Origin of the sequence: Thiogranum longum (assembly GCF_004339085.1) — a bacterium.
GTDB classification, from domain to species: domain Bacteria; phylum Pseudomonadota; class Gammaproteobacteria; order DSM-19610; family DSM-19610; genus Thiogranum; species Thiogranum longum.
Genome location: NZ_SMFX01000001.1, coordinates 1,021,265 through 1,077,952, shown reverse-complemented (window position 1 = coordinate 1,077,952; position 56,688 = coordinate 1,021,265). Strand labels below are relative to the sequence as shown.

Annotated in this window: 59 protein-coding genes and 3 tRNA genes (1 of these 62 running past the window's edge); 18 read left to right on the top strand and 44 right to left on the bottom strand. The window is 55.8% G+C overall.

What is annotated here, in order from left to right:
* Positions 1-160 precede the first annotated feature (160 nt).
* Both DFR30_RS05455 and DFR30_RS05450 read right to left on the bottom strand, forming a co-directional pair.
* A tRNA-Ser gene (locus DFR30_RS05455) sits at positions 161-251 on the bottom strand.
* A gap of 46 nt (positions 252-297) precedes the next feature.
* The gene (locus tag DFR30_RS05450) at positions 298-969 is read right to left on the bottom strand and encodes an ANTAR domain-containing response regulator (protein WP_165869099.1); all 672 of its coding nucleotides are present in this window, start codon (positions 967-969) and stop codon (positions 298-300) included.
* 85 nt (positions 970-1,054) lie between these two features.
* On the opposite strand from DFR30_RS05450, the gene glk reads away from it, so the two are divergent.
* Positions 1,055-2,041, top strand: coding sequence for a glucokinase (gene glk, locus DFR30_RS05445; protein ID WP_132971697.1), 987 nt, complete (start codon positions 1,055-1,057; stop codon positions 2,039-2,041).
* Here the strand turns inward: glk and DFR30_RS05440 are convergent.
* From DFR30_RS05440 to DFR30_RS05415, 6 genes are all read right to left on the bottom strand, one after another.
* On the bottom strand, positions 2,034-2,414 hold the full coding sequence (locus DFR30_RS05440) for a ClpXP protease specificity-enhancing factor (protein ID WP_132971696.1): 381 nt from the start codon (positions 2,412-2,414) through the stop codon (positions 2,034-2,036). The genes glk and DFR30_RS05440 overlap by 8 nt on opposite strands.
* Before the next feature lie 12 nt (positions 2,415-2,426).
* Positions 2,427-3,050, bottom strand: a complete 624-nt coding sequence (locus DFR30_RS05435) for a glutathione S-transferase N-terminal domain-containing protein (RefSeq protein WP_132971695.1) — start codon at positions 3,048-3,050, stop codon at positions 2,427-2,429.
* Between the two features lie 68 nt (positions 3,051-3,118).
* Positions 3,119-3,859, bottom strand: a complete 741-nt coding sequence (locus DFR30_RS05430; protein WP_132971694.1) for a cytochrome c1 — start codon at positions 3,857-3,859, stop codon at positions 3,119-3,121.
* A 7-nt stretch (positions 3,860-3,866) separates the two neighbouring features.
* Entirely contained in the window at positions 3,867-5,111 is a 1,245-nt protein-coding gene (locus DFR30_RS05425) for a cytochrome b (RefSeq protein WP_481557196.1), read from the bottom strand.
* The gene (gene petA / locus DFR30_RS05420) at positions 5,108-5,701 is read right to left on the bottom strand and encodes a ubiquinol-cytochrome c reductase iron-sulfur subunit (RefSeq protein ID WP_132971693.1); all 594 of its coding nucleotides are present in this window, start codon (positions 5,699-5,701) and stop codon (positions 5,108-5,110) included. The genes DFR30_RS05425 and petA overlap by 4 nt, the downstream gene beginning before the upstream one ends.
* Before the next feature lie 180 nt (positions 5,702-5,881).
* Complete coding sequence (locus tag DFR30_RS05415; RefSeq protein ID WP_132971692.1) at positions 5,882-6,640, bottom strand: Nif3-like dinuclear metal center hexameric protein; 759 nt, start codon at positions 6,638-6,640, stop codon at positions 5,882-5,884.
* An 85-nt stretch (positions 6,641-6,725) separates the two neighbouring features.
* On the opposite strand from DFR30_RS05415, the gene DFR30_RS05410 reads away from it, so the two are divergent.
* A complete protein-coding gene (locus DFR30_RS05410) occupies positions 6,726-7,889 on the top strand; it encodes a Do family serine endopeptidase (RefSeq protein ID WP_132971691.1) in 1,164 nt (387 codons plus the stop codon).
* 12 nt (positions 7,890-7,901) lie between these two features.
* Here the strand turns inward: DFR30_RS05410 and DFR30_RS05405 are convergent, their stop codons facing one another.
* On the bottom strand, positions 7,902-8,384 hold the full coding sequence (locus tag DFR30_RS05405) for a TlpA family protein disulfide reductase (RefSeq protein ID WP_132971690.1): 483 nt from the start codon (positions 8,382-8,384) through the stop codon (positions 7,902-7,904).
* A 209-nt stretch (positions 8,385-8,593) separates the two neighbouring features.
* On the opposite strand from DFR30_RS05405, the gene DFR30_RS05400 reads away from it, so the two are divergent.
* Both DFR30_RS05400 and DFR30_RS05395 read left to right on the top strand, forming a co-directional pair.
* Positions 8,594-10,117 (top strand): fumarate hydratase, encoded by a 1,524-nt coding sequence (locus tag DFR30_RS05400; protein ID WP_132971689.1) that lies wholly within the window; start codon positions 8,594-8,596, stop codon positions 10,115-10,117.
* Positions 10,118-10,180: 63 nt separating this feature from the next.
* Positions 10,181-11,752, top strand: coding sequence for a hypothetical protein (locus DFR30_RS05395; RefSeq protein ID WP_132971688.1), 1,572 nt, complete (start codon positions 10,181-10,183; stop codon positions 11,750-11,752).
* Positions 11,753-11,800: 48 nt separating this feature from the next.
* On the opposite strand, the gene DFR30_RS14535 is transcribed toward DFR30_RS05395, so the two are convergent.
* A complete protein-coding gene (locus DFR30_RS14535) occupies positions 11,801-12,553 on the bottom strand; it encodes a LysM peptidoglycan-binding domain-containing protein (protein ID WP_132971687.1) in 753 nt (250 codons plus the stop codon).
* 172 nt (positions 12,554-12,725) lie between these two features.
* The gene (locus tag DFR30_RS05385) at positions 12,726-12,938 is read right to left on the bottom strand and encodes a DUF4398 domain-containing protein (protein ID WP_243640683.1); all 213 of its coding nucleotides are present in this window, start codon (positions 12,936-12,938) and stop codon (positions 12,726-12,728) included.
* Positions 12,939-13,198: 260 nt separating this feature from the next.
* Between DFR30_RS05385 and arsC the strand changes: the two genes are divergently transcribed.
* Genes arsC through DFR30_RS05370 form a run of 3 tightly spaced genes read left to right on the top strand, consistent with a single transcriptional unit; the run spans position 13,199 to position 14,510 of the window.
* Positions 13,199-13,549 carry an arsenate reductase (glutaredoxin) gene (gene arsC, locus DFR30_RS05380; RefSeq protein ID WP_132971686.1) on the top strand — a complete coding sequence of 117 codons (351 nt, stop codon included), beginning with the start codon at positions 13,199-13,201 and terminating at the stop codon, positions 13,547-13,549.
* Between the two features lie 2 nt (positions 13,550-13,551).
* Complete coding sequence (gene wrbA / locus DFR30_RS05375; RefSeq protein WP_132971685.1) at positions 13,552-14,148, top strand: NAD(P)H:quinone oxidoreductase; 597 nt, start codon at positions 13,552-13,554, stop codon at positions 14,146-14,148.
* Positions 14,145-14,510, top strand: a complete 366-nt coding sequence (locus DFR30_RS05370) for a DUF2069 domain-containing protein (protein WP_132971684.1) — start codon at positions 14,145-14,147, stop codon at positions 14,508-14,510. The genes wrbA and DFR30_RS05370 overlap by 4 nt, the downstream gene beginning before the upstream one ends.
* A 145-nt stretch (positions 14,511-14,655) precedes the next feature.
* Here DFR30_RS05370 and hda read toward each other — a convergent pair whose 3' ends face one another.
* The 3 genes from hda to DFR30_RS05355 are packed head-to-tail and all read right to left on the bottom strand — an operon-like array spanning position 14,656 to position 16,962.
* Positions 14,656-15,354 carry a DnaA regulatory inactivator Hda gene (hda, locus tag DFR30_RS05365; RefSeq protein WP_132971683.1) on the bottom strand — a complete coding sequence of 233 codons (699 nt, stop codon included), beginning with the start codon at positions 15,352-15,354 and terminating at the stop codon, positions 14,656-14,658.
* Positions 15,351-15,896, bottom strand: a complete 546-nt coding sequence (locus tag DFR30_RS05360; protein WP_132971682.1) for a CDP-alcohol phosphatidyltransferase family protein — start codon at positions 15,894-15,896, stop codon at positions 15,351-15,353. The genes hda and DFR30_RS05360 overlap by 4 nt, the downstream gene beginning before the upstream one ends.
* A 10-nt stretch (positions 15,897-15,906) precedes the next feature.
* The gene (locus DFR30_RS05355; RefSeq protein ID WP_132971681.1) at positions 15,907-16,962 is read right to left on the bottom strand and encodes a DUF2066 domain-containing protein; all 1,056 of its coding nucleotides are present in this window, start codon (positions 16,960-16,962) and stop codon (positions 15,907-15,909) included.
* A gap of 139 nt (positions 16,963-17,101) precedes the next feature.
* Between DFR30_RS05355 and purM the strand changes: the two genes are divergently transcribed.
* The 3 genes from purM to DFR30_RS05340 are packed head-to-tail and all read left to right on the top strand — an operon-like array spanning position 17,102 to position 19,594.
* Positions 17,102-18,160, top strand: a complete 1,059-nt coding sequence (purM, locus tag DFR30_RS05350) for a phosphoribosylformylglycinamidine cyclo-ligase (RefSeq protein ID WP_132971680.1) — start codon at positions 17,102-17,104, stop codon at positions 18,158-18,160.
* The gene (gene purN, locus DFR30_RS05345) at positions 18,153-18,812 is read left to right on the top strand and encodes a phosphoribosylglycinamide formyltransferase (protein ID WP_132971679.1); all 660 of its coding nucleotides are present in this window, start codon (positions 18,153-18,155) and stop codon (positions 18,810-18,812) included. Before purM ends, purN begins: the two co-directional genes overlap by 8 nt.
* Entirely contained in the window at positions 18,809-19,594 is a 786-nt protein-coding gene (locus tag DFR30_RS05340; RefSeq protein ID WP_132971678.1) for a DUF3108 domain-containing protein, read from the top strand. Before purN ends, DFR30_RS05340 begins: the two co-directional genes overlap by 4 nt.
* 11 nt (positions 19,595-19,605) lie before the next feature.
* Here the strand turns inward: DFR30_RS05340 and dcd are convergent, their stop codons facing one another.
* Positions 19,606-20,175 carry a dCTP deaminase gene (dcd, locus tag DFR30_RS05335; RefSeq protein ID WP_132971677.1) on the bottom strand — a complete coding sequence of 190 codons (570 nt, stop codon included), beginning with the start codon at positions 20,173-20,175 and terminating at the stop codon, positions 19,606-19,608.
* A 197-nt stretch (positions 20,176-20,372) separates the two neighbouring features.
* Between dcd and ppk2 the strand changes: the two genes are divergently transcribed.
* Together ppk2 and DFR30_RS05325 are read left to right on the top strand one after the other, a co-directional pair.
* Positions 20,373-21,356, top strand: a complete 984-nt coding sequence (ppk2, locus tag DFR30_RS05330) for a polyphosphate kinase 2 (protein ID WP_243640682.1) — start codon at positions 20,373-20,375, stop codon at positions 21,354-21,356.
* A gap of 23 nt (positions 21,357-21,379) precedes the next feature.
* Positions 21,380-21,652 carry a hypothetical protein gene (locus DFR30_RS05325; RefSeq protein WP_132971676.1) on the top strand — a complete coding sequence of 91 codons (273 nt, stop codon included), beginning with the start codon at positions 21,380-21,382 and terminating at the stop codon, positions 21,650-21,652.
* A gap of 8 nt (positions 21,653-21,660) precedes the next feature.
* Here DFR30_RS05325 and ppx read toward each other — a convergent pair whose 3' ends face one another.
* The 16 genes from ppx to DFR30_RS05245 form a co-directional block, all read right to left on the bottom strand.
* The gene (gene ppx, locus DFR30_RS05320) at positions 21,661-23,166 is read right to left on the bottom strand and encodes an exopolyphosphatase (protein WP_132971675.1); all 1,506 of its coding nucleotides are present in this window, start codon (positions 23,164-23,166) and stop codon (positions 21,661-21,663) included.
* 26 nt (positions 23,167-23,192) lie between these two features.
* On the bottom strand, positions 23,193-23,819 hold the full coding sequence (can, locus tag DFR30_RS05315) for a carbonate dehydratase (protein WP_132971674.1): 627 nt from the start codon (positions 23,817-23,819) through the stop codon (positions 23,193-23,195).
* 235 nt (positions 23,820-24,054) lie between these two features.
* The gene (locus DFR30_RS05310; RefSeq protein WP_132971673.1) at positions 24,055-24,333 is read right to left on the bottom strand and encodes a hypothetical protein; all 279 of its coding nucleotides are present in this window, start codon (positions 24,331-24,333) and stop codon (positions 24,055-24,057) included.
* Between the two features lie 67 nt (positions 24,334-24,400).
* A complete protein-coding gene (locus DFR30_RS05305) occupies positions 24,401-24,775 on the bottom strand; it encodes a hypothetical protein (protein WP_132971672.1) in 375 nt (124 codons plus the stop codon).
* A 249-nt stretch (positions 24,776-25,024) separates the two neighbouring features.
* Entirely contained in the window at positions 25,025-25,633 is a 609-nt protein-coding gene (locus DFR30_RS05300; RefSeq protein ID WP_132971671.1) for a hypothetical protein, read from the bottom strand.
* 95 nt (positions 25,634-25,728) lie between these two features.
* Complete coding sequence (locus DFR30_RS05295) at positions 25,729-26,811, bottom strand: SLC13 family permease (protein ID WP_132971670.1); 1,083 nt, start codon at positions 26,809-26,811, stop codon at positions 25,729-25,731.
* A gap of 271 nt (positions 26,812-27,082) precedes the next feature.
* On the bottom strand, positions 27,083-27,265 hold the full coding sequence (locus DFR30_RS05290) for a hypothetical protein (protein ID WP_132971669.1): 183 nt from the start codon (positions 27,263-27,265) through the stop codon (positions 27,083-27,085).
* A 26-nt stretch (positions 27,266-27,291) separates the two neighbouring features.
* Positions 27,292-28,728 carry an FAD-dependent oxidoreductase gene (locus DFR30_RS05285; protein WP_132971668.1) on the bottom strand — a complete coding sequence of 479 codons (1,437 nt, stop codon included), beginning with the start codon at positions 28,726-28,728 and terminating at the stop codon, positions 27,292-27,294.
* A 51-nt stretch (positions 28,729-28,779) separates the two neighbouring features.
* Complete coding sequence (gene pyk, locus DFR30_RS05280; RefSeq protein WP_132971667.1) at positions 28,780-30,243, bottom strand: pyruvate kinase; 1,464 nt, start codon at positions 30,241-30,243, stop codon at positions 28,780-28,782.
* A 70-nt stretch (positions 30,244-30,313) separates the two neighbouring features.
* The gene (gene rluB / locus DFR30_RS05275; protein WP_132971666.1) at positions 30,314-31,138 is read right to left on the bottom strand and encodes a 23S rRNA pseudouridine(2605) synthase RluB; all 825 of its coding nucleotides are present in this window, start codon (positions 31,136-31,138) and stop codon (positions 30,314-30,316) included.
* 12 nt (positions 31,139-31,150) lie between these two features.
* Positions 31,151-31,885, bottom strand: coding sequence for an SMC-Scp complex subunit ScpB (gene scpB, locus DFR30_RS05270; RefSeq protein ID WP_132971665.1), 735 nt, complete (start codon positions 31,883-31,885; stop codon positions 31,151-31,153).
* Between the two features lie 19 nt (positions 31,886-31,904).
* Entirely contained in the window at positions 31,905-32,768 is an 864-nt protein-coding gene (locus tag DFR30_RS05265; protein WP_132971664.1) for a segregation and condensation protein A, read from the bottom strand.
* Positions 32,769-32,972: 204 nt separating this feature from the next.
* On the bottom strand, positions 32,973-34,181 hold the full coding sequence (locus tag DFR30_RS05260; protein ID WP_132971663.1) for a tryptophan--tRNA ligase: 1,209 nt from the start codon (positions 34,179-34,181) through the stop codon (positions 32,973-32,975).
* 29 nt (positions 34,182-34,210) lie between these two features.
* Positions 34,211-34,924 carry a site-2 protease family protein gene (locus tag DFR30_RS05255; protein ID WP_243640681.1) on the bottom strand — a complete coding sequence of 238 codons (714 nt, stop codon included), beginning with the start codon at positions 34,922-34,924 and terminating at the stop codon, positions 34,211-34,213.
* 1 nt (position 34,925) lies between these two features.
* Positions 34,926-35,546 carry an L-threonylcarbamoyladenylate synthase gene (locus DFR30_RS05250; protein WP_132971662.1) on the bottom strand — a complete coding sequence of 207 codons (621 nt, stop codon included), beginning with the start codon at positions 35,544-35,546 and terminating at the stop codon, positions 34,926-34,928.
* Positions 35,543-36,391, bottom strand: a complete 849-nt coding sequence (locus DFR30_RS05245) for a PHP domain-containing protein (RefSeq protein ID WP_132971661.1) — start codon at positions 36,389-36,391, stop codon at positions 35,543-35,545. The genes DFR30_RS05250 and DFR30_RS05245 overlap by 4 nt, the downstream gene beginning before the upstream one ends.
* 77 nt (positions 36,392-36,468) lie before the next feature.
* On the opposite strand from DFR30_RS05245, the gene DFR30_RS05240 reads away from it, so the two are divergent.
* The 5 genes from DFR30_RS05240 to DFR30_RS05220 are packed head-to-tail and all read left to right on the top strand — an operon-like array spanning position 36,469 to position 39,394.
* Positions 36,469-37,212 (top strand): hypothetical protein, encoded by a 744-nt coding sequence (locus tag DFR30_RS05240; protein WP_132971660.1) that lies wholly within the window; start codon positions 36,469-36,471, stop codon positions 37,210-37,212.
* A gap of 42 nt (positions 37,213-37,254) precedes the next feature.
* Complete coding sequence (locus DFR30_RS05235; RefSeq protein ID WP_132971659.1) at positions 37,255-37,803, top strand: septation protein A; 549 nt, start codon at positions 37,255-37,257, stop codon at positions 37,801-37,803.
* Positions 37,803-38,102 carry a YciI family protein gene (locus tag DFR30_RS05230; RefSeq protein WP_132971658.1) on the top strand — a complete coding sequence of 100 codons (300 nt, stop codon included), beginning with the start codon at positions 37,803-37,805 and terminating at the stop codon, positions 38,100-38,102. The genes DFR30_RS05235 and DFR30_RS05230 overlap by 1 nt, the downstream gene beginning before the upstream one ends.
* On the top strand, positions 38,103-38,378 hold the full coding sequence (locus DFR30_RS05225) for a BolA family protein (protein ID WP_132971657.1): 276 nt from the start codon (positions 38,103-38,105) through the stop codon (positions 38,376-38,378).
* A gap of 26 nt (positions 38,379-38,404) precedes the next feature.
* Entirely contained in the window at positions 38,405-39,394 is a 990-nt protein-coding gene (locus DFR30_RS05220) for a peptidylprolyl isomerase (RefSeq protein WP_132971656.1), read from the top strand.
* Positions 39,395-39,481: 87 nt separating this feature from the next.
* Here DFR30_RS05220 and DFR30_RS05215 read toward each other — a convergent pair whose 3' ends face one another.
* The 7 genes from DFR30_RS05215 to DFR30_RS05185 all read right to left on the bottom strand — a co-directional run bounded on the left by DFR30_RS05215 (position 39,482) and on the right by DFR30_RS05185 (position 49,313).
* Positions 39,482-40,663: a pyridoxal-phosphate-dependent aminotransferase family protein gene (locus DFR30_RS05215; protein WP_132971655.1), complete on the bottom strand. Its 1,182-nt coding sequence runs from the start codon at positions 40,661-40,663 to the stop codon at positions 39,482-39,484.
* A gap of 337 nt (positions 40,664-41,000) precedes the next feature.
* Positions 41,001-41,489, bottom strand: a complete 489-nt coding sequence (locus tag DFR30_RS05210) for a hypothetical protein (RefSeq protein ID WP_132971654.1) — start codon at positions 41,487-41,489, stop codon at positions 41,001-41,003.
* Between the two features lie 339 nt (positions 41,490-41,828).
* A complete protein-coding gene (locus DFR30_RS05205; protein ID WP_132971653.1) occupies positions 41,829-42,296 on the bottom strand; it encodes a DUF2846 domain-containing protein in 468 nt (155 codons plus the stop codon).
* A 392-nt stretch (positions 42,297-42,688) separates the two neighbouring features.
* Positions 42,689-44,716, bottom strand: coding sequence for an ABC transporter ATP-binding protein (locus tag DFR30_RS05200; RefSeq protein ID WP_132971652.1), 2,028 nt, complete (start codon positions 44,714-44,716; stop codon positions 42,689-42,691).
* Between the two features lie 3 nt (positions 44,717-44,719).
* Complete coding sequence (locus tag DFR30_RS05195) at positions 44,720-46,126, bottom strand: ABC transporter permease (protein WP_132971651.1); 1,407 nt, start codon at positions 46,124-46,126, stop codon at positions 44,720-44,722.
* Positions 46,123-47,100: an ABC transporter permease gene (locus tag DFR30_RS05190; protein WP_132971650.1), complete on the bottom strand. Its 978-nt coding sequence runs from the start codon at positions 47,098-47,100 to the stop codon at positions 46,123-46,125. The genes DFR30_RS05195 and DFR30_RS05190 overlap by 4 nt, the downstream gene beginning before the upstream one ends.
* Positions 47,097-49,313, bottom strand: a complete 2,217-nt coding sequence (locus DFR30_RS05185) for an ABC transporter substrate-binding protein (RefSeq protein WP_132971649.1) — start codon at positions 49,311-49,313, stop codon at positions 47,097-47,099. The genes DFR30_RS05190 and DFR30_RS05185 overlap by 4 nt, the downstream gene beginning before the upstream one ends.
* 108 nt (positions 49,314-49,421) lie before the next feature.
* On the opposite strand from DFR30_RS05185, the gene DFR30_RS05180 reads away from it, so the two are divergent.
* A complete protein-coding gene (locus DFR30_RS05180; protein WP_132971648.1) occupies positions 49,422-50,210 on the top strand; it encodes an enoyl-ACP reductase FabI in 789 nt (262 codons plus the stop codon).
* 345 nt (positions 50,211-50,555) lie between these two features.
* Here the strand turns inward: DFR30_RS05180 and DFR30_RS05175 are convergent, their stop codons facing one another.
* From DFR30_RS05175 to lon, 6 genes are all read right to left on the bottom strand, one after another.
* On the bottom strand, positions 50,556-51,839 hold the full coding sequence (locus DFR30_RS05175; RefSeq protein WP_132971647.1) for a dicarboxylate/amino acid:cation symporter: 1,284 nt from the start codon (positions 51,837-51,839) through the stop codon (positions 50,556-50,558).
* Between the two features lie 11 nt (positions 51,840-51,850).
* On the bottom strand, positions 51,851-53,764 hold the full coding sequence (locus tag DFR30_RS05170; RefSeq protein WP_132971646.1) for a SurA N-terminal domain-containing protein: 1,914 nt from the start codon (positions 53,762-53,764) through the stop codon (positions 51,851-51,853).
* Between the two features lie 107 nt (positions 53,765-53,871).
* Positions 53,872-53,948, bottom strand: a tRNA-Asp gene (locus DFR30_RS05165).
* Between the two features lie 7 nt (positions 53,949-53,955).
* Positions 53,956-54,031 (bottom strand) — tRNA-Val (locus DFR30_RS05160).
* 14 nt (positions 54,032-54,045) lie between these two features.
* Positions 54,046-54,318, bottom strand: a complete 273-nt coding sequence (locus tag DFR30_RS05155) for an HU family DNA-binding protein (protein ID WP_132971645.1) — start codon at positions 54,316-54,318, stop codon at positions 54,046-54,048.
* 219 nt (positions 54,319-54,537) lie between these two features.
* Positions 54,538-56,688 carry the 3' portion of an endopeptidase La gene (lon, locus tag DFR30_RS05150; RefSeq protein ID WP_132971644.1) on the bottom strand. Its footprint extends 297 nt past the window's final position, so the window shows 2,151 of its 2,448 coding nt (coding positions 298-2,448); the start codon falls outside the window, past its right edge; the stop codon is at positions 54,538-54,540.

The following is a 56,688-nucleotide window of genomic DNA, read 5'->3' as shown; positions in this document are numbered from 1 at the left end:
GCAGATGGGACATACCGATTGGACCTTCACTGCAAGAACCTATAGCCGATTCATTTCTGACGATGCACTGGATGCAGGGGAGAAGGCGATTGAGCGTTGGGGCACTGCTGGAAAAACATCGTTGTTCAGATCGGCGAATCAGTATATTACTTGATTTTAATGGCGGAGGAGGAGGGATTCGAACCCTCGATACGGTATTACCGTATACACACTTTCCAGGCGTGCTCCTTCAACCACTCGGACACCCCTCCGGGAAGCCGCGCAGGATATAACGGATGCCCCTTAAAGGCAATCCGGTCAGGAGATAATCCGCGCCGGGCCGCGCTTTGGCGGACGTTTTGTCTGGCTTCGCTGGGCCTTCTCGCGGGCCCGCTCGGCTATGTTGCGGGTCATGCCATGCAGGGCTTCTGCGGCATTGAAATATTCGCGCGCGACGTCGGCAATCTTACGCCGCTGGGAGCGCGCCTCATCGCGCATGGCGTCAAACGCCTGGATAGCGGTGAAACCACAGCGCTCCATAAGGATACCCACCACCATACTGATTTCACGACTTTGCGACAGAGCCTTGTCCATCTGCTCCATGGACTCTTTCATGTGACGCATGTCATCGGCGCGGCGTAGCGCAGCCTGTACAGCCGGCACCAACTGGTCAGCCTCCAGCGGTTTAACCAGGTAGGCCAACGAACCGGCGTCAGTGGCGCGCTCTACCATTTCTTCCTCGCCATAGGAGCTGAGGGAAATAAACGGCAAGCCGGCGTTACGCAAACTGGCTGCCACCTCAAAACCGTCTTTCAGCGGCATACGCAGATCCAGAATGGTGAGGTCGGGGTGGTGTTCGAGTGCCAGTTTTTCAGCCTCATCACCATTGTGTGCCTGCAGAACATCAAAACCGGCGGCCTGCATAGCCAGGGTAAGCAGATCCAGGTCTTCCGGGTTGTCGTCGGCAACCAGTATTAAAGGCGCATTCATGGCAGGCTCTCCAGACATCACATCAACGTAAAACAAAAGCCGGCAGTAATCAGATACACTTCGGCCTTCAAAGCGGAGTATACACGTGAATATACTGACAGGTGATATAGGCGGCACTCACACGCGCCTTGCGACAGTCGAACAGGGGGCCGGTCGATTCCGTGTTGTCGATATCGCCCGCTACGCCAGCCCCGACTTTGATGGCCTGCTGCCGATCATCGAATCCTTTCTGCATGACCATCCACAAGTGCAACTGCAACAGGCAGCGTTTGGTGTGGCCGGGCCGGTTGTGAATGGCCGTTGCCGAACCACCAATCTGCCGTGGGAACTGTCTGCCAGCGAACTCTCTACAGCCCTTGGCATCCCTCACGTTCACTTGTTGAATGATCTTGAAGCGCTGGCCTGGGGGATCGATACGCTTGATGACAGTTCACTGGTTACACTGCAGGCGGGACACGCCAGCAATCAGGGCAACCAGGCTGTCATCGCGGCCGGTACCGGGCTGGGGCAGGCCGGGCTGACCTTCGACGGGGCGCAGCGGCGCCCTTTTGCCTGTGAAGGCGGACATACAGATTTTGCAGCACAGACTCAACGTGATACAGGCCTGCTACAGGCCCTGCAGTCACGCTATGGTCACGTCAGTTGGGAACGGACGGTGTCCGGAGCCGGGCTGGTGGAACTGTTTCGCTACCTGCTGGACAGCCAGGCCGCGACAACGCCGGGCTGGCTCGATGATCCACAACAGGATACCGCAGCGGCTATCAGCCAGCGTGCCCTTGCCGGTGATGATGCATTGTGTGCCGAAGCACTGGCGTGGTTTGTCGAGCTTTATGCCCGTGAGGCGGGCAACCTTGCGCTCAAGCTCAATGCCACAGGCGGTATATTTCTGGGCGGCGGTATTGCACCCAGGATATTGCCAGCGCTGAAAAAAAATTACTTTTTGCAGGCCTTTATGGACAAGGGAAGGATGCAACCACTACTGGAAGCCATGCCGGTCAAGGTGATTTGTGAACAGCACACCGCCCTGTACGGACTGGCACGTTACACTGGTCTCGCAAAAGCAGCTACTTGACAACTTTCAGTGATGGACGTGTTGGTGGTTCGGGTGTCTTGTCGCCGTCAGGATCCGGCGCATCCCCTTCTTCGCCGAACATCATGCCGCGGCCGTTTTCCTTGGCATAAATAGCCAGCACGGCGTTCATCGGTATGGATACCAGCTGGGAAACGCCGCTGAAGCGTGCAAGAAAACTGACTTCATCGTTGCTGATGCGCAGCCCCTCTACAGCGCTGGGACCGATGTTGAGAACAATCTTGCCATCCTGAATGTAGTTCTTCGGAACATCGACGCCTTCAGCATTCGCGTCAACCATCAGGTGGGGCGTGCACTGATTATCCAGCAACCATTCGTGAATGGCGCGAAGCAGGTAGGGCCGGTTCGAGGTCATTGCGCGCTAACGCTACTCGCGCATCTCCCGCTCGGACTCGGTGAGACTGTCCTGGAAAGACTCGCGGGCAAACAGGCGCTCGGCATAGTCCAGCACCGGTTTGGCCTGTGGCGGCAATTCGATGCGGTAGTGTTTCAAGCGCCACATGATCGGTGCCAGGCTGGCATCGACCAGCGAGAAATCGTCGCTGAGAAAAAACGGCTTGGCTGCAAATACCTCGGCGCTGGACGCCAGGCTGTCACGCAGGGCCTTGCGAGCCTTGGCGGCCGTCTTCTCGCCCTTCTCCATATCGGTCAGCAGCGAGTACCAGTCCTTCTCGATACGGTGCAGCGCCAGGCGGCTGCGGGCTCGCGAAACGGGATCAACCGGCATAAGCGGCGGATGCGGGAAACGCTCGTCGAGGTATTCCACAATGACCTGCGGGTCGTACAACACCAGCTCCCGATCCATCAGTGTCGGAACACTCTGGTAAGGGTTCAGGTCGATCAGGTCTTCCGGCAGGTTATCCGGGTCAACGTTGACGATTTCGACCGTAATCCCTTTCTCGGCCAGCACCATGCGCACGCGGTGGCTCTGCGGGCAAGTCGCATCGGAAAACAGGGTCATCACCGAACGGCGATTGGAAATTACGGCCATGCATTTTCTCCAGGTATTCGAACCTGACAGGCGAGGAGGTGCTTTACAGCATCACCCCGCCACAGGAATTAGTGAATGTCTTTCCAGTACTCTTTCTTGAGCAGGTAGGTAATGATAAACAGGACAAAAAGGAACAACAGTACCTTGATACCCAGTGCCTGCCGCTCCAGCTTGATGGGCTCTGCCATATAGGCCAGGAAGTTTACCAGGTCACGAACGGTGCGATCATACTCGGCCGGCGTCTGGCTGCCCTGTTCGACCAGCTCAAGTTCCACGATTTTTTTGTGCTCGTGGCCTTCGCTGTCGGTTTCGGTCTCGTAGACCGGCTTTTGCCAGCCCTGCAATTCCCACAACACATGCGGCATGCCGACCTTGTCGAATACCAGGTTGTTGACGCCAAAGGGGCGGCTGTCATCGAGGTAGAAGGTGCGCAGATAGGTGTACAACCAGTCGACACCACGTACACGGGCAACCAGCGTCAGATCCGGCGGCACGGCGCCAAAGTATTTCTTGGCATCCTTTGAGCTCAGCGCGATATCCATAGTATCGCCGGTCTTGTCACCGGTGAACATCAGGTTTTCCAGCACATCGTCTTCACTCATGCCCAGATCACGCGCCAGTCGGTTGTAGCGCTGGTATTTTGCCGAATGGCAGCTAAGGCAATAGTTCACGAACGTGCGTGCACCACGCTGTAACGATTCCTTGTTGGTCGGATCGATGTGGACTTTATCGAGATGCACTTCGCCACCGCTGGCCAGTGCCAGCGCGGGAGAAACAAGCAACAAAATAGCGAATAGTTGTTTTTTCATTGGATCCTTACCCCGTAACCCTGTCCGGAACCGGCTTGGTCTTGTCGATCCTGCTATAGATCGGCATACCAAGGAAGAAGGCGAAGTACACCGTCGTAAAGATCTGCGCCATCAAGGTCTTGGTGTCAGTCGGCGCCTGTGTACCGAGCCAGCCGAGTACCGCAAATGAGATAACGAACAGCGTCAGCATGGTCTTGTAGATTGGCCCGCGATAGCGGATCGACTTCGCCGGGCTCTTGTCCAGCCAGGGCAGGAAGAACATGATCACAACCGCACCGCCCATCACGACCACACCGAGGAACTTGGCGGTAAACGGCCCGAGGTCAATGGTTACCGCACGCAGCATGGCGTAGTAAGGTGTGAAGTACCACACCGGCGCAATATGTTCGGGTGTCTTCAACGGGTTGGCCGGCTCGAAATTCGGCTTCTCGAGGAAGTAACCACCGCCTTCCGGTACGAAGAAGATCACGATCGAGAAGAACATCAGGAACACCACCACACCGACGATATCTTTAACGGTGTAGTAGGGGTGGAACGGAATGCCGTCGAGCGGTATGCCGTTTTCGTCCTTGTGCTTCTTGATCTCAACACCGTCGGGGTTGTTGGAACCCACTTCGTGCAGCGCCAGGATGTGCATTACCACGAGGGCAATCAGTACCAGCGGAACGGCAATGACGTGCAGGGCGAAGAAGCGGTTCAGCGTGACATCGGAAATAACGTAGTCGCCGCGAATCCACAGTGACAGGTCATCGCCGATCACCGGGATGGCGCCGAACAGCGAGATAATGACCTGTGCGCCCCAGTAGGACATCTGGCCCCACGGCAGTAAATAGCCGAAGAAGGCTTCCGCCATCAGCGCCAGGAAGATCATCATGCCGAACAGCCAGATCAGCTCGCGCGGGCCACGGTAGGACCCGTACAGCAGGCCACGAAACATGTGCAGATACACCACGATAAAGAACGCCGAGGCACCGGTGGAGTGGATATATCGGATCAGCCACCCCCAGTCCACATCGCGCATGATGTATTCCACCGAAGCGAAAGCATCCGTGGCGGAGGGCTTGTAGTTCATGGTGAGGAAGATGCCGGAGATAATCTGGATCACCAGCACCATCAGTGCCAGCGAACCAAAGAAGTACCAGAAGTTGAAGTTCTTGGGAGCGTAATACTTGGCGAGGTGCTCGTCCCACATCTTGGTCAGGGGAAAGCGCGCATCAATCCAGTCACGCAGGTTGACTAACATACCCATCATGCAGCTCCTGTATCGTCGCCGACAAGGATCAGCGTGTTACTGATGTACTTGTACGGTGGCACTTCGAGGTTCAGCGGCGCCGGTACCCCCTTGAACACGCGACCGGCCAGGTCGAAGCGGGAACCGTGACAGGGACAGAAGAAGCCCCCCTTCCATTCCGGGTCATACGGCTGTGGTGTGGCTTCCGGCACGAAACTGGGCGAACAGCCAAGGTGTGTACAGATGCCGACGGCTACCAGGATCTTCGGCTTGATTGAACGCCATTCGTTCTGCGCATACTCCGGCTGCTGGGGCTCCAGTGACTCAGGATCCCGCAGGCGTGGATTAAGTGTCGGCAATGCCGCCATCATTTCCTCGCTGCGTTTGAGCACCCAGACCGGCTTGCCGCGCCACTGCACGCGAATCATCTGTCCGGTTTCCAGTTTACTGATGTCCGCCTCGACCGGTGCACCGGCCGCCTTGGCCCGCTCACTGGGCATCCACGACGCCAGGAAAGGAACCGCGGTATACACAGCACCTATGCCACCCACGACCGTTGCAGCAGCTGTCAGGAACCGACGCTTGCTGGTATCTACACCGTCACCACTCATTCAAATGGTCTCCACGCAAAAAATCACCGGCTGACACACACTTGGCGCACCGCCAAAACCGGCGAGTATTAGAATATTCAGATATACAAACCCATGTTCGAATAGCGGGCATAGCATGTCGGAACTGCCCCGACAGGTCAAGTGAAACTCCGCTGAAAAGCGCCGATCTGCACGACTTTTTCACACAGGATTATCTATATCGATAAAAAAATGTTCGATCCCGAAATAGTCTGCCAGGTGCTCGCCCAGCGCCTGTACGCCGTATCGCTCGCTGGCATGGTGACCGGCGGCAAAATAATGGATACCGTACTCGCGGGCAATATGCACCGTCGGCTCAGAGATTTCTCCGCTGATAAAGGCGTCCAGCCCACGCCGTGCGGCGGCTTCCAGGTACCCTTGTGCCGCACCACTACACCAGCCGATACGGCGAACCTGGACCGGGCCGGCATCGATATGCTGCGCCTCTCGCCCCAGCGCAAGACCGATTTGCGCCCCCAGTTGCGCGGCAGTCACAGGCTGGTCCAGGGTCGTCTCACAGGCCAGCTCCGGACCCTGTCCATCACCGAACCAGCCCTGTACTTCGAGGCCGAAACGCCGTGCCAGGCAGGCGTTATTGCCCAGCTTCGGGTGGGCGTCCAACGGTAGATGATAAGCAAGCAGATTGATGCCGTGCTCGAGCAGGGACTTGAGGCGCTGCCGCTTTATACCGGTGATACAGGCATCTTCCCCCTTCCAGAAATAACCATGGTGTACCAGCAGCAGATCGGCCTGTTGTTCCACCGCTGCCTCGATAAGGGCCTGACTGGCGGTAACACCGCTAACGATACGCGCGACATTCCTGCGTCCTTCGACCTGCAGGCCATTCGGGCAGTAGTCACGAAAACTTCCGGTATCCAGCAAACCGTTGCAATAGCGTACAAGTTCGTCGCGGCCTGGCACCTGTATTCCCCTTTGAAATCCCTGAAATTAGCCTTCACATCGCCGATCCGCAATAATTGTGCAAACCCTGACTAGCGAAGGCTCCATGAATATACGTGATACCGTTTCCTTTTTCCTGCAGGCCGCAACGGTCGGTATCGTTGCTGCATTTTTATTACTGCTGTTCAGACCGGAATGGTTTGAACGGCAGGCACCCGTCGTTGAGGTGCAGCAGGCTGCACCGCATACCGCGGCCAACCTTTCCCGCCAGACCGGTAACGGACCGGTATCCTATGCCGATGCCGTTGAACCGGCCGCGAAAGCTGTGGTTAACGTCTATACGGCCAAAGTCATCACCCGCAAACGCCACCCGTTGCTGGACGACCCGCTGTTCAAGCAGTTCTTCGGTAACCAGCTTGGACCCCGCAAGCGTCTGCAAACCAGCCTCGGCTCCGGCGTTATTGTTTCCAGACAGGGTTATGTACTGACCAACAACCACGTCATTACCGGCGCCGATGAAATCCAGGTGTTATTGCAGGATGGACGCAGTTCGCAGGCAACCCTGGTCGGCGCGGACAAGGACACCGACCTTGCCGTATTGCGCATCAAGCTGGATGACCTGCCGGCACTGCCTCTTGGCTCATCAGATAATTTGCGTGTCGGTGATGTGGCGCTGGCAATCGGCAACCCGTTTGGCGTGGGCCAGACCGTTACACTCGGTATCATCAGCGCGACCGGGCGCAGCCAGCTGGGGATCAACCGCTATGAAGACTTCATTCAGACCGATGCCGCTATCAATCCTGGCAACTCGGGTGGTGCACTGGTCAATGCCTGGGGTGAACTGATTGGCATCAACACAGCGATTTACAGTCGTTCCGGAGGGTCCCAGGGTATTGGTTTTGCGATTCCGGTCAGCCTGGCTGCCAATGTCATGCAACAGATCATCGAGCAGGGTCACGTGGAACGTGGCTGGCTGGGCATCGAGGCGCAGGACATTACGCCACAACTGGCTGAAAGCTTTGGACTCGATGACACCCGTGGCATGTTGATTGCCGGCGTGCTGCGCGGTGGCCCGGCAGATACGGCCGCTATAAAGCCGGGCGATGTAATCGAGCGCATCAACGGCAAGGATGTTGAGAATGCACGCTCGGCGATGGCTTTCATCGCCCAGCTCGGGCCAAACGAGGAACTGGTCATCGAAGGCGCACGCGACGGTGCGTCTTTTACGCTGAAAGCGACTACCGGCCGCCGTCCCGCGGTGGAACCCTAACGATCGACTCGCCTATTTGGCAGTGGCCTTCGCTTTCTTCGAATTAATGTAATCGTCGAGCTGCTTGCCGGTCACCGGACCGACCTGGCGTGCCACCGGCGATCCATCCGGCGCGATGATATAGGTTGTCGGCAACCCCGGCACAGAACCCAGCGGAGTCGAGGCCAGCGGCTCGGAACGCAGCACCGGGTAGGTAATCATCTGCCCTTCCACAAAGTCGGCCAGTTGCTCCTGGCTGATATCCTCGAAGTTGACGCCGAGCACCACCACATCCCCGCCCTGCTCACGGTGTTTTTCGTAAAAACTGACCAGGTCGGGAATCTCTTCCAGGCATGGCGGGCACCAGGTTGCCCAGTAGTTCACAATAACCCACTTGCCCTTGTAATCAGTCAGTGAATGCGTTTTGCCATCAAGATCGGGGAGACTGTAATCCACGGGCTCGGCAAACAGGGTGCTGGAAAACAGCAGGAAAAGCGTCAGAGTCAGGGCGCGCATACAGGGTTCCTTGGTGTTCCGGGTCCGTCATTGCGAGCGCAGCGAAGCAGTCTCCCGCAGCCTCGTGCCAGACGTTTTGAGATTGCTTCGCTGCGCTCGCAATGACAAGATACATTAGCAGCCCGGTACTTACCCGGACTGCGCATAAGACACAACTGCAAGTAGGACACAGCAATCGTACATTTTGTTCCCTTTCGCAGGAAAAGCCCATGAACGTCATTACCCAGGAAGACTTTATTCGGACGGTTGAAGGGGCGCTGCAATATATTTCCTATTATCACCCGCTCGATTTTGTCCACGCCATGCACCGCGCCTGGAAACTGGAACAGTCGCCAGCGGCGCGCGATGCTATTGCGCAGATTCTCATCAACTCGCGAATGTGCGCGGAAGGCAAGCGCCCGATCTGCCAGGACACAGGTATTGTCACGGTTTTTCTGGATATAGGCATGGACGTACGCTGGGACGCGGAAAAAAGTGTCGAGGACATGGTCAACGAAGGCGTACATCGCGCCTACCTCAACCCCGACAACCCGTTGCGCGCCTCGATTGTGGAGGACCCGGCCGGTGCCCGCCGCAACACCGGTGACAACACGCCGGCTGTGATTCACAGCCGCCTGGTGGCCGGCAACAAGGTTTCCATTACCCTGGCAGCAAAGGGAGGCGGTTCGGAGAATAAATCGCGCTTTGCCATTCTCAACCCGAGCGACAGCGTGGCGGACTGGGTCGTGGACCAGGTGCCGGGAATGGGCGCCGGCTGGTGCCCGCCGGGCATCCTCGGTATCGGCATCGGCGGTACATCGGAAAAAGCCATGCTGCTGGCCAAGCAATCACTCATGGCACCCATCGATATCCATGAGCTGCAACAGCGCGGTCCATCAAATACCGTTGAGGAATTGCGCCTGGAGATTCTCGACCGCGTTAACAAACTGGGCATCGGTGCACAGGGGCTTGGCGGCATGACCACGGTGCTCGACGTGAAAATCCTCGACTATCCCACGCATGCCGCATCCAAACCGGTCGCCATCGTTCCCAACTGTGCAGCCACCCGGCATATCCACCTGGAACTCGACGGCAGTGGCCCGGCGTTTGCCACCCCCCCCTCCCTCGATGAATGGCCACAGATCCCCTGGGACCCGACCACCAGCTCGCGTCGGGTCAACCTGGATGAGCTCGACGCTACCGCAATACGCGACTGGAAACCGGGAGAAACGCTACTGCTCAGCGGCCACCTGCTGACCGGTCGTGATGCGGCGCACAAACGCATTGTCGAAACCCTGGCAAAGGGCGAATCCCTGCCCGACGGACTGGATTTCCACAACCGCTTTATTTACTACGTCGGGCCGGTCGACCCGGTCGACGGGGAAGCTGTCGGCCCGGCTGGCCCCACCACCGCCACGCGCATGGACAAGTTCACCGATACCTTGCTGGAGAAAACCGGCCTGATCGGCATGATCGGCAAGGCAGAGCGCGGACCGGCGGCCATCGAATCCATCAAAAAGCACCGCGCGGTATACCTGATCGCCACCGGTGGCGCCGCTTACCTGGTGTCGAAAGCCATCCGCAAAGCACACGTCGTTGCCTGGCCGGAGCTGGGCATGGAAGCTGTCTATGAATTCCAGGTGGAGGACATGCCGGTCACGGTTGCCGTCGACACCACTGGTGTCTCTGTCCACCAGACCGGCCCCGCGGAATGGAAGCAACGTATCGCCGGTATAGAAATCGTCACAGAATAGTCCAGATTTGGCGTAACTTACCGATATAGAAGCCGTTAACCCATTAAAGGATACAAGGGGCACGTGCAAAAGCTGCAACTCACCATTCCGGCACAGGACAGGACAGGCCCGGCCATCCGCATCAAACCGCGTGAAGTGCGCGAGTGGCTGGAAAACCTCCCCTACCTCGACCTGCAGCGCGCGGCCAGCATTACCAGCCAGCAACTGCGCATCATGAATCGCCAGCCCATGGCAGTGACCGCACGCGTCGAAACACTGGGAGACTTCCTGAACGCCTGGCAGCGGCTCAGTTCGTCGCTCCCGACCAAGCTGAATCGTAACGATGATACCGGCGCATTGCTAAAGCGCCTGTGCCAGGACATCTGCTTCGGCTACAAGATCATCGTCAACGATCTGGTCAACAAGAAAGCCGGCTTCATTGAGACACGCCAGCTACCCCAGGCACTGCTTGGTGCTATCTATACGCTGGGATTGCAGTTGAGTCATTACTACAGCCACTATCAACGTGCACCTCGTGCCCTGTGGAGTGAATGCCTGACGCTATTCCGGTTTGCAATGGAAAACGACCGCGCTGGCTACCGGGGCGAACTGCCCGGTGCAGGCAACCTCCAGCTGGATGAGTGTTTTCGTTTAACGGCGCTGCTGCGGCAAACTGACCCCTATCACCTTCCGACCGGAATGGTGGCTGCACTGGATCGTTATTTTCGTCATCACATGGCATTGAGCACGATTGACCCAAACCCCGAAACTGCCGGCGATCACCCTGGCTACCCGCTTCGTGAAACCTGGAACCCGAACGATAGTCAGCCTCAATCAGCACTGTTTCTTCATGTTGACGAGCTGCTCGAACAACTGGCCGGTGATATCGACAAACTTGCCCAGTACCGACAGGCGCAGGCCATCGGCCTGCCCTCGGATATCCCGGCTTCCACCCTGCTGCATGCCTTCCGGCAACTGCATGCACTGTGGGAGGAAAAACCGGACCGCAAGACTGATCGCGAAGAAACACATGCCCGCATTGAGCTTGTTAACGGGCTGGACAGCGCTTACTGCATGATCAACCAGGGGCGCTGTTTTGACCCGGCACTGTTCATCAATCCCGGGGAACAGGATGTTATCGATATTGGCGAACATGGCGCACTGGAAGCCAGCGCCAACACCCTCGCACCAGCATTCAACTGCGCCAGCCTGAATCGCGGTGATGGAGGAGTCGCCGTCACCTATCACGGTGTACAGAAACCCTACCCTAAAGTCGGTCAGCTGGTTGCCCTGCGTCGCCCGGATGCCGGTACGCAAGGCAACTGGGTACTGGCCGCCTGCCGCTGGCTGATCGAAGCCGATGCCGGTAACGGCTTTGAAATGGGCCTGCAATACCTCAGCCGGGATCCACAACCCGTGGTTATCCGCCTCCCCGATGAAACAGGTCTTGGTGGCGAGTACCAGCCGGCCTTCTCCGCCGTTCAGAAACGTGGTGCAGAGCGCATACTCACGCTCATTACGCGCAATGGCCAGTTACAAAAGGACATGGAATTTTCGCTCCACAACAAACGCGGCCCCAACAGGGTGCAATGTGCTGAACAACTGGAATCAGAACCGGGTTACGAGCGCTTTATTTATATACCCGGTGACGGGTAATAAAAAAGGCCCCTTTCGGGGCCTTTTTCAGTTTCCCTGTTGCGGGACTTACTTGAGTTCGAGTGAACCACCCAGGTAGTTACGGTCACTCTCTTCCACCACGCCGATCGACCAGGCACCACGATTACGCGCGTGATCTACAGCCGCATCCACTTCGGCAGCCGTCGGGTTACGATCGACCGTCAGTGTCTGACCGGGGTAAATCAGGTCTGCATCCTTGATCTGGTCACGGTTGGCCTTGTAGATCAGCGGCCACTGGTAAGGATTGTTGTAAACGTCAGACTTGCCGGAGATTGACCACAGGCTGTCTCCACGAACCACTTCAACCTTGATCGATGCCGCACGCAGCTCGGTCACCAGTGGATTGAGAAGGTCATACGCCTTGCGTCCCTCGGCGTTGCCAATAGCGATGCCTGCCGCATTCAGCGTGCTCTTCTGCTCTGCGGTGAGACCGCTGGCATTACCTGCCTCGGCGTACAGCACCTTGGCCGTTTCAAGATAGTACTGGTCAACAGCCAGTTCGGCCTGGCTGCGGGCCTTGTTGGCCAGCTTGATAGCCGTCGCGTCGTCACCCTTGGCTGCAGCGGCTTCAGCCTGCTTGAGGAATTTTTCTGTATCGCGCCAGATCCAGTTCACGGACTTGGCGGAAGCAATGGCTGACTTGGCGCTGTCAATCGCCTGTGAGACTTCACTTGGTCCTTTCGCTGCGGGTTCTTCCTTTGGGGTGGTGGCGCAACCTGCGACCAGGCCGAGGGCAAGAACGACAGGAACAAGTGCTTTGCCGTTAAGAATTCTTTTCATGAAAGTTACTCCGCTAGTGGTTGATCCGTGGCACTTTTTTCGTATTTCTGTATTTTTGTGAAGCTACCACCCGCATCATCCGGGTGTCAAGTAATCCAGACGGGCCATACTATACCCCGCATTAATCCGAAAGGACGCATCAAATCAGCAAAAATTCCCCTGCCGGAGATTTTTATTGATCACTGGCATCCTGTGCTGACTGGCGCGCCTTGATGGCCTCATCACGTGCCTGCCGCGCGCTGCGCCTGGCGTCACGAAACCGTCGATCATTGAGCATCTTCTCGGCTGCCTTGAGTGACGAAAGTGCCTGTTCCAGTTCCGGGTTTGCGAATCGTTCGGCACCTGCCGCACGCGCCGCATCAATTGCCTGACGGGCCTCGCTCATTTCCTGCACAGGCGCGGTCTTGCAGCCGGAGCCGGCAAGCAAGCAGACGGCCAACAGCAACAGGGCGGAAAACCGGGTGCGGGGGGTGGCTGGGCCAGAAGTTTTGCATTGATATCCGAACATTCGTAACAAGGCACTATATCGCTATATCTAACGGGGTTAACACGCTAGCACTGCGCCATGGCAGGGTCAAGAAAGCGCTGTACTGCATCGACGCGATCCCGCAAAATACCGCCGCGATCTGCAAGGAGTCCAACCTGATGACTGACACTACCATTTTTCACAACCCGCGCTGCAGCAAATCGCGCCAGACACTCGAATTACTGCAGCAAAACGGTATCGAAGCCGACGTGGTGGAGTACCTGAAAACGCCACCCGACGCGGACCAGCTTGAACACATCCTGACACTGCTCGGGCTGGAACCGCGTCAACTCATGCGCAGTAATGAAAGTGAATACCGCGAACAGGGCATGGACAACCCCGAACTCGGCCGCGCACAATTGATCGCCCTGATGGTCCAGTACCCGAAGGTGATTCAGCGCCCCATCGTCATCAAGGACGGCAAGGCCGCCATTGGACGTCCACCGGAAACGGTACTGGAGATTCTCTGATCATGAGCACTATCCTGGTGCTGTATTACAGCCGTTACGGCGCCACAGAGAAGATGGCGCAACACATTGCCCGTGGCGTGGAAGAAGTGGATGGCATGCAGGCACTGCTGCGTACTGTGCCTGCCGTATCGACAGTCTGTGAAGCTGTAGAAGACAGCATCCCGGAACAGGGCGCGCCCTATGCCAGCCTGGAAGAACTGCGTGACTGCAGCGGGCTGGCGCTCGGCAGCCCGACCCGCTTCGGTAACATGGCAGCGCCCATGAAGTATTTTATCGATTCCACCAGCAGCCTGTGGCTGGGCGGCAACCTGGCCGGCAAGCCGGCGGCCGTTTTCACCTCGACCTCATCGATGCACGGCGGCCAGGAAACCACGTTGCTGTCGATGATGCTGCCACTGTTGCACCACGGCATGCTGATAAGCGGCATCCCCTACAGCGAAACCGACCTGCTGCACACCGAAGCCGGCGGCACACCCTATGGCGCCAGCCACCTGGCCGGCACCGACAACAAGAACCCGCTGACCGATGCCGAACAACGCCTGTGCCACGCCATGGGGAAACGCCTCGCCGAAACAGCGCGAAAGCTCGAAGCGCAGTGAGTTTACGGCCACAGCTTCTTTATGCGCTGACACTGCTCGGCTACTTCGGCATCATGGTGCTGCTGCCGGTCTGGATTGGCTGGTTCAAGCCGCCCGGTCTGCTGATTCCCCCGGTAGCGATTGCGCTGCTGGCCCTGCCGTTGTTCTTTGCCCTGCGCGGTATGCTGCATGCACGCCGCTATACCGTTGCCTGGAGCCTTTTCCTGTCGCTGCTGTATTTCACTCACGGGATTATCGAGGCATGGAGTGAACCGGTGGCACGCTGGGGCGCGATTACGGAAGTCATCCTGGCAACCTGCTGGCTGACTGGCGGTATTGCCTGGATACGCGCAACCTCGCCGAGACGCCACCCCCCCGCCTAGCCACGCCATCCCGACAAAAGCCCGCGCCATCCCGACAACCCCCCGTCATTGCGAGCGCAGCGAAGCAATCTCCTGCAGGCTGGTACAAGCCCGAAGAGATTGCTTCGCTGCGCTCGCAATGACGGGCAGGGCAGGGTTCCGGAGGTTAGCGTTCTGACTGCAACACGGACTTGACGAAAGGAACGGTAAGCTTGCGCTGCGCCGCCAGCGACGCCTCGTCGAGCCGGTCGAGGGTGTCGAACAAGGCCGGTAATTCACGCGGCAACCTGCGCAGAAGGTAGACCGCCGTTTCATCCGGCAGCTCGCAGCCTTTCTGTTTTGCCCGCAATTGCATGGCTGCGCAGCGTTGCTCATCATCCAGGGCATGAATCGGGTACACCACGCCCCAGCTTAGCCGTGACTGTAAGTCCGCCAGTGTGATATCCAGCTGTGCAGGTGCACACGACGCGCTGACCAGCAAACGGCCGCCCTGCTCACGTACCCGGTTATAGAAATGAAACACACCCTCTTCCCAGTCCGGCCTGCCGGCGATATTTTCAATATCGTCCAGGCAAACCAGTTCGAACTGCTCCCACCCTTCCAGTATTTCAGGGGGAATAGTGTCGATGTCATTCAGGGACAGATAGGCAGCCGTACAGCCATGTTCTGTTGCGGCATGGCAGCAGGCCTGTAACAGGTGCGTCTTGCCGGAACCCCGGGCACCCCGACAAAACATGAAACTTTCACCTTCGCACACCGCCAGACGCTGTAACTCACGTAACAACTCGGCATTGGGACCGGCCACGAAACTTGAGAAACGTGCGGAGGCCCGCAGCTGGAGCTCCAGCGCCAGCTGACGACTCATGAATGATCCCTTGCCCGACGACCCCAGGTGATCACATAGTCCAGTCCGCTCCAGAGTATACTGAGGGTAACGGCATAAACCAGCCAGGTGATCCATTGACTGTCGCCATAACCGGTGGCCTGGTGAAAGATCACCAGCAACACCAGCACGATCTGCAACAGGGTATTCAGTTTACTCACCAGCGTGGGCCGTGCATCGAGCCGCTCTACACGGAAGTTATACAGTACCGCCCCGCTGACAATGACCACGTCACGTAATACCACCAGCCCGAATAACCAGGCCGGTAACAAAGCGTTCCATGTGAGTGCTGCATAGCAGGAAATCAGTAACGCCTTGTCTGCAAGCGGATCGAGCAAGGCACCAAGCCGACTGGTCCAGTGGAAATGCTTGGCGAGAAAGCCGTCCAGCGCATCGGAAAATCCGGCAATAAAGAACAGTGCCAGCGCCAGCGCGTAACGCCCGTCCAGCAGCGCCCAGGTCACCGGGATGACCAGCAGGATACGGCCAATAGTGATCAGGTTGGGAATATCGCGCGCGCGCATACCGATGTCTTCAGCGGATCAGCCGGAACTGCCACAGGGCATCGGCTCCAGTACTCAGCGGCTCAAGCACATGGCCCAGCCGGATCAGTCGTACCAGGCTTTGTTCGCTGGTGCTCAATTGCAGGGAAAACTGCACTTCGTCACCTTTCACCATTGCCACCTGGACCTGTTCAACAGGGCTCAGCGATGACAGGTAGCCCTGTACCCGGGCAAAATCTTCCAGGCGGTCGATTCCCTGCACGGAAACCTGTCGACTGCCCTGGTCACTGGCTACCACCGCATAGCGCGATGCCAGCAGGCTGGTCGACTCGGACAGTCCTTTTTGTACAGTATCTTCAGCACTGACACCGTGCACCGTCCAGTTATGACTGGCACCAGCACCCAGCAACGTCCACTGGCCGTTCCAGCCACTGCGCGAACGGTCCACACGACCAACCAGCACGACCTGTGGGCGGTAGCGCTCCGATGCTTTCTGTACCGGACCCAGGAAGCCACCCCACAGGTCGGAGAAACTCACCGCCCGCTGATCCTGTAAATCAAGCAGCGGCAGGCTGACCGGCAAGCCACTTTGCTGCGCCGCATCGTGCAACGTATCAGCCAGTGAATTCCGGCTGGTATCCGATACCAGGAAGCGTTTGCCACCGTCATCCACTGCCAGCCACACCAGTACGTCCGGTCGGTCCCGACCCCAGTAGGGCAAGCCCAGGTCGCGTAGCGCGCGCGTCAGGGCGACTTCATCAAATTGTGCCCACAGGTGCAGTTCCGGGGCTGCACCCGGCTTGCGCGCCGGCGTTTCGTTAAACCGGTACTGGGCGACGAAACGGCCGGGTTCGCGCAGTAACGTACGAGCTTGTCCGTTATTGGCAAGGGTTGCATCACCCGTGATACGCACCAGCACCGTGGCCAGCGCCTGTTTCAGTGCTGCCTGGCGCGCCGCCGGATCGCGCCCGCTAGCCGGCGCATCGGCCTGGAACAGGTTGTCCAGACGCGCTGCCAACGCGCTCTGATCAAGCACCAGCAAGCACAGACAACAGATCAGCACCTGGCGCAGCCTCAATCCACTCATCAACTATCCCCGAAAATATCGAGTCTGTACCTTACCATAGGTCGATAAGTGGTCTCAGTACCCACGGATCAACATACGGGTGCATTTCGCCCGGGGTAGTTTCCTAGTAACATTACGCATTTCCCGTTTGGAGTCCGCCGTGTCCGGCCAGAAACCCTCATCTTCCGGTTCATCGATCAGTTACCGTGATGCCGGCGTCGATATCGATGCCGGCAATTCCCTCGTCGAACGCATCAAGCCCGTAGTCGCCAAAACCCGCCGTCCCGGTGTGGTATCCGGCCTGGGAGGTTTCGGCGCGCTGTTCGAACTGCCGCTTGACCGCTACCGCCAGCCGCTACTGGTGTCCGGCACAGACGGCGTCGGCACCAAGCTGAAACTGGCCATTGACAGCGGCAAACACGACACCATCGGCATCGACCTGGTGGCCATGTGCGCCAATGACATTATCGTGCAGGGCGCGGAACCGTTGTTCTTTCTCGACTACTACGCCACCGGCAAGCTGGACGTCGATATTGCCACCGACGTGGTGACAGGCATTGGCCGTGGCTGCGAACTGGCGGGTGCCGCGCTGATCGGTGGTGAAACCGCGGAAATGCCCGGCATGTACAAGGCCGAGGACTACGACCTGGCCGGCTTCTGTGTCGGCATTGTAGAAAAAGACAAGGTCATCGATGGCCAGTCAGTACAGGCCGGCGATGCACTGATTGCACTGGCCTCCTCCGGTCCACACTCCAACGGTTATTCACTGATTCGTAAAATCCTTGAAGTCAGCGGCGCCGGCTTCGACATGCCGCTGGAGGGCAAGCCCCTGATTGACTGGCTGCTGGAACCGACCCGCATATACGTCAAGTCACTGCTGGCGCTGCTGGAAAAAGTCGAAGTCCACAGCCTGTGCCACGTTACCGGTGGTGGCCTGCCGGAGAATCTACCGCGCATGCTGCCAAACAATACCGTCGCCAGCATCGACACCGGCAGCTGGCAATGGCCCGCCGTGTTTCGCTGGTTGCAGGAACAGGGTAACGTCGACAGTTTTGAAATGTACCGCACCCTCAACTGCGGCGTTGGCATGGTCATTTGTGTACCGCAGTCCAACTGTGATGCGACCCTCGCGCTGCTTGAAGCACAGGGCGAAAATGCCTGGCAACTGGGCAGCGTGAAATCCGGCAAAGGCGAGGCGCGCGTCGAGCTGAATGACTGAAACGCATGCCCCCCTGAAGCTGGTGGTACTGATCTCGGGCCGTGGCTCCAACCTGAAAGCCATACTCGAAGCCATCGACGCAGGAGAACTGCCGGCCGTGGTCAGCGCCGTCATCAGTAACCGTGTCGATGCGCCCGGACTTGCCTGCGCCAGTGAACGCGCAATCGACACACTGGTGCTGGACGCCGCGGATTACCCTGACCGCGAAGCTTATGATCACGCCCTGCAGGGCATGATCGACCTGTTCAAGCCCGGGCTGGTCGTGCTGGCCGGCTTCATGCGCATCCTTTCACCGGCGTTTGTACACCACTACAGCGGTCGCCTGATTAACATACACCCGTCCCTGCTACCCGAGCTTCGCGGCCTCGACACCCACCGTCGTGCTCTCGAAGCCGGCCACACCGAACACGGCGCCAGCGTCCATTTCGTGACTGAAGAACTCGATGGTGGCCCGGTCATCGCACAGGTACGCCTACCCGTATTGCCAGACGATAATGCCGATACACTCGAACAACGCGTGCTGGAACAGGAACACCGTCTTTATGTCACTGTCATACAGTGGATTGCTGAAGGCCGTGTCAGTCTGGAAGACGATGGCCTGCACTTCGATGGCGAAGTGCTGGATGCACCGAAACAACTGGAGGCAGCGTGACACGACACCCTGACAACAGAAGATCCGGCCTGCTGGCACGCCACTTCGCCATGCTCACCGTACTTGTCATCACATCCTTGCCCGCGCTACCTATAGTGGCCGGAGCAGAAGAACCCTTTCCGGAGTTTGTCGCCGATTACATCGTACGCGTGAACGGCATCAAGGTTGGCGAGGCCACCTTCTCCCTGATGCACAAGGGCGCTGACGAATACCTGTACCGGCAGCGCTCGAAATCGACCGGTGTTGCCGCCCTGCTCGGATCAGACACATCCGTACAGAGTAGCCGCTGGCGCTACGTTGACGGCACCATCAAGCCGCTTGAATTTCGTTCTGAACGGGAAGAAGGCGATGACGACGACAACGCCCACCTGCTGTTCGACTGGAAACGTCTGCGCGTTACCAACCGCGGGGCCGGTAAGCACTGGGATATAGAAATGCCCGAAGGCACACTCGACAGCCTGGTGATGCAGATGGCCATGCTGCTCGATCTTCGCGACGGCAAAACCCGGCTCGAATACCCGGTCGCTACCCGTGGACGCATCAAACACTATGTATTCGAGGTGACTGGCAAAGAAACCATTGCACTCCCGTTCGGTGACTATGAGACGATCCGCGCTGAACGCAAGGATGACAAAAAAGACAAAAGCCTGGTATGGGGTGCACCGGCACTGGATTACTTCCCGGTACGTTTCCTGAAACAGAAAAAGGCCGGCGTAAAGGTGGAAATCCTGTTACAGAAGCTGGATCTCAACCCGCGCCTTGCCCAGGACCAGGCCGACTAGCCTGGCCGCTGTCAGGCCTTTGGCAGAGTCACTCCGGTCTGCCCCTGGTACTTGCCGCCACGATCCCGGTAAGAGGTTTCACAAACCTCGTCGGCGCCCAGGAACAACACCTGCGCCACCCCCTCGTTGGCGTAGATCTTGGCCGGCAACGGTGTGGTGTTGGAGAACTCCAGTGTGACATGCCCTTCCCACTCCGGCTCCAGCGGAGTGACATTGACAATAATTCCGCAACGCGCATAGGTCGACTTGCCCAGGCAGATGGTCAGCACATCGCGTGGAATACGGAAATACTCCACCGTGCGCGCCAGCGCAAAGGAATTGGGCGGGATAATGCAGACGTCAGACTTCACGTTGACAAAACTGTTGTCATCAAAATTCTTGGGGTCGACCACGGCAGAATTGATATTGGTGAAAATCTTGAATTCGTCCGCGCAGCGTATGTCGTAGCCATAGCTGGACGTGCCGTAGGAAATGACCCGGCCCGTCCCCTCGTGCTCGCGCACCTGTCCCGCCACGAATGGCTCAATCATGCCTTCCTGCTCCGCCATGCGGCGAATCCACTGATCGGATTTAATTGACATCGTCTGCCCTGCACTGAAAATTCGAGCGGCAACGATACCGGGAAACAAGGCGTAAAAAAAGTGGCTACGTTATGAATCCAGGGCAGATTCGCTGAAGTTTGACCTGGATCATGGCATTTTCTACTCACCCCGACAGATACTGACTATACTTGTACAAGTATCCAAATTCAGAAAATCACGACGTCAAAGGAAAAGCTGTGTCGACTAACCTGAGAGATGTGTCCGTTATCCAGAATTCTGGCCCCGAAAAGGTGAAACCTGTAGTCGCCAGGAAAAGAAACAAAAAGCAGCTTCGCAAACTGATGAAGCGCATGACCAACCCCCACAAAGTAATGGATTCGCCAAAGATTATCGGTGGCAAAGAGTTGCTGAAGATCAGCTATGAACTGGGAGAATACCCTTATCCCGAGAAAATCAGCCTGGAAGAATATGAAAACGAAAAACACCTGCTTCAGATTGAATTGCTGAAAGTGCAGGCCTGGGTGAAAGAGAGTGGCCAGCGCATCCTCGCACTGTTTGAAGGTCGTGATGCCGCCGGGAAAGGGGGGGCCATAAAACGCTTCATGGAACACCTGAATCCGCGCGCTGCCCATGTTGTCGCACTGGAAAAACCGACCGAGCGTGAAATTGGCCAATGGTATTTCCAGCGATACATACAACATCTTCCAACACGTGGTGAAATGGTTTTCTATGATCGCTCCTGGTACAACCGCGCCGGTGTTGAACGTGTAATGGGGTTTTGTACTCCGGACGAACATCTTGAATTTCTGCGCCAGGTACCACAGATCGAGCGTATGCTCGTCAATTCAGGGATGCACCTGTTCAAGTTCTGGTTCTCGGTCAGTCGCCAGGAACAGTTGCGCAGGTTTCATGCGCGACGTCATGATCCACTGAAGCAGTGGAAGCTGAGTCCGATTGATCTCGAATCCCTCAACAGGTGGGATGAGTACACCCGCGAAAAGAACACCATGTTTTTCTATACGGATACAGCAGACGCCCCGTGGACTGTCATCAAATCGGATGACAAAAAGCGCGCCCGAATAAACTGCATGCGGCATTACCTGCATCAACTCGATTATCCGAGCAAGGACCCGATAGTAGCGCGAGCACCGGACCCGCTCATCGTAGGGTCTACCAGGACCATGAATAACCGTGAATCATCCACCGTTTTTCAGGGATAACGTCAGGCAAGGAGATTACAGCTGTGCCCAAAGAAAAACCCTCCGAGAAAAAACTCGACCTGATTATCAAGAAGGCCCGCAAAGCAGCCAGGAAGGCAGAAAAAGCCGCCCGACGAGCCGAAAAAGCCTTGCTCAAGGTCAAGAACGCCAAGTCCAGGATCAAGGGTGATGTAGATGTCATAAGGGAAAAGCACCGCAAACTCAGCAAACAGATGGAGTCATACGTAAAAGAACAATCAAAAAAAGCCATTAAAAAAAGCAAGATCAAAAAGAAACTCAGAAAAAAGAACGCCTGACATCACAGCTAACGGTAGTCCAGCGACAATCCCGCGGCCTCAATATAGCGGGCCTCTTTCTGCAAATCTGCGTCGGTCAGAGAGTGCTGTTCCAGCCAGCGTTCGGGAAATGTGAGTATTATTTTTTCCCTGTCGAGCTCCATTGAAACATCTGGCACCTGCTCATCGGTTCGCCCACGGTGAAACAGGACAGCAAGGCGCAACAGAATGCACAGACGCAGGCCCGGCTTTTGCGCGCGGCTGACCAGCTCATCGAAACTGTTCAGGCGAATTTTCTGCCGGTGATTCAGAACCAGTGTTGCCAGAAGAGCCTGCTCGGTACGCGAGAACCCCGGAAGATCAGCATGCATCAGTATGTACGCACCATGCTTGTGGTAGGCACCGTGCGAGATTTGCAAACCAATCTCGTGCAGTTGCGCGGCCCATTTCAGTAGCTGCCGGTTCTCCTCGATCAGTTTCCAGTCTTTCTCGACCTGCGCGAACAGTAACAGGGAAGTACGCATCACGTTATCAGCATGGCCGACATCAAGGTTCCAGCGCCTGACAACCGAATCCACCGTCGCATCACGCGCATCCCTGTGCTGGATTCGTCCGACCAGGTCGTACAGCAGCCCTTCCCTCAGCGCCTGCCCCGAAACCCGCATTTGTTTGATGCCCAAGGTTTCAAAAACAGCAATCAGGACGGCAAGTCCGCCAGGCAGTACCGGCGACCGATCTTCCTTCAGACTCTCGAGCCTGAGCCTGTCAACATGCCCCTGTTTGATTAACCGGTTACGCATCTGGTAAAGGGATTTGAGCGTAATACCGGTGTCACACCAGCCTTCGGCCTGGGCGATATTCCTGATGGCCTTGATGGTGCCCGAACAGCCCACCGCCTCCTCCCACCTGCCCTTGCCTGCCCTGAAATCCTGCGCCACAGGATGAATCGCAAGACTGGCATTAAGAATGGCCGCTTTCATGCGTTTTTCTGTTATCTCACCACCATCGAAGAATTCCTTGCTGGTGCTGACGCAGCCGGTATACAGACTTTCACGCAGAAGGGAATCACCACCTTCACCGATAATAAGCTCGGTACTACCACCACCAATATCTACAACCAGTCGCCGGCCTTCCCGTGCGGCACGGCCATGCGCAACACCCAGGTAGATCAGGCGCGCCTCCTCGCGGCCTGAAACAATTTCGATTGAATGACCCAGCAGACGCTGTGCCTCAGCGACAAATTTTTCAGCATTGGTGGCAACGCGCAAGGTGTTGGTACCGACGACGCGAACATCGCCGTGAGGAAGGTTGCGAATACGCTGCCCAAACCGCTCCAGGCAAGCCAGCGCACGGTCGGTGACCTCACGTGAGAGCTTGCCATTGCCTTTAAGGCCTTCGCCCAGGCGAACGGGTTCACGCAGCTTGTCTATGATCGATAAAGTACCCTCCTCTTCAAGTCGGGCAACAATCATATGAAAGCTGTTGGAACCAAGATCTACAGCCGCGACAATGCGCTTTTCGTCGTCTTTATCCATATAAGGCGCGCGACACCCGGGCCAGGCTAGGCATTGCGAGTCGTCTCAATCAATTGCTCCTTGGACGTAATACAGGTGTCCAGGTCTTTCAGGATTCCATCTTCAATGCTGTACACCCAGCCGTGAACAGCCAGCTCGATACCCTTCTTCCATGCGTCCCGCACGATGGTTGTATTGCAAACATTTATCACTTGTTCCCTTACATTCAGCTCGCACAGCAAATCATGCTTTTCCGCATTATCCAGACCACTTAACATGTCGGCATTAAAACGACCCACATCTTTCACGTGACGTAACCAGTTATCGATCAGGCCATGCTCTGTGTTTTCCATAGCTGCAGTGATCCCGCCGCACCCATAATGGCCGCACACTACAATATGCTTTACTTTCAGCACATCAACCGCGAACTGAATCACCGAGAGGCAATTCAGGTCCGTATGAACGACAAGGTTGGCTATATTGCGATGAACGAACACCTCTCCCGGGGGGAGATTGACAATCTGGTTTGCCGGTACCCTGCTGTCGGAACAACCAATCCAGAGGTATTCCGGTGATTGCTGCATTGAGAGCTGCGAGAAAAAATCGGGATCCCGCTCCTTGATTTCACTGGCCCAGGCCTGATTTCTTTCAAACAGATGCTTTAACGTTTTCATGACCCGGGAACTCCTGTACACATTTCTCACGCAACGACCTGGATTTCATAATTCTCCGCAAACAAAGACCCTGTAATCATCGCTCGCTATATTGCTGATTATACCAATATTCAGCCCCGTTTTATCAGTGCCTTCTGATAGCATTAATGGCTTGCCTGAACGACGACAGGAGCGTTCCGCAATAGCGCGGGTTTCAATAAAAGGGGGGCTCCCCGTTTTATACTTTTATCTGGAATTAATTATCGTCCGAATCCGGTTCATTCTCACCGAAGGGATCATCAACTATCAGATCATAAATAGAGGACGCATAGGTTAAAACTGCACCCTGGGTTATACCAAGATTCTGAAATGCATCACGAAGCTGCACTAAAAGTGATTCCTGTCCAGGGTCTTGCTTTATTGCTTCCAATATTGCGACGAAAGATTTGATTCTCTCTTGTTCAACGTTTGAATTCAGCATATGAATGGCTTCTTCAATTCTCGCAACATCCACATTGCCTGTAATATTTTTCATAGTTCTTTTTACCCGTTTTTAAACTGCGTTCTGAGCCCGGCGTTACTTGCTGAACTCGAGGGCGTTGTCATGATTCTTTTTCACCCTCCACATCATCGAGCTTTTCCTGTGCACGCCCCTGTCGATACGAATCGACGATACCTATAACCCAACAAACGACCAACGCAACCGTGGCTATATTCATTGGTTGTTCACTACCACTTGACTGTTGTGACACCAAATCCGTGATGGTCGCCATATCAAGCGCAACAGCGCCATTTCCGTTTTGGATTTTTTCGACAACCTCAAGCGCCGTGGTCACAATAGCAGAGACAATGAAATAAATTGCGGTAGCTGAAGCCATACACAATATGGCGCCATGGACATATCGCTTCAAGTACAGATGCCCGGTACCAGGGAATATCAAGCCTGAAAGAAGGGCTGCTTTTGTTGATCTTTTCACAAACTATCTCGACTCAAAACCCAAGGGTGCGGACACAATAAACATAACGCCCGCATAAAGCGCGCGAGGTACGAGCATCGCCTTTGATACGTTTGTTATGCATTTTCTTCAATTACCGCTCGATTTCTTTTCCAAAGTGTACAAAGGGGGCGGTAACAATTAATTCTAGTTGGCTATCGAAAATTAGTCCATTTGTCACCGACCCCATTAATTTGTCAGCTTAAACAGGACTGATGCCAGGCTGTCGTTTCAATGTCCTGCTGTTGTCCCGGCATTCTCGCTGGGATCAGGCTCCACAATGGTGTAACCCACATTGCAATAATTCACGCTTACGCATCTATCAATACAGTTAGGTCTTATTGGAGAGGTGGTATTTGGCAAAGGATTTATTGGTGAAGCAGCAATGAAATAATTGAACTTTGAGTTATCGATGTTCGCAGAACCAATAGAATTGGTATTTAGAAATTGATACCCAGCTATACCCATACCCGTGTTAATCAGACCTTCTTCGGTTTCTCTGGCACTTTCTATTGATGCCATGTCAATATTTTCCTGCTGCGGTTCATTTCGGCGTAATTTGAAGCCAACCAGAAAACCACCATTTGTTTTTCCTCCACATGCAAAAGAGGTAACAATAGAGCCATGAGGCAGATTTACAGGCGCAAACATTGTGCCTTTAAAATCACGCGAAGTTCCCGTCGAGTTTCCCTTGTAACTGCCAGGCTCATCAGAGCTTTTGCTATCTATTTCTGAAAAGGCTGATGCAGGAACGGCAACAAAACCATTTGTATTAGCTACAGCTATTGACAGACTGGTTGCTAAACATGCCGCAAGAATATAATTAAGTACTTTCATCATGGATCTCCCAATTAATGATTGTCGGGTTGTTTGAAATTAATGTATAAGAACCAGGTTCACCGTCCGGTGCAGCACCTTGTTTGCCCATTGACGATTCATAACAAAGCCCCCGGCCGATACAATAGAAAATATAAGCCTATTGATACAAACAGTGCCATGTAGCCCATTATAAGGAATCTTGCAGTAAATATGGCCGCGTTATTTGTGCCTTCATGTGTAACATATAATTTATAGGCTATCAGATTTGCCAATGAACCAAATAAACTACCAAAGCCACCTGCATTTGCACCCCATAACAACGCCTGCCAGTTTGATGTAAATTTTGCGAATAATAGCGTTGCCGGAACATTGCTCATGACTTGGCTTGCCAAGGCTGAAAATAGAAAAATATGCCCTGAATGGCTTATTTCCGAGGTCAGTATAGTCTTTAGATTGTCTGCAATACCAAAAAAGAAAAAGAAGCTGAATAGTAGTGCATAATCAATACACAAGGCTTTTCGGTCGAATGCGAGCGCAAAAAGAATGACAACAAACCCGGCTGAAACAGGGAAAACACGGAAGACTGTTAGAAGAACAACAATAAGCAACACACCGTAAAGATATGCCTTTTTGTTGATTTTCTGTACTTGAACTTCCTGTAAATCATTTTGGATTTTAACAAGAATTGAAGAAACAATTAGCAGACCAAGAAAAACCAATGAAAATGGGGCGATTGTTTTTATGAATGCATCAGGATGAATACCGTAAAACCAGTAAATATAAAGGTTCTGCGGATTGCCAACCGGTGTCAATGCTGAACCAGAATTGGCCGCTAATGCCTCCAAAATAACCAGAATATCTTTTCGATTGATGTTAAGTGATAACGTAAGCGGAACAATGACTATTAACGCAATATCATTTGTTACCAGCATGGACAAGAAAAAGGTTGCCAGCACCAGCTTTAAAGGTATGACTTTACCCTTTTCTATGCTTTGGGCGATTTTTAATATCAGCCCACTTTTCTGCAAACCATTAACCGCAACGAATAGAACAAATAGTATGAACAATACCTCTATTTCATTGGTTGAGTAGACCGGAAAATGCTTTGTATAAAAAGTCGTCAGCGTAAAACCAGCACCCGAGGCAATGACCAGCCACTCTTTTAGAACAAAATCAATGAATGTTACTTGGGCTTTCAATAACGCTCCTGTGGTTAGATTTGAGGCTAACGTCTAAGCCCAGCGACGCAAAGCGTCCGACTGGGGCGCCTGGTCAGCTTCTTATTTCCCAAGTTGTTCCAGAGAATATTTTCCTTGCTCGACGATCCATCGCCATATGCATCTACGACCGTTACCGAGCTGTCAGTCACTTTGAAAGAAACCTTTGAATCCATTGGGTGTGTTCGCCAGCGCCCGGTATCCGACCCCCAAATTACACGATTACCCTCTACCTTATATATAGATACATAAACTATAAATCTAAAGATTCGTCAAGTATACGTTTTTCAAGCCCAGGATCATGTGCCGCCATGCAGGACAGAGTCCAGGCTTTCTTGTCCGGGTTCCAGTAGCCACCAGCACGCTTTACCAGTGACCTGAGATCCCTTTCGTTAAAGCCGGTGCGTACTGATACCGGTTTAAACGTTGCTTTCACTTCCCTGTGAAGCCTCCTGTGGTTGCCTACTTTCTGAATCGCCTCGAAAGGCGTCTGAACAGACCCTCTTCACTGCCGGAATCGTCGAGAAGGCGGCCGGTAAAGTCTTCTTCACCGTGTTCTTTATCTTCGCCCAGCAGGTCACTTTTCAGCGCATCCTCGTTTATGCTTGCACCAAGGTGTTTGGCGACTATGCGCATGTCGATCTCGGCGTTCTCCATGCACGAAGTGCCACCCGGGGAAGGTGTCATGTTGAATATCACTCCGTTGCCCGGATTGATCTTGGCCTCGCCCATCAGTAGTACACCTTTTATTTTATCGATCAGCTGGGGACGGATACCGCCGACCTTGCGTGCGAAGGTAAGATCGCGCCAGCGTAAAGACGGAACGATTTTCCGCACGTCGCGCAGGAAAAGGAATTTACGAATCACCGGCACTTCAAACAAAATATTCTTGAGCATGTAGTTGCGTATATCGGCAACCCGGAACAGGTCCCACAACACCTTCGCCACGCGGCGGTCGAAACGGAATACGCGCAGGAAATCAGGCAGGGTGCGGTAGTTGTAGCGTTCGAGTATCGGCAGGATCAGCGCGGTGGGGCCAAAGCGCGTCTTGCCCGGCACCAGTACATCCGGGTCGCCGTGGATGGCGGCAAACGGCAGTTTGTCGTTCTGGACGGTGTACACCTTGCCGTTCAGGTTCTGGGGTGTGAAGTAATAACTCCCCGCCACAGGCAGGCAGGAATAGTGCAGACCATAGCCCAGATCCTGCGCCAGCTTCAGGCTGTGGCCTCCGGCGCATACCACCAGCGCACGAGTCTGGTAGCAGGTACCGCCGGTCTCTACCAGGAAACGCTCGTCCTCGATCTTGATGTGATGAACCGTCTCGTTGTAGTGGATATCGATATCTTTTCCTTCGACGGCCAGCGCCTGGCGTACGAAGGAGCGCGACAGCGCTTCGAAGTTGACGGCGGTGTATTCATCCGTGGAGCCGAGAGCGACGATCTCCTGTTCACGAATACGGCCGTTGGCAAGTGTGACCACGGCCGGTTCGATGCGGGCGATAGCTTTCTTTTCCAGTAGTTTCAGGTTGGGATAGTGGGGCCCGAATACTTCGAAACGCTCACGCAATAACTGGCATTCAGATTCGCCGACGCCGAGTACCATTTTCGGGTAGGCGTAGATCAGGTGATCCTTGTCAGGCTGGCTGAGGCAGTAGTTGGCCAGCATGCGCGCTGCGCGCTGCACCTTGAGTGCTTTTTCCAGCGTGTAGTTGGTTTCGATGTCGCCGCAGTGCAGGGTCTGGCTGTTGTTGCTGGACAGGGAGTTAACGCGTGCCGGGGCGGCATATTTTTCAATGACGCCGATATGCTTTATATCGGTGTATTTTGCGGTTTCATACAACAGCGCGGTACCTGACACGCCGGCGCCGATAATCAGCAGGTCGTACTGGTGTGAACCCATGGCAACGTATTTCCCTGTTCCGTTGCGCCTTTTAGCGGCCGCGCAGGCGTTTTATAAATGCATCAGCTTCAATACCGGTTCGTTCTTGACCGGGTCATCGTTGAAGCCGGATACCAGCAACACATCGTGCCCGCTCTCACCCAGCCGGCACTGCTTTGAGATGTGCGTGCAGATGGTCCTCCAGTTGCGGCCGCGCGCCTTGGGCTCATAAACCGGCACGATGCCCCAGTGTAATGCCATCTGGCGGCATACCCGGATATCGGAGCAGACACCAACGGCCGGCGGCAGTGGCCGGTGTGCCGCCATGATACGCGCCGTGGTGCCGGTATGCGTGGGCACAATAATGGCTTCCACTTCCAGGTCGTGGGTAAGTTGCACGGCGGCGTGCGCCATGGATTCACGTACAAAATGGAATTTTTGAGCACGGTCGGCAATCGACTCGATGGCGAAGTGCCCTTCCTGCCACTGGTGACGCTCCACCTCGCGCAGGATACGGTCCATGGTCTGAACGGCCTGCAGCGGGTATTTGCCGGCGGCGGATTCACCCGACAGCATGGCGGCATCGGCGCTGAGCATGGCGGCACCGGCCACGTCGGTGACCTCGGCGCGGGTCGGACGCGAGTGGGTCATCATGGATTCCAGCATCTGTGTCGCCACGATGACCGGTATTCCGAGCTGGCGCGACTTCTGTATCAGTTCGCGCTGGATCAGCGGCACTTTCTCTGCCGGTAATTCGATCCCGAGATCACCACGCGCGATCATAATGCCGTAGGACTCATTCATGATGTCGTCGATATTGGCGACGGCATCCGGGTGTTCGATCTTGCTGACAATCGGGATATTGCTATCGAGCCGTTTCAGGTAGCGCGCCAGCTGCTGTACATCGCGGGCATGGCGGACGAAACTGAGCGCCACAAAGTCTACGTCTGCCTCGACCGCCAGTTGCACATCGGCTCGGTCCTTGGCGGTCAGCGCCGAGGTGGAAAGTTTCGAGTTGGGCAGGTTCATGCCCTTGTGGTTTGACAGTACGCCGCCTTCCACGACCTTGCAGGTCACATCCTTGCCTTTCACTGCCACGACGCGTAACGCCAGGTTGCCATCGTCGAGCAGGATGCGCTCGCCGGGCTTGACGTCCTTGTGCAGGGATTTGTACTGGGACGGTATCAGGCCGGGCTTGCCGGTCACGGGGCGCGTGGTTACGACAACCGTGCTGCCGTTTTTAAGCTGGATACTGCCGGACTCGAAGTTGCCGACGCGAATTTTCGGGCCACACAGGTCCATGAGGATAGCGACGTGCCGCCCGGCGGCTTTTGCGGCGCGGCGCACATGTCTGACGGTCTTGCGGTGTGTCGCCTGATCGCCGTGTGACATGTTGATGCGAAACAGGTCTACCCCGGCGTCGATCAGCTTTGCGACCATCTCCGGTGTATCCGAGGCCGGCCCGAGGGTGGCGATAATTTTGGTTCTGCGCCATTGCAGCGCGACAGCTTTTCTGTCAAAGGTCTTGCGGGGCATGCTTTCCGTCCATTAATTCAATACACGCATAGCATGACCGCTGCACCGTGTTTTGTCACGTGCGACCCGTTCAGTGTCGCTTGCGCGCCGCGTGCTGTCTCGGCTTGCGGGATGAACGCTGTATTCGTTTCTCGGGTGCGGGTGCCACGATCACCGGCGTGTCCAGCCCGGCGGCTTCGTAGAGTGCTTTCATTTCATCGGCAAGCAGTGGCCGCGACTTCCCCTGGCGCAACTTGCGTTCCAGTATCACCGGACCGTAGCGCACGCGTGTCAGCCGGCTGACCTTGACGCCCTGTGATTCCCACAGTCGACGCACTTCGCGGTTGCGCCCTTCCTTGAGAATGACATGAAACCAGCGGTTGGCGCCACTGCCGCCGGATTCTTCAATGGCGGCAAAACGCGCCACACCCTCTTCCAGTTCGACGCCATCGACCAGCCGTTCCAGCATGGGCATGTCGACATCACCCAGCAGCCGCACGGCGTATTCACGTTCGATTTCCTGCGAGGGGTGCATGAGGCGATGCGCCAGTTCGCCATCGGTGGTGAACAGCAACAGCCCGGAGGTATTGATATCCAGCCGGCCGACACTGATCCAGCGGCCCTGGCGCGGCTTTGGAAGGTTGTGAAATACCGTCGGGCGCCCTTCCGGGTCATCGCGGCTGCTGACCTCACCGAGCGGTTTGTGGTAGACGATGACTTCCGGTGCGTCGCTGTTGGCCGGCTTGAGGTGCACACGGCGTCCGTCCACCACGATACGCTGGGTTTCGCTCACCTTCTGTCCCAGCTCGGCGCGCTGGCCATCGACTTCGACGCGACCTTCGCGAATCCACGCTTCCATCTGGCGTCGCGAACCCAGGCCGGCTTTCGCCAGAACTTTTTGTAAACGCTCTTCCATAGGGTGTGGAAACTAGTGAATGGTGCCGGGCGGGTCTTGGGTATCGACAGCCACCTGCACAACGGTTGCGGATTCGTCGTCTGCCTGAAGACCTGTATCATCCGATGCCGTCTCTTCGGCTTCGGTCTCCACAGCGGCATCTTCATTGTCGACGATTGTCAGATCCGGTGCGGCTTCCCCCGGCATGGCCAGTTCCAGTTCGGCGTTGATGGAATCAAAATCACGCAGCTCCATCAGGGTGGGCAGGTCATCCAGCCCCTTGAGGTTGAAGTAGTCGAGGAATTTTTTGGTAGTGCCATACATGGCCGGGCGGCCCGGTACATCACGATGACCGACCACACGCACCCACTCACGGTCCTGCAGGGTCTTCATGATCGAGCTGCTGACACTGACGCCACGGATGTCTTCGATTTCGCCGCGCGTGATCGGTTGCCGGTATGCAACCAGCGCCAGGGTTTCCAGCAGTGCCCGTGTGTAACGCTGCGGTTTTTCTTCGGTAAGGCGCGACACCCAGGGCTCCATGTCCTGCCCGACCTGGATACGGTAACCACTGCCGACCTGCACCAGCTCGATACCGCGCTCCGCGTAGTCTTCCTGGAGTGCCGTGATGGCGTCGCGGATCTGGTCACGTTCGGGTTTTTCACCGTCACCGAACACGGCAAGGATGTTGTCCAGCGTCAGCGGCTTGCCGGACGCCAGCAGCACGGACTCCACAATGTATTTGATACGTGTATCGCTCTCGCTCATAGCTTTCCTGTTCCCGTGTTCAGGATTCACCGGACACCGCCGGCAGTTCGTCTTCTTCCAGCACTGCGTGCGAACCCGCGGCCTTGATGTAAATGGGCGCAAAGGGCTCTGACTGCACCAGCTCGATGAGGGACTCCTTTATCAGTTCCAGTACTGCCAGCAGTGATACAACGACACCCATGCGTCCCTCTTCGACGGTAAACAGTTTGCCGAAGGGGGTGAAATCTTTTTCACCGATGCAGTCCAGGACCGCCGACATGCGCTCGCGAACTGACAACGGCTCCATCTGGATATGGTGACTGGTGAACATCTCGGCGCGCGTCATGGCCTCGCGCGCAGCAATCAGCAGTTCCTGCAATGAGACTTCCGGCGGCCTCGGCACAGCCTGTTTTTCGGGGCCGACCAGCTCCACCGGGAATACGTCGCGTCCCACACGGGGCAGGTGGTCAACATCTTCGGCAGCCTGTTTGTAGCGTTCGTACTCCTGCAGGCGGCGTACCAGCTCGGCACGCGGGTCGTCTTCCTCTTCGCTTTCCACCACGCGCGGCAACAACATGCGCGACTTGATCTCGGCCAGCATGGCGGCCATTACCAGGTACTCGGCGGCCAGCTCCAGCCGCAGGTCCTGCATCAGGTCGATGTAGTCCATGTACTGGCGGGTGATTTCGGCAATCGGGATATCGAGCACGTCGAGGTTCTGCCGGCGGATCAGGTACAACAACAGATCCAGCGGGCCTTCGAATGCCTCGAGAAAAACCTCCAGCGCATCCGGCGGGATGTAGAGGTCTTTGGGCAGTGTCGTGACCGCTTCGCCCTGCACAAAGGCAAACGGCATTTCGGCTTGTTCGGGAGTGTTGTCCTGTGGCGCCAGCGTGTCGGTCATTCAATAAGCCCTGATGATGTTGGAGGCATTGTAACACCCGTGGGGCTGTTGGAAACCGGACTGAATCGTAAACCCGTCATTCCGGCAACCCTCTCATTCCGGCGCAGGCCGGAATCCATGGCACGGGGCCACATGGATACCGGCCTGCGCCGGTATGACGGGTCAGGTTTACATTGCCGGTATGAAAGTTTAAGTGAAATTTCTCTAGTAATTCAAACCAATTACAGCTCTTACTTCAGCCATTGTCTCTTCCGCTACATCACGCGCAGCCTCTCCACCTTCACGCAGAATATTACGCACCAGCTGCGGGTCTTCCTCAAATTCGCGGGCACGTTCACGGATTGGCGCCAGCTCACTGCGTACGGCGTCGATGATCGGCTGTTTGCAGTCCAGGCAGCCAATACCCGCCGAGGTGCAGCCTTCGCGCACCCATTGCAGGCGGTTGTCGTCCGAGTACACCTGGTGCAGCTGGAATACCGGGCACTTGTCCGGGTTGCCGGGGTCGTCGCGGCGCACGCGCGCCGGGTCGGTAGGCATGGTACGCAGTTTCTTTTCCACTTCGTCCGGGTCGTCGCGCAGGGCGATGGTGTTGCCGTAGGACTTGGACATTTTCTGCCCGTCCAGGCCGGGCATTTTCGAGGCCGGTGTCAGCAGTGCCTGCGGTTCGGGCAGGATGATTCGCCCGCCCCCTTCAAGGTAGCCGAACAAGCGCTCACGATCACCCATCGCCAGGTTGCCCTGGCTGTCGAGCAGTGCGCGACCGGTGTCCAGTGCTTCGGTATCGCCCTGCTCCTGGTAGCGCTTGCGCAGCTCGCGATACAGTTTGGCGTTTTTCTTGCCCATCTTCCTGATGGCCGCGTCGGCCTTTTCCTCAAAGTCCGGTTCGCGACCGTAGAGGTGATTGAAACGGCGCGCCACTTCACGCGTCAGCTCGACGTGCGCGACCTGGTCCTCACCGACAGGCACAGATCCGGCGCGGTAGATCAGGATGTCCGCGCTTTGCAACAAGGGGTAACCGAGGAAACCGTAAGTCGCGAGATCACGTTCACGCAACTTCTCCTGCTGGTCCTTGTAGCTTGGCACCCGCTCCAGCCAGCCCAGTGGTGTAATCATGGATAACAGTAAATGCAATTCGGCGTGCTGCGGCACATCAGACTGCACAAATAACTTGGCGCTGGCCGGGTTGACGCCGGCAGCCAGCCAGTCGATGACCATATCCAGTACGCTGTCGCTGATGATCTGCGGGTCTTCGTAATGGGTGGTCAGTGCGTGCCAGTCGGCAACAAAGAAGTAACAGTCATATTCATGCTGCAGGTTCACCCAGTTTTTCAGTACACCGTGGTAGTGGCCAAGATGCAGGCGACCGGTCGGTCGCATGCCTGACAGTACCCGGTTATCAGTTGCGCTTGCCAAGGTCGATCAGCTCCTTAAAATTTCTGTATTCACGACATCAATGCATCCAGCAAACGCTGAAAGTCCCATACACGCAGACCGGAAGCCGATACCATAAGGCCCAGTACGAAGTTCATCATCGGCCGCATCAACCAGCCCAGTGACCCGGTCATCAGTAAAAAGATCAGTATCCAGAACCCATAGGGCTCGATACGTGAAAAAGGTATGGCATAGCGCGTCGGCAGCAGGCCGGTCAGCACGCGCCCGCCGTCCAGCGGTGGCAGTGGCAGCATGTTCAGGACAGCCAGCACGGTGTTGATCAGAATACCGGCCACGCCCATCAATAACAGGGGCAGTGCCATGCCGCTGTCTGCCGGCAGGCCCAGCGCCAGTCTCGCCACCAGCGCCCAGCCCAGACCCATCACCAGGTTGACGGCCGGCCCGGCAGCGGCAACCCACACCATATCCTGCTTGGGGCGCCGCAAATTACGCCAGTCGACCGGGACCGGTTTGGCCCAGCCGAACACAAAACCGCCAGGCATCAGCAACATCAGCCCGGGCACAACAATGGTACCGATCGGATCGACGTGGCGCAGCGGGTTGAGCGACAGGCGGCCCATCATTTCGGCCGTATGATCGCCGAACATACGCGCAACCCAGCCGTGAGCGACTTCGTGGACGGTAATCGCCAGTAACACCGGCAACAACCAGGCACTGACCTGCTGTACCAGCGTCAGGTCCTGCATAAAAACGGTTTGTAACATTTCAGGCAAATTCCTCGACCGGCCCTTTACCGTGGCGGGTCACTTCGGGTACATCGCCGGTCAGGTCGACTACCGTTGTTGGTTCGATGCCACAATGCCCGCCATCGATCACCAGATCAAGCTGGTGTTCGAGTTTTTCGCGGATATCTTCGGCATCGGTTTCGGGAAAGTCACTGCCGGGTAAAATCAGTGTCACGCTCATCACCGGCTGTCCAAGCTCGCCCAGCAGATCCGTCACGACATTGTGGGCCGGCACGCGGATACCGATCGTCTTGCGCTTTTTATGCTGCAAACGGTTCGGCACGACCGCGGTAGCACGCAGGATAAAGGTGTAGGGGCCCGGGGTATGTGACTTGAGAAAACGGTACGCATAATTACTGACGCGCGCGTAGTTGGCGATCTCCGACAGGTCTCGGCACAACAGGGTGAAATTATGTTTTTTGTCGAGGTGCCGGATGCGCTGTATACGCTCCACCGCCATCTTGTCATCAAGGTGGCATACCAGTGCATAACAGGAATCCGTCGGCACAGCGACGACTCCGCCCTCGCTGATAATCTGTGCAGCCTGCCGGATCAATCGTGGCTGCGGATTGTCCGGGTGTATCTCGAATAACTGACTCATGCGGTGACCGGCCAGCTATCCGCCTGCCAGATCGGCGTGCAGCCGTCCGGCAGTTCACGCAATCGCCCAAGCTCCACCCAGGGTTTTTCCGGGCCGTGATAATCGGAGCCACAGGAAGCGAGCAGGCCATGTGTCCTTGCCACTGCCGCCATGTGAAGCGTCTCATCCCGCGAATGACTGCCGGATACGACTTCGATACCCGCTCCGCCGGCTTCCTGGAATTCACTGACCAGCCGGTTAAGTTTGGTGCGTGTAAGACCGTAGCGCGCCGGGTGAGCGATGACCGGCAGACCACCGGCCTCGGTAATCCAGCGCAATGCATCTTCCATCGATGCCCACTGTCCACCTACAAAGCCCGGCTTGCCGCGCACCAGGTAGTGCCTGAAAACGTCACTCACAGAAGCGGCACGACCCGCCTCGACCAGGAAATGCGCAAAGTGGGTACGACTGAGAATGCCACCCTTGCAGTGGTTTTGCGCACCCTTCAGGGCACCGGCGATACCGCTCTTCTCTAGCTTGCGGGCAATCTCTTCGGCGCGCCATACCCGGTAGTCCTGCAATCCGACCAGCCCGTCGATTAATGGCCGGTAAGCGGGGCTGACATTCAAACCCAGCACGTGGATGGTCATGTGCTGCCAACTGACGGATATTTCCACGCCAGGTATAAGGGATAAGCCAGCCGCATCTGCAGCCACTTGCGCTTCAGCAAGACCGGCCAACGTATCGTGATCGGTCAGCGCCAATACATCCACGCCGGCCGCACGGGCCCTCTCCAGCAGCCCGGCCGGGGTCAGGGTACCGTCAGAAGCCGTTGAATGGCTGTGTAAATCGTAGCAAATGTCCATCCGGCCTATTGTACCGGAGCGCCGCCCCTGGCGCTTCCCCCTGCGTGAATACCGCCAATCCGGTATGATAATGCCCCATGTCATTACCCGATCCGACACTAGCCAACCTGCGTGAAGGCCTGTCCACCTGTCTTTCCGAGTTGCTCGACAGCTATGACCTGCAGCCTTCCGCACCTGCGGAGGAACCCGCCAGTCCGCCCGTACTGGTCGAGACCTTCAATCAGCTGTTCGATGCCATGCGGCGCACCGAATATGATGCCCGCAGCGGGAACCAACCCGCCGCAGATGCTGTCACTGAACTCGGCGAGTACGCACTGGGTTTGTTTGAAGAAACACTGGGCTGGGCCACCCGGCTCGGGCTTCCCGAGGTTCATCAGGATTTGCAGACGCATACCATCAGCATGGCACGCTGGATTGGCCGGCACGGTGGCGAAATACAGCTACTGGAACCTGTTGTCGACGCGCTTGCGCAACAGGCCAACACCATGTGTGCCCCGGATGAATTGTTGACCCTGTACCAGACCATGGGTGAAGTCATCGATGCTACGGCAGATTTCATCCGCGAGGACCTGGAAAAAGACAACCCGGGGCGGCCATGGCGGGTATTGCAGATGAACCGGGCCATTGTTGCAACACGGACACACCAGACTGATGCCATGGACACGGCCTTCCAGGCGCTGATCAGCCACCTGCCCCAGGACGCGCCAAAGTTCTTTTCAGAAGGCATGGAGCAGATGGACTTGCTAAACTACCCGCCCCATGTCCGCGAAGTCATGGATCGCTACTACCGCAAATGGAGCATCGACCGTACGCTGCACTGACAGCACGGATATTTGCCAGAACATGAGAGTACGAAAGTCACAATGAAGTTTCTTTACGATTTTTTCCCCATTCTGCTGTTTTTCATCGCCTACAAGCTGGGGGATATCTACACGGCAACAGCTGTCGCTATCGGTGCCGCCGCCATACAGACGCTGGTGTTCTGGATACGCCACCGCCGCTTTGAAAAAATGCACCTCATCACCTTCGGGTTACTGCTGTTCTTTGGTGGCCTGACCCTGTTCCTGCGTGACCCGGTATTTATTAAATGGAAGCCCAGTGTTGTTAACTGGCTTTTTGCCGCCGCCTTCCTCGGCAGCCACTGGATTGGCGAGAAACCCATCGTCGAACGTATGATGAGCCACGCCATCCAGGCACCGCACCCTGTATGGCTCCGCCTCAGCTGGATGTGGATCAGCTTTTTCATCAGTATCGGGCTGCTGAACCTGTATGTCGCCTACACCTTTTCGGAAGAAACCTGGGTCAACTTCAAGCTGTTTGGCATGCTCGGCATTACCTTCGCCTTTGTTGTCGGCCAGGGCTTTTACCTTGGGCGTTACATGATCGAGGAAGAATCCGGGGAAGAGTCCTGATGCTGTATGCCTTTATCAGCCAGGACAGGCCCGGCACGCTGGACAAACGCCTGTCGGCACGGCCCTCTCACGTGGAACGCCTTGAGGCATTACAAAACCAGGGCCGCCTGATTCTCGCCGGCCCGCACCCGGCCATCGACAGTGAAGACCCGGGCGCAGCCGGTTTTACCGGCAGCCTGGTGGTCGCTGAATTCGACTCACTTGAAGAAGCGCGCCAGTGGGCCGATGTCGACCCTTATGTCAGCGCCGGCGTTTACGAACGTATCGACGTCAAACCCTTTAAGAAGGTTCTCCCCTGAATGACAACTGAACGTATCAGCATGATTCGCGAGCGACTGGAAAAAACCTTTGCACCGCAGCAACTGAACATCCAGGACGAAAGTCACAAGCACGTCGGCCACGCCAGTGCCGGCGGCGCCGGTCACTTTGATGTCGAAATTATCTCGGATAGTTTTGAAGGAAAATCCCTGATACAGCGTCACCGTCTCGTCTATGACGCTGTCGATGATATTATGCATACAGAAATCCACGCCCTGAGTATCAAGGCGTCAACGCCGTCTGAAACCTCATCCTGAAACAAAACCACGACAAGGAAGAAACCATGAAACTTCGCTACCTGACACTTGCGCTGGCGCTTGCCGGCACACTGACAGCCTGTCAGAAACCTGCTGATGACAGCACCACTGAAAAGGCTGCCACGACACCCGCCGTCGCCACCGATGACAGCAAGGTTCTGGCCACGGTGAACGGCACGCCAATCACCGAAAACACCGTAAACCTGTATATGGAACAGCGTCAGCGCCGCTCACCGGGCAGCCCGACCGACAAGAAAGCGGTGCTCGAGGAAATCATCAGCCTCGAACTGGTCCGCCAGGACGGCCTGGCACAGGGCGTCGACAAATCGCCTGAAGTTCAGGCTCAAATCGATTTGCAGCGTCGTGCTGTAGTCGCTTCTGCCGCTTTCCAGCAACAGCTGGCGAAGAACCCGATCACCGACGAAGAACTGAAAGCGCTGTACGATGAAAAGGTTCAGACCGGTAATGAATACAAGGCGCGTCATATCCTGGTCAAAGACAAGGAGACAGCAGAAAAGCTGATCGGCGAACTTGACAAGGGTGCAGACTTTGCCGAACTGGCAAAGAAAAATTCCACCGGCCCGTCCGGCAAGAGCGGTGGCGACCTTGGCTGGTTCGCGCCCAAGTCGATGGTCAAGCCATTCAGCGACGCGGTTGTCGGTATGGAAAAAGGCTCCTATACAAAGGAACCGGTCAAAACCCAGTTTGGCTGGCACATCATTCTGCTTGAAGACTCGCGGCAGCCTTCACCTCCGCCCTTCGAGCAGGTGAAACCCCAGTTGGAAATGATGGTACGAAACCAGCGTGTGCAGGATTACATTCAGAGTCTGCGCGGAAAGGCTGATATTGAGATCGTGGAAATTGCCGTTGCCCCGGCGCCTGCCCCCACGCCGTTACCGGTAGCCCCGGCTGCAGACGAGCAGGCCAGTGAGGAAGGAGGTCAGGACGCTTCTGCTGACAGCACCACAGCAGGCGAAGACGCACCTGCCGCAACTGGCAACGGCTCCACTCCGTAAGCCTGAAACAAAAAAAGCCCGCCTCCCGTTAATAAGGAGGCGGGCTTTTTATTGCCCGGAATAATGGCCCACCGGTTCGGAAATGTCTCAGGAAGCAAACACCTTCATTGCTGCCTCGACAGCCACACCGGACTTGATTGGTGCCTTCATGTCGGTCAGCACAGCATCAAGCGCGCCCAGGCATAACAGAACATTCGTCTGGTTACTTGCAAAACCCATCAGACCGATACGCCAGATCTTGCCAGCCAGCGGGCCGAGACCGGCGCCGATCTCCAGGTTATATTCATTCAGCAGGCGCGACCGGACAGCAGCCTCATCCACACCATCCGGAATCGTGACCGAGTTCAGTTGCGGCAGGCGACATGCCTCGTCAACAACAAATGACAACCCCATCGCCTCGATACCGGCACGCAGCGCACTATGATTATGCTGGTGACGCTGGCAGGCATTCTCGATACCTTCTTCTTCCAGAATGACGAGCGATTCATGCAAACCGTACAGCGCGTTGATCGGCGCCGTGTGATGATAGGCACGTTTCGCACCACCGCCCCAGTAACCCAGTACCAGGTTCAGATCCATAAACCAGCTCTGCACCTTGCTTTTGCGATTCTGGATACGCTCGATGGCCGCAGGACTGAACGTCACAGGCGACAGGCCCGGCGTACACGACAGGCACTTCTGTGTACCGGAATACACCGCGTCCAGGCCCCACTCTGATACTTTCAACGGTGAACCGCCCAGCGAGGTGACACAGTCGGCAATAATCAGGCAGTCATGGCGATGAGCGATTTCGGCCAGTGTTTTCGCATCGGAAATTGCACCCGTCGATGTCTCGGCGTGAACAAAGGCAACAAGGCGGATATCCGGGTTCGCTTTCAGCGCTTCCTCGACCTTGTTCGGGTCGACCGGCTTGCCCCACTCATCTTCCACCATCACAGCGGTCGCGCCACAGCGTTCGACGTTTTCTTTCATACGACCACCGAACACACCGTTCTGGCACACCAGCACCGTGTCACCCGGTTCGACGAGATTCACGAAACAGGTTTCCATCCCGGCCGACCCCGGTGCTGACACCGGCATGGCCAGATCGTAATCGGTCTGGAAGGCGTAGCGCAGCAATACCTTCATATCATCCATCAGGGCAACGAACATCGGGTCAAGGTGGCCGATGGTCGGGCGTGACATGGCTTCGAGAACGCGCGGGTTAACGTCGGATGGACCGGGGCCCATCAGGGTGCGTAGCGGCGGGTGAAATGACTGGTGACTCATGGTTATTTTTCCTGTCCCGTAAACTTTAAGTCGCGCAGTCTAACATGCGTCAAGACCGGCGCAGCAAGGTTGAGGCGGTGTTTTCCCTACAATTAGCGCGGCAATCTCCCCTGGCGCAGGTGGTTTGAATTGCCCCGGGACTTGTTCAGTACGATATAGAGGGTAACTGAACACAATGGATCCCGTAATTCTGGCGCACACCGTAATCCATATTTATGGGCGATTGTCAGTCCTGCTTCGGCCAGAAGAAGACTTTCAGGAATATAAATATTCAGCGAAAGCGGACATTCAACGATCAAGGCAAGTGGCGGCGAAGCCGTCCACCTTGGCCGCCTAGTTATGAGTTTTCATTACCAAGCAACCGCTTAAGATGAACAAAAACCTGTATTGCACTCACAAGTAGTAACCAGAATAATGCAAACCATAATAACCATGCATCTTTAAGGAGCGCCGGGAGTATTAGCAAAGATATGCCTACAGCTAACGTGGCCATCACAGCAGGCCAGTAAATCCCCTTGATGCGATCTGGGTGTGGATTAATTAGCGTCCATATAGCGATAACTAATAGAATACAGCCAGCGATACCAGAAGGAATTATTACAACCGATTGTTTTTCCGCTCCTGCCTCCTCAAGTGCAAAGGCAAATAATGCAATCGCTACGGCACTAAGGGAAAACCAAAAGATAATCCACATACCTTGTTTCTCAATGTGAATTCGCCTCTGCTTAGCTGAATGACTAAATACACTCCACACCGTAGCCCAAGCAACACCCCAGATTGCTAGAATTATTGTTACCCATCCAAGTGTTATAACTCTTCCTTCCATTTGGCTACGACTCATAATAGTGGTATTAACGAGACCCCGTGTCTCGTTATACATTTTTAGACGCTACCCGCCTCACGCCCAACCCCTAATTCTGGCTGCAACATATAGTGAGTTAACCGCATAAATTTGTTGTAATTACATCAGCTCGAATGAATTCCTGGCACTCGACCTGTTTTGGCAACTATTTCATCCGGTTCTCAGGCGTGAGACACAAACTGTTGACAATTCACTTAGCCATCAGATCCAAAGAGTGGATATTGAACACATTAATGCGAACGCTCACTGCCATGTAGTATTTCCAGCTCTGGATTGGCGCATATGCCACACAAATACTAACTCTCACTTTGATAACCTGGTATCTCTTATAAGTGGTAGTGCATGCTCTTTATCTAATAGAATTATACCCGTTGCAAATCTTCCTGATACCGCTACAGGCATAGATGCCATACCTGTTGCTACTGTGTTATACCCCAGAAAGTCTACGTACAACCTGAGAAAATATTCTTTACCCGCGACGAAGTCGCCTACAAATTGTGAATTCGATACACCAGCATCAAACCACCATTTTGATTCGATGGCATGTTTGCCAGGAGCTATCTCGGACTCTAAATATCCGCGTTCACGAAGATTGCCAATCTTATCGCCGTCTATCTCGATCGATGCACTTCGTGCTTCAGCTCGACTATGGGTCCTGAAAATATATACTTTTACCATGTCACTTCGATGCGCTGGCTTTTCAGTGAAAGCTGGACCAGTCGCAGCACAAGAGGCTAAAAGTGCTAATGATATTAAAATAATTAGCCGCATTTTGAATCTCCATTACCTATCAACAGTAAGATAAATGATATATATCAGATCTAAGTATCACGATTAATTAATAGGCACGATACGTTTTAAGTATGAGAGTCGCTTAAAATCCACGATATTTAAAGTTTCAGTTTCACAATCTGTGACCCAATTGACCTGTCACCCATTTTGACTACCACAGTGGTCTTAGTAAAGTCTGCTTTCGGCCAGAACCCGTCGTCTAGCATTCCCGTCATTCCGGCATGCGCCGGAATGACGAAATACCATACATCCGAACGATCGGATAGAATAACGTGAACGGCAATTTCGGGTCGATTCAAGACTAATTAGAATTTACTTGTCAATGAAAGACGAATCGACGGATATGGTAGCGGACAAGTCGCGGGCTGGTGTTATTCCTCCGGACCAACCAGTAAATGGCAACGCGCCGTATGCCCTTCACTTAACTGCACCACCGGCGGATATGACTCACGGCAGGCATCGAAGGCCTGCGGGCAACGGGGGTGGAAATGGCAACCGGCAGGTGGATTCGCCGGTGAGGGCAAGTCGCCTTCCAGTCGAATGATCTCGCGCTGCGTATCCTTGTCCAGCGTCGGCACTGCAGACAGCAGGGCCTGCGTGTACGGATGCTGCGCATTGTCCAGTACATCACTGACGCTGCCCTCTTCCACAATACGCCCAAGGTACATCACCGCCACACGGTCGGCGAGGTAGGATACAACCGAGAGGTCATGGGTAATGAACAGGTAGGAAAACCCCAGCTCACTTTGCAGGTCTTTCAGCAGGTTCAGGATCTGCGCCTGCACTGAAACATCCAGCGCACTGGTCGGTTCATCACAGACAATCAGTTTTGGATCGACGGCAAGCGCACGGGCTATGCATATACGTTGGCGTTGACCACCGGAGAACTGGTGGGGATAGCGACTACGGTGTTCAGGGCGAAGACCGACCTGGTCGAGCAACTTGTCGGTACGACGGCGGCGTTGTGTTGCATCACCACCGATACCCTGCGCGATCATACCCTCTTCGATGATGTCGCCGATATTCATACGCGGATTCATGGATGAAAACGGATCCTGGAAAATAATCTGGAACTCCGAGCGGCGTTTGCGCAAGGCTTCCCCCCGCAATACTGTCAGGTCGGTGCCCTCGAAACAGACCGATCCACCGGTCGGTTTCAGCAATTGCAGGATACCTTTGCCGGCGGTTGTCTTGCCGCACCCGGATTCACCAACCAGTGCAACCGTTTTACCACGGGGAATTGACAGGCTGACCCCATCGACTGCGCGCACGTAGCCCACGGTACGGCGAAACAGACCTTTCTGGATCGGGAAGTACACTTGCAGGTCGCGGGTTTCCAGCAGCTCGTCACCTGCACCCACAGCCGTTGCTGCAACCTTCTCCACTACGTTATCCGGCCGGGAAGTGGCGGATTCCGGCACACTGCGTGTCGGGTCGGCAAGGTGGCAACGCATACCACGGTCACTTCCCTCGTCAAACCAGTCAGGGGCAACCTGCCTGCAAACGTCCCAGGCACGGTCACAACGCTCGGCGAAGCGGCAGGCATGGAAAACCTGGTTGAGCGGCGGCACGGTACCGGGTATCACCGTCAGCCGCTGCTCGCGCTTGCTGCTATCGGGTAACGCTGCAAATAACCGCTGACTGTAGGGGTGATGCGGGTCACTGTAGAAGGCATCACGGGGGGCCTGTTCGATGATCTGTCCGGCATACATCACTGCAACGTGATCCGCCATGCCGGCGACCACGCCAAGGTCGTGTGTAATCAGCAGCACGGCCATACCACGTTCACGTTGTAACGCTGCAATCAGTTCCAGCACCTGTGCCTGGATGGTGACATCCAGCGCCGTTGTCGGTTCGTCGGCAATCAGCAGGTCCGGGTCACCGGCCAGTGCCATGGCAATCATCACCCGCTGTTTCATACCCCCGGACAGCTGGTGCGGGTACTCATCATGGCGCCGTGCGGCATCAGGTATGCCGACGGCATCGAGCAGTCGAATCACTTCCTGTCGCGCTGCGTCGCCTTCCAGCCCCTTGTGCAAGGCCAGGCTTTCACTGATTTGTTCACCGATGGTCATGACCGGGTTGAGGGAGGTCTGCGGTTCCTGGAAGATCATGGCTATGCGCGCACCACGTATACGGCGCATACCGGATTCCGGCAATGCCAGCAGTTCTTCGCCGTCGAGCTTTACCGAGCCTGCAGTAATCTCGCCGGCGGGTTGCGGTAACAGGCGTAACAGTGACAGTGCGGTCATGGATTTCCCACAACCGGACTCTCCCAGCAGGGCAAATGTTTCGCCGCGCGCTATGCTGAAACTTATGCCATCCACCGGGCGCACGGCATTGTCGCCGCTGCCGAGGCGGACTTTCAGGTCTTTGACTTCGAGGAGTGTCCGGGTCATGGGTTATCGCCGCATTCTTGGGTCAAAGGCATCGCGCACCGCGTCGGAAAACAGGTTGGCTGCCAGCACCAGGGTAAACATAAACGTGAACGCGGCCAGTAATGACCACCACACCATGGGTTCACGCGCCATTTCCAGCCGCGCACGGTTGATCATATTACCCCAGCTCATGGTGGTCGGATCGACACCGACACCAACGTAGGACAATACCGCTTCGGCCAGCACCAGGCCGCTGAAATCAATGACCACGGCAATGAGCACCAGGTGCATCAGGTTCGGCAGCAGGTGACGGACCATGATGACCAACCGCGGTACGCCAAAGGCATTCGCTGCCTGCACATAATCGAGTTCGCGCAGCTTGAGTGTTTCCCCTCGCAGCAAACGGCACAACCCGGTCCAGCTGGTGATGCCCAGGATCAGACACAGGAACAGCAGGCGCAGGTCGGCACGCTCGGCCATGGTTTCAAACAGTTCCGGGTGCGTGTCCATGTACACCTGCATCATCAGCACGGAGGCGGCAATCAGCAACACGCCGGGGATAGAGTTCAGCGTGGTATACAGATACTGGATCACGTCATCGACCCAGCCACGGAAATAGCCGGCCATCATGCCGAGGAACACGGCAAACGGCAGCATCACCAGTGTGGTAAGCGTACCGATGACCAGGCCAGTACGGATGCTCTTGATGGTCTGGTAGAGTACATCCTTGCCCACTTTGTCGGTACCCAGGACATGCCAGGCACTGGCAAGGTTTACAATCAGCGCGGCAAGCAGGGCAAACAGGAACAGGGTGAACAGTCCTGTGCGCCACGGAACCTCTGTCTTGCCGCGCAGGATACGTTGCACGGCTTCCCTGGCGGAACACGTCCAGTGCCGGGCAAGCAACAGTGACAGCACTACAGTCAGCCCCAGCATCACCAGGACAGCCTGTCCGGCAGATTTCAGGGATCGACGGGCAATGTCAGCCGCCCGATCCCGTTCAGGATTTTCGAGGTGCGCTCCCCCGTATTTCAGGCGGGGGAAAATCCGCCGTGATACACCCTTCTCATCGACCACAGTTTCACGTGTATATAGTGTTGTCGCAAACGGGGCGGAATAGGTTTTCTCCACCTGGGTCCCGACCCCACCGAGCAGGTCATCCAGAACACTGACGACTTCACCGGCGTATTGCATTTCGACCTGGCCATTCTGTACGGGCAGTGCCTTGCGGTAATGCATGGAATCGAGCAGACCGGTCAACGTGTAGAACGCCAGCACCACCAGGGAGGCAATGGCGATACGTCCCTTGACGACTTCCCGCCACGGCGCCCGCAAGTGTTCATGGCGTCGCGCATAAAGCGCGAAAGCAACGACTATCACCACCAGCAGGAACACCAGCGCGTCGGTCCACAGGATTACCGGCTTGATCATGACAGGCGTATCCTCGGGTCAACCAGCGTGTAGGACAGGTCGGTGAGCAGCAGGCCGATGATGTACAGCACCGAACCCAGGAACACCATGGCACGCACGATGGCAAAATCCTGTTTCTGGATAGCCTCGATGGTGTAGCTGCCCAGTCCCGGAATACCGAAAAAAGACTCCATGATAAGGCTGCCCATAAACAACAAGGGCAATATCACGACCACGCCGGTAAGAATCGGCACCATGGCATTCTTCAGCACATGAGTGAACAGCAGTCTAAGTTCCGGTAACCCCTTGGCCCGCGCAGTGCGCACGTAGTCGCGACCGATCTCTTCCAGAAAGATAGTCCGGTACCAGCGGCCACTGGAGCCCAGGCCGGAAAACACGCCTATCAGCACTGGCAACAACACAAAGCGCCATGCCTGCCAGCCCGGTTCGTAACCCGAGATTGGAACAAGATGCAGAACCTTGCTGAACAGGTACTGGCCGGCAATGATGTAAAACAGGCCCGAAATCGACATCAGTACAACCGTCAGCACTACGCCTGACAGGTCCAGGTAGGTACCACGGAAAAATGCCAGCAGCATGGCAAAGCTGATATGTACCAGCAGACCCAGCAGTAATGTCGGGATAGCAATGGCAAGGCTTGGCCACATGCGCTTGCTGATGTCATCACCGATGTTACGCCCTGCATCGGATGAACCGAAATCAAAGGCAAACAACCTGGCTGACTTGTCGAAGAAAATGGTGTCCGTCAGCTTCTCAGCGCCCTGCGCATCCCTGTTATACAGCAGGGGTTGATCATAGCCATGTTCGGCCTTCCATTTTTCCACCGCTTCCGCTGTGACATGTTTCATTCCGAGATGCATACGCGCCACATCGTCGGGACTGTTGACCACAAAGAACAATACAAAGGTAATCAGGTTAACGCCGATGAGAATCGGGATGGCATACAACAGACGACGAATGATATAGGCGATCATCTGTCTGTCTCCGCCAGCATGCGCCGGTTTTCGTGGCGCCTGTAACCGATCACAGCCGGAATCACCATCAACACCAGTAACAAACCCATCAGGCCCAGCGGCCAGACAATCGGCTTATTCCACTCACGCCGCTTTTGCTCGCGCACTACGGGGTCGATACGCTTGTATTTAAGCGTATTATTGGCCATCAGGTTGGGCTTGGCGTTGAAGTACCAGTCGTGGTACAGCACAAACTGCTTGGGATGGAAGCCAAATACCCACGGCGCGTCGCGGCGCAGGATGTCGACCATGCGATCAATAATGGCCTGGCGCGCCGGGCCATTGGGCATGTTTTTCATTTTGTCGAACAGGCGATCATATTCCGGATTACTGTAGTTGGCCGCATTCTCACCGTTCTTTTTGAACTTGGCATTTTTGCCATAGAGCAGGAACAGGAAATTTTCCGGGTCCGGGTAATCGGCATTCCAGCCCCACTGGAAAATCTGTGCCGTGCCCTTGAGCATCTTGTCCTGAAAACGATTGTAGTCGGTGTTACGAATCTGTAGCTGTATGTCCAGCTTGTTGAACTGTTTACGGATCCAGTTCTGGCGTGCAGAGTCATCCGGCCCGCCACCGGTGGCATCGAGGTACAGCACCAGCGGCTTGCCGGTTTTCACATCGCGGCCATCCGGGTAACCGGCTTCCGCGAGCAGGCGTCGCGCTGCTTCGATGGATTTACGCTTCGGGCCTTGCGGTGTCCAGTCATATACCCAGGGGTTTACGCCTTCCTTGCCTTCACGAAAACCGAAAATACCCGGCGGCAAGGGACTCTGTGCGGGAATACCACGCCCGTTGGCAAAGATAGAGATGTATTCTTCGTAGTCCATGGCAATGGCAATGGCATGGCGCAGCAGGCGTGCACGCTCACTGTTACCCCCCACAACCGGGTCAACCATGTTGAAACCCGTGTAATAGATCGAGGTTGAAACGGCCGTATTCAGGTGGATACCCTTGGCCTGGAGCTCCGGTGTCAGTGAGATAGAACCACCGCCACCCACCTGAATGGCCTGGTCGAAACTGTCCGAACTCACACCGGACGCATCGTAATAGCCCTGCAGGAACTTGTTCCATGTCGGGATAGCTTCTTTTTCCAGGCTGTAAATAACCTGGTCTATAAACGGGACGTTGCGACCGGCATCCTCAAGAAAACCCGCCTTCATATCAGCGGGCTCACCACTGTCCGGGTAAACCTCACCACGAAAATTCGGGTTGCGTTCCATCACCATCTGTCGGTTTGGATCATTTACCGTGAGCATGTAAGGCCCGGTGCCGACCGGGTACCAGTCCAGTGTGATGTTGCGTTCCTTCATACCCGGCTGGTTATAGAACACATCAGCCTCCCAGGGTACCGGTGCAAAAAACGGCATGGCCAGCCAATAACGAAACTGGGGGTATTTGCCACGCACCGTAATGCGATAACGGTAGCGGTCGAGTACTGTTGCGCCTTTCAGCGGGTAATCATCCAGCTTCAGTGTTAACGCTGCATTGGCTGATTTTTCACCTTCATCAACAGCCTTTTGCAACGTTACGGCATATTCTTCAAGGCCGACAATGTAGTCCGCCATTAAGCCGAAAATCGGTGAATGCAGGTGTGGATGTGCAAGCCGCTTGATCTCGTAAACATAATCGGCCGCCACCAGTTCGCGGCTGCCGGTCAGGGGGAAATCCGCAAGCGCACTGAAGTCATCACTGTCTGTGATATCGAGATCGTGATAAACAAAGGCCCCACTGGCATGTTTCGCAAAGGCGGGATGTGGCTGGTAACGGATACCTGGCTTGATCTCGATATCGTAGACGCTGTAGGCGATAGAGGTATCCGCTGCATCGTCGGACAGACGATTGCCCTGCTCATCCAGATAATAGGGTTCAGGCATCTGCGAAACAGTCAGCGGTTCCAGCTGGTAAGGTCGCTTCAGGAAATGATATTGCAGGGGCGGTTCGTAGATCTGGCCGGTAAACACCACTTCGTTTGAGCTGTACGACTGTGCCGGGTCCAGGTGTTTGGGCCGCGCGCTGAACGAGGAATAGAGAATATTCTTGCCCGCCTGATCGGGCGGATAGGGGCTGTTCCACGGCTGATCACCGCAGGCTGTAACGGCAATACTGACGAGGAACCATCCCAGCCCCCTGAGAAATCCGTCCAGCCTGTCGAACCGCGTGTGTAGCGCATGCATGAGCCCGCATTATAGGGTGCGCAGGCGGGCTTTCACAGGACTTCCCGTCGCCACGGTTTTCCGGTACCTTAGCGCCATCAAACTATCAGACAGAGGTCAGAAGCAGCCATGGGATTTCTAACCGGCAAACGTGCGCTCATCGTTGGACTCGCCAGCAACCGGTCGATTGCCTGGGGCATCGCCAAGGCCATGCAACGCGAAGGCGCCGAGCTCGCCTTCACCTACCAGAACGAGAAACTGCGCGACCGGGTGGAAAAAATGGCCGGCGAATGCGGAACGGAAATCATCGTACCCTGCGACGTCTCCGATGATGAGCAGATCGACGCCGTCTTCGACCACCTCGACGACTACTGGGACCACCTGGATATCATTGTTCACTCGGTCGCCTTCGCACCGCGCGCCGAGCTGGAAGGTGACTACCTTGAGTCCGTCAGCCGCGAAGGCTTCCGCGTTGCACACGAAATCAGTTCCTACAGCTTCTCTGCGCTGGCCAAGGCCGGTTGCCGGATGATGGAAGGCCGTGACGGCGCCCTGCTGACCCTGAGCTACTACGGCGCCGAGAAGGCCATGCCGAACTACAACGTCATGGGCCTCGCCAAGGCCAGCCTGGAAGCCAATGTGCGCTACATGGCACAAAGCCTCGGCCCGGATGGCATCCGCGTCAATGCCATCTCCGCCGGCCCGATCAAGACCCTGGCAGCGGCAGGCATCAGTAATTTCCGGAAAATGCTCGACCTGATGGAACGCACTTCACCCTTGCGCAAGAATGTCACCATCGACGAAGTCGGCAACGCAGCGGCTTTCCTCTGTTCTGACCTGGCGTCCGGTATCACGGGTGAAGTCACCTACGTTGATGCCGGTTACAACACCACCGGTATGCCTCCACTGGATGACTGAAGTCAGGGTGTCGAGGTGTTAGTCACCCCGTCATTGCGAGCAGCACAAAGCCATCTTCTGGAACCAGTGCGAGGCTGAAAAAGATTGCTTCGCTGCGCTCGCAATGACGAATTGGCTGGCACCAGCACGGAGCAAGTCGAGGGTGGGCGTGCGTTTTTTTCAGGCATCGATGCAGCCGAGCATCGCAGACATTTTGCGATCAAGCGAGCTTCTGTCTGAGCGGTTCGCACGCCAGCGCGGATCGTGAGTTTAGCGAGCGCGCAAAATGTCGAGAAGCGCAGGGAACCCGCGTAGCGGGCAAATCGCCGCCTGAAAAAAACGCACGCCCACCTTCGACGAAAAACATCAACCTTGTAAAACGCCCGTCTCCCCCTCGGTCCGGGCAATAATCACCGCCCCGCAGGAATCACTGAACACGTTAACCGACGTACGGAACATATCCAGGATACGGTCCACCGCCAGAATCAGGCCAATGGCCTCCACCGGTAGCCCGATCGTGGCAAGAATGATCGTGATCGCCACCAGGCTGGCCGCAGGGATACCTGCCACGCCAATCGATGTCAGCAAAGCCACCAACACCACGGTAAATTGCGTCACAAGATCAAGTTGCAACCCGTAGGCCTGTGCAATAAACATTGCCGCAACACATTCATACAGGGCGGTACCATCCATATTGACGGTAGCGCCGAGCGGCAAAACAAAACTCGCGGTGCGGTTGGACACTTTTGCATTGTCCCGCACGCATTCTATGGTCAATGGCAGGGTGGCTGATGACGAGGCCGTCGAAAAAGCGGTCAGCATGGCCGGCATCATGGCCTGGAACTGCTTCACCGGGTTGACCCGACCCACCAGCCATAACAGCAACGGGAGCGTGACAAGCACATGGAAGGCCAGTGCCAGCAGCACACTGAGGGTAAAACTGCCCAGGGTAAAGGCCAGCGCATTGAGCTGGTCAGGACCGATTTCGGCGACCGTCTTCGCCACCAGGCCAAACACGCCCAGCGGCGCAAACTTCATGATCAGGCCTGTCATTGCCATCATGACATCGGCCACGCCGGACCAGAACCGTGACAGCAAATCACCGGCTTCACGATCGATCCGTGTAAGAAAGTAGCCGAACAACAGACTGAAAAAGATCAGCCCGAGCATCTGGCCGTTGGCAGCAGCCGCCACTACGTTTGGCGGCACCATACTGAGGAAGACATCGGTCAGGTCTGAAGCAGAACGTCCCTGCACTTTCTGTGCGGCTTCATTTGCGGCCGCCTCACTCAAACCCAGCACTTCGCGTGCCGGTGTGCCGTCAATAATGCCGGGGTTAATCAGGTTGACGAACATCAGTCCGACCATGATCGCCAACAGGCTTGTTGTTAAATAAAACAGCAGGGTTTTTCCACTCAGCCGACCAAGCCCCTGCGTATTACCCAGGCCCGATACACCGGTGATAATGGTTGAAACGATCAACGGAACGATGATCATTTTCAGCGCATTCATGAACAATGCACCGATAAACTCGTAGACGGGATAAAGTGTAACGCCGAGAAGGTCGCCATCTACCCCGCTTAAACGCCCGGCAACCACCGCCAGCACCAGCGCAATCAGTATTTGCCAGTGGAGCTGGAGGCGCAACATGCGGCGCGTGCTTACTCGCTATCCTGCGGAATCACAATATCGGCCCGGGCACGCAGATCACGGATCAGGGTATCAAGTTCCAGTGAACGGTACATATTCTCGTAACCACGCGCCATCTGCGTTCGCTGCTCCGGTTTGAGTTCGGAAGGATCTCCATCAGTCACTGCAGTCAGGCGTATCAATGCAAAATCGCCGTTGGACAATGCAAAACTGTAATCCACCGGCTTGCCCTCCTGCGGGCGCGCAAGGGTGAACGCCTTGTGCATGACTTCCGGGTTGAAGCCGCCTGTTGCACGGGTAACTCCTTCCGCTTTTCTGTAAGCATAGTAGTCCTGGTTATTCAGTTCTTCCAGGGTTGCACCACCCTCTTCCAGGCGCGTCATAAGGCTCTCGCCACGGGAACGCGCGGCCTCGGCCGCCAGTTCCTGTTTAAGCCCTGCGATGACTTCATCGCGGACATCTTCAAGTGGCGCCTGGTGCTCTGACTGCCGTTCCTCGACCCTTACCACAATCACATCGTTAGGGCCGACTTCTACCGGTTCACTGTTATTACCGCCTTCCAGCACATCATCGGAAAATGCCGCTGCGACCACTTTCGGGTATTGACCGATACCGGGACCACCTTTCGCATCAAGCCAGTCAGACGACTGGACTTCCAGGCCGAGCGCTTCGGCAGCTGCGTCAAGTGAGTCAGGATTCTCATAACTCAGGTTAGTCAGCTGCTCGACCTGCTCGTAGAAAATCTCATCAATCTTTTCCTGCTGCATTTCACGTACGAGGTCATCGCGAATTTCGGCGAGTGGGGGGATTTCACCGCCCTTCACATCAGTCAGCTTGATGATATGGAAACCGAACTGGGTGCGGATTGGCTCGGAAACGTCACCTTTCTCCATGGCGAACACCGTTTTATCGAACTCCGGCACCATGTCTCCAGTGTTGAAGAATCCCAGGTCACCACCCTGCTTTGCTGAACCTGGATCGTCGGAATTTTCCTTCGCCAGTTCGGCGAAGTCGGCACCAGCGGCCAGCCTTGCGCGTATAGCATCCGCTTCGGCCCTGGCTTTTGCTACTGTTTCCTCATCAGCATCAGCTGCTACTGAAATGAGAATATGGCTGGCACGACGTTGCTCTTTGGTCTTCAACGACACCTTGCGCGCTTCGTAATAAGCTTCCAGGTCGGCTTCGTTGACTTCCAGTGAATCTCCAAGCCCGTCACTGTTCAAACGCAGGTAGGAGAGTTTCACCCGTTCCGGCACAATGAAATCGTCGATGTGCTTCTCGTAATATGTCTTGATCTGTTCCTCGTTGATCTTGACTGTGGACTCAAACGGCTTGGCAGATACAATCAGGTAGGCAAAATCACGTTTCTGGTTTTGCAGCCGGTAGGCGCGATCGAGCTCGCCCGCTGTCACAAAAACCGTCCCGCCCACACCACTCAGTAACTGTTCGGTCAACAGACTGTTGCGAGTCGCATATTCAACCTGTGAAACAGTTTGTCCACGACGTGTAACAAGGTCGCGGTAGCGCTTTTCGGAAAATTCCCCATCTTCCTGGAAAGCCGGTATGGCGTGTATCTGTGCGGCCAGCAATGCATCACTGATCGTCAGCCCGTTATCACGCGCAGCCTGCAGTAACAGCTCACGGTTGATCAATCCATCCAGCGCCTGCTTGCGCAGCAGAGCGTCATCGATCAGCGCAGGGTTATAGGCATCGCCCATCATTTCCTGCATGCGTGCACGCTGTTGCTGGTAGGCCTGCTGCAGCTCCCGGGGAGATATCTCTGTATCGTTGACCTTGGCCGCATAGACCTGGCTCTTGTCCTGCAGGTAGGACCCCAGCCCGAAGAGAGCAAAGGTCATGATCACGAGTCCGATTATGACCCAGCCCAACCAGCCCATGACCCGTTCGCGAAACGCTTGCAACATAGGTAAATCCCGCTTATCCGTGTTTTATGTGTTTTTGAAGTAAAGGCGCATTATAGCGCCCTGAAAATAAAAACGGGCGCCCATGTGGACGCCCGTTCTGCTTAAGGTGGCGGAGCGGACGGGACTCGAACCCGCGACCCCCGGCGTGACAGGCCGGTATTCTAACCAGCTGAACTACCGCTCCATATCCTTGGTGGGTGCTGAGGGGATCGAACCCCCGACATTCGCCTTGTAAGGGCGACGCTCTCCCAGCTGAGCTAAGCACCCTCGAGGAAAGCGCGCTAGTTTACGGCATCCTTAAACGCTTTACCAGCCTTGAATGCAGGCGAGTTTGACGCCTTGATCTGGATAGTTTCACCGGTCTGGGGATTACGGCCGGCACGCGCAGCACGGGCGCGAACTTCAAAAGTGCCAAAACCCACGAGCGTGACAGAATCACCCTTACGCAGCGTTTCGGTAATGGTGTCTAACACGGCATCGACAGCCCGTGTTGCGTCCGCCTTGGACAGATCAGCGGAGCTAGCAACGGCGTCAATCATTTCGGCTTTATTCATCGAGTTTGGCCCTCAGGATCAAAATGGAAATTATAATGCGATTCGCGTACCGGGACTCGATCCAGACAACTTAAACCCTGTATCCAGGAAAGGCCAATTCGGACCACCGGCATGCACGCCCGGTTTTATACCAAGGGTGTGACAGACGCGTCAAATAAAAAGCCCGTCTTCCGTGTAAAAGATTCGTAATTACACGAAAGACGGGCCTGAGACAAAATGTCAGTGAGTACGAAGCGCCTTGCCTTTACCGCCGGCTTTGGACTTGTCCTTGACCTTGTCACCTGCTTTTTCTTCACCTTTCCCGGACAGTGGTGCAGGCGGATGTTGCAACGCAACCTCCAGCACCTCATCGATCCATTTGACAGGAAGAATCTCCAGCTTGTCCTTGACGTTCTTGGGAATTTCCGCCAGATCCTTGCGGTTTTCCTCTGGAATCAACACGGTAGTGATACCACCACGATGAGCTGCCAGCAGCTTCTCCTTGAGTCCGCCGATAGGTAAAATTTCACCGCGCAAGGTGATCTCGCCGGTCATGGCAACATCAGCGCGAACCGGAATACGCGTCAGTGCGGACACCAGCGCGGTACACATACCCACACCGGCACTCGGGCCATCCTTCGGGGTAGCGCCTTCCGGCACGTGAACGTGAATATCGTATTTCTGATAGAAATCTTCCTCGATACCCAGCGCTTCGGCACGGCTGCGCACAACGGTGGTCGCCGCCTGGATCGACTCCTGCATCACATCGCCCAGCTGGCCGGTGTGAATAAGCCGACCCTTGCCGGGAACGATGGTTGACTCGATGCTCAGCAGTTCACCACCCACCTCGGTCCATGCCAGGCCGGTGACCTGACCGATCTGGTCATTCTCTTCGGCCAGCCCGTAACGGAAGCGCCGTACACCGAGATACTTTTCAAGGTTGCGCGGTGTTACGGAAATCTTGCCCTCACCTTCTTTCAGCAACAGTTCCTTCACCACCTTGCGGCAGATTTTGGCAAGCTCGCGCTCGAGGTTTCGCACGCCCGCCTCACGGGTATAGAAACGCACAATGTCATAGATTGCCTTTTCACTGATACTCAGCTCGTCTTCCTTGAGGCCGGCATTCTTGATCTGCTTGGGCAACAGGTAACGGGTTGCGATATTAACCTTCTCGTCCTCGGTGTACCCGGGGATACGGATGACTTCCATACGATCCAGCAAAGGACCAGGAATGTTCAGTGAGTTGGAAGTCGCGACGAACATTACATCGGACAAATCAAACTCCACTTCCAGGTAATGGTCGCCAAAGGTCGAGTTCTGTTCCGGGTCCAGCACTTCGAGAAGTGCAGACGACGGATCGCCACGGAAATCCATCGACATCTTGTCGATCTCGTCCAGCAGGAACAGCGGATTGCGCACGCCGACCTTGGACAGGTTCTGGATAATCTTGCCTGGAAGCGAACCGATGTAGGTCCTGCGATGACCCCGAATCTCGGCCTCGTCACGCACGCCACCCAGTGACATACGGGTAAACTTGCGGTTGGTCGCACGCGCAATGGAACGACCCAACGAGGTCTTGCCGACACCGGGCGGCCCCACCAGGCACAGGATCGGGCCTTTCAGTTTGCGCACACGCTGCTGCACGGCGAGGTATTCAAGAATACGTTCCTTGACCTTGTCCAGACCGTAGTGATCTTCATCGAGCACCGTCTGTGCACGCGCCAGGTCATGGCGGATCTTGGTGCGTTTTTTCCAGGGCGCACTGACCAGCCAGTCGATGTAGTTGCGTACAACCGTTGCCTCTGCGGACATCGGCGACATCATCTTGAGCTTGTTCAGCTCGGACATGGCCTTCTCTTTCGCTTCCTTGCTCATGCCCGCCTTTTCGATTTTCTCCTGGTACTCATCGGTTTCGTTGGGCACATCGTCCATGTCACCCAGTTCCTTCTGGATGGCCTTCATCTGTTCGTTCAGGTAGTACTCGCGCTGACTCTTCTCCATCTGCTGCTTGACGCGGCCACGGATGCGTTTCTCGATCTGCAGGACATCGATCTCGCCCTCGATCATACCCATCAGGTGTTCAAGCCGCTCACGCACATTCTCGATTTCGAGGATGCGTTGTTTCTCGTCCAGTTTGAGCGCCATGTGTGCGGCGATGGTATCAGCCAGGCGACCGGGCTCATCGATCCCGGACAGGGATGTCAGGATCTCGGGCGGGACTTTCTTGTTCAGCTTCACGTACTGGTCGAACAACGTCAGCAGGGAGCGCATCAGCACCTCGACCTCGCGCTCACCGGCCTGTTCACCATGCCCCAGAGGTTTGATCTGCGCCGAGAAAAATTCATCGGTGGTTTCAAACTTGACAAGACTCGCGCGCTCGGAACCCTCGAC

Coding starts and splice junctions, on each gene's coding strand:
- DFR30_RS05450 (WP_165869099.1), bottom strand. CDS start 969: ATGAATGCGCCTTTAATACTGGTTGCCGACGACAACCCGGAAGACCTG.
- DFR30_RS05440 (WP_132971696.1), bottom strand. CDS start 2,414: ATGACCTCGAACCGGCCCTACCTGCTTCGCGCCATTCACGAATGGTTG.
- DFR30_RS05435 (WP_132971695.1), bottom strand. CDS start 3,050: ATGGCCGTAATTTCCAATCGCCGTTCGGTGATGACCCTGTTTTCCGAT.
- DFR30_RS05430 (WP_132971694.1), bottom strand. CDS start 3,859: ATGAAAAAACAACTATTCGCTATTTTGTTGCTTGTTTCTCCCGCGCTG.
- DFR30_RS05425 (WP_481557196.1), bottom strand. CDS start 5,111: ATGATGGGTATGTTAGTCAACCTGCGTGACTGGATTGATGCGCGCTTT.
- petA (WP_132971693.1), bottom strand. CDS start 5,701: ATGAGTGGTGACGGTGTAGATACCAGCAAGCGTCGGTTCCTGACAGCT.
- DFR30_RS05410 (WP_132971691.1), top strand. CDS start 6,726: ATGAATATACGTGATACCGTTTCCTTTTTCCTGCAGGCCGCAACGGTC.
- DFR30_RS05405 (WP_132971690.1), bottom strand. CDS start 8,384: ATGCGCGCCCTGACTCTGACGCTTTTCCTGCTGTTTTCCAGCACCCTG.
- DFR30_RS05400 (WP_132971689.1), top strand. CDS start 8,594: ATGAACGTCATTACCCAGGAAGACTTTATTCGGACGGTTGAAGGGGCG.
- DFR30_RS14535 (WP_132971687.1), bottom strand. CDS start 12,553: ATGAAAAGAATTCTTAACGGCAAAGCACTTGTTCCTGTCGTTCTTGCC.
- DFR30_RS05385 (WP_243640683.1), bottom strand. CDS start 12,938: ATGAGCGAGGCCCGTCAGGCAATTGATGCGGCGCGTGCGGCAGGTGCC.
- arsC (WP_132971686.1), top strand. CDS start 13,199: ATGACTGACACTACCATTTTTCACAACCCGCGCTGCAGCAAATCGCGC.
- wrbA (WP_132971685.1), top strand. CDS start 13,552: ATGAGCACTATCCTGGTGCTGTATTACAGCCGTTACGGCGCCACAGAG.
- hda (WP_132971683.1), bottom strand. CDS start 15,354: ATGAGTCGTCAGCTGGCGCTGGAGCTCCAGCTGCGGGCCTCCGCACGT.
- DFR30_RS05360 (WP_132971682.1), bottom strand. CDS start 15,896: ATGCGCGCGCGCGATATTCCCAACCTGATCACTATTGGCCGTATCCTG.
- DFR30_RS05355 (WP_132971681.1), bottom strand. CDS start 16,962: ATGAGTGGATTGAGGCTGCGCCAGGTGCTGATCTGTTGTCTGTGCTTG.
- purN (WP_132971679.1), top strand. CDS start 18,153: ATGACTGAAACGCATGCCCCCCTGAAGCTGGTGGTACTGATCTCGGGC.
- dcd (WP_132971677.1), bottom strand. CDS start 20,175: ATGTCAATTAAATCCGATCAGTGGATTCGCCGCATGGCGGAGCAGGAA.
- ppx (WP_132971675.1), bottom strand. CDS start 23,166: ATGGATAAAGACGACGAAAAGCGCATTGTCGCGGCTGTAGATCTTGGT.
- can (WP_132971674.1), bottom strand. CDS start 23,819: ATGAAAACGTTAAAGCATCTGTTTGAAAGAAATCAGGCCTGGGCCAGT.
- DFR30_RS05310 (WP_132971673.1), bottom strand. CDS start 24,333: ATGAAAAATATTACAGGCAATGTGGATGTTGCGAGAATTGAAGAAGCC.
- DFR30_RS05300 (WP_132971671.1), bottom strand. CDS start 25,633: ATGATGAAAGTACTTAATTATATTCTTGCGGCATGTTTAGCAACCAGT.
- DFR30_RS05285 (WP_132971668.1), bottom strand. CDS start 28,728: ATGGGTTCACACCAGTACGACCTGCTGATTATCGGCGCCGGCGTGTCA.
- pyk (WP_132971667.1), bottom strand. CDS start 30,243: ATGCCCCGCAAGACCTTTGACAGAAAAGCTGTCGCGCTGCAATGGCGC.
- rluB (WP_132971666.1), bottom strand. CDS start 31,138: ATGGAAGAGCGTTTACAAAAAGTTCTGGCGAAAGCCGGCCTGGGTTCG.
- scpB (WP_132971665.1), bottom strand. CDS start 31,885: ATGAGCGAGAGCGATACACGTATCAAATACATTGTGGAGTCCGTGCTG.
- DFR30_RS05265 (WP_132971664.1), bottom strand. CDS start 32,768: ATGACCGACACGCTGGCGCCACAGGACAACACTCCCGAACAAGCCGAA.
- DFR30_RS05255 (WP_243640681.1), bottom strand. CDS start 34,924: ATGTTACAAACCGTTTTTATGCAGGACCTGACGCTGGTACAGCAGGTC.
- DFR30_RS05250 (WP_132971662.1), bottom strand. CDS start 35,546: ATGAGTCAGTTATTCGAGATACACCCGGACAATCCGCAGCCACGATTG.
- DFR30_RS05245 (WP_132971661.1), bottom strand. CDS start 36,391: ATGGACATTTGCTACGATTTACACAGCCATTCAACGGCTTCTGACGGT.
- DFR30_RS05240 (WP_132971660.1), top strand. CDS start 36,469: ATGTCATTACCCGATCCGACACTAGCCAACCTGCGTGAAGGCCTGTCC.
- DFR30_RS05235 (WP_132971659.1), top strand. CDS start 37,255: ATGAAGTTTCTTTACGATTTTTTCCCCATTCTGCTGTTTTTCATCGCC.
- DFR30_RS05230 (WP_132971658.1), top strand. CDS start 37,803: ATGCTGTATGCCTTTATCAGCCAGGACAGGCCCGGCACGCTGGACAAA.
- DFR30_RS05225 (WP_132971657.1), top strand. CDS start 38,103: ATGACAACTGAACGTATCAGCATGATTCGCGAGCGACTGGAAAAAACC.
- DFR30_RS05220 (WP_132971656.1), top strand. CDS start 38,405: ATGAAACTTCGCTACCTGACACTTGCGCTGGCGCTTGCCGGCACACTG.
- DFR30_RS05215 (WP_132971655.1), bottom strand. CDS start 40,663: ATGAGTCACCAGTCATTTCACCCGCCGCTACGCACCCTGATGGGCCCC.
- DFR30_RS05210 (WP_132971654.1), bottom strand. CDS start 41,489: ATGGAAGGAAGAGTTATAACACTTGGATGGGTAACAATAATTCTAGCA.
- DFR30_RS05205 (WP_132971653.1), bottom strand. CDS start 42,296: ATGCGGCTAATTATTTTAATATCATTAGCACTTTTAGCCTCTTGTGCT.
- DFR30_RS05200 (WP_132971652.1), bottom strand. CDS start 44,716: ATGACCCGGACACTCCTCGAAGTCAAAGACCTGAAAGTCCGCCTCGGC.
- DFR30_RS05195 (WP_132971651.1), bottom strand. CDS start 46,126: ATGATCAAGCCGGTAATCCTGTGGACCGACGCGCTGGTGTTCCTGCTG.
- DFR30_RS05190 (WP_132971650.1), bottom strand. CDS start 47,100: ATGATCGCCTATATCATTCGTCGTCTGTTGTATGCCATCCCGATTCTC.
- DFR30_RS05185 (WP_132971649.1), bottom strand. CDS start 49,313: ATGCATGCGCTACACACGCGGTTCGACAGGCTGGACGGATTTCTCAGG.
- DFR30_RS05180 (WP_132971648.1), top strand. CDS start 49,422: ATGGGATTTCTAACCGGCAAACGTGCGCTCATCGTTGGACTCGCCAGC.
- DFR30_RS05175 (WP_132971647.1), bottom strand. CDS start 51,839: ATGTTGCGCCTCCAGCTCCACTGGCAAATACTGATTGCGCTGGTGCTG.
- DFR30_RS05170 (WP_132971646.1), bottom strand. CDS start 53,764: ATGTTGCAAGCGTTTCGCGAACGGGTCATGGGCTGGTTGGGCTGGGTC.
- DFR30_RS05155 (WP_132971645.1), bottom strand. CDS start 54,318: ATGAATAAAGCCGAAATGATTGACGCCGTTGCTAGCTCCGCTGATCTG.